Genomic DNA, 51934 nt, shown 5'->3' on the forward strand with positions numbered 1-51934 from the left:
GGGCACGGCCATCGGCATCGCAATCGTCACCGCCGTGTTCTTCGTCGTCCAGCCGATGGCCGGCTACGGCGCCGCCATCGTGGCGGGCTTCGGGTTCATTGCGCTCGTCATCGTCTTCGCCGGAATCATCGGACTGGTCGATCTTGCCCGCGGTCGGGCTAAGGCCCGGCAGGAAGGGCAGCCGGTCAGGAGCTGAGGCCGGTCTTGCGCAGGGGAGTGCCTCGCCCGACCGTTTCGGTCACGTCTGGGCGGAGGCGACTCGGCCGGGTCAGTCGCGAGATTCAGTGGCGGTTGCCTCGGCGCGTTCGATGTCCTGGGCGGCGAACACGGCGTCGAGGAGGCCGGGGAAGCGGGCATCGAGATCGTCCTTGCGCAGGGTATTCATGATCTTCGTGCCCTCATATTCCTGTCGGATCACGCCGGCTTCGCGCAGAGTGCGGAAGTGGTAGGTCGCCGTGGACTTCGACACCGGCAACTCAAAGGTCGCGCACGCATGATCGCCGAATGCGTCGTTGAGCTTGCAGGCGACGGTGCGGCGGACCGGGTCGGCGAGGGCGGCCAGGACGGTGTCGAGTCTCATCTCGTCCCTGCTGGGGTGGTCGAGTGTGCGCATCTGGATCCTCCCATCTCGCCATCGCGTCGATCAGCGTCGGTGGATGTCATCTGAACAGCCACCGATCACAGGTAGCGCCGCATCCCTTCATTGTACGAAATATTTGGTAGTACGAAATTCATCGTAGTAGAGTGCGAACCCGAAGTACGAAGAATCTCATACTTCTGGACGATCATTCTCGACGAGATCACGAGGTCTTATGTCTCATCTCCTGTTCGAACCGCTCACCCTGCGCGGACTCACGTTCCGCAACCGCATCTGGGTTCCGCCCATGTGCCAGTACTCCGTTGAGAATCTCGACGGCGTTCCCGCACCATGGCACACCGTCCACTACGGCGCGATGGCCAGGGGAGGTGCGGGAGCCGTCATCGTCGAAGCCACCGGCGTCACTCCGGAGGGGCGGATCTCGGCGAAGGACCTGGGGCTGTGGAACGACGCGCAGCGCGACGCCTTCGCCCCCATCGTCGACTTCCTTCACTCGCAGGGAGCGGCCGCCGGCATCCAGCTCGGCCACGCGGGCCGCAAGGCCTCGACATATCCCGAGTGGGGGACCGACGGCGATGGCAGCGTCCCGGTCGAGCAGGGCGGTTGGCAGACCGTGGCTCCGTCTGCGTTGGCCTTCGAGGGTCTTGCCGAACCCCGGGCTCTGACTGAGACGGAGATCGCCGAGGTGGTCGCGGCCTTCCGGTCCTCGGCCCGTCGGGCGATCGAGGCCGGGTTCGACTTCGTCGAGATCCATGGTGCACACGGGTACCTCCTCCATGAGTTCCTGTCGCCCCTGAGCAATACGCGCACCGACTCCTACGGCGGAACTTTGGAGAACCGGGCCCGACTGCTGCTCGAGATCGTCGATGCCACCCGCGCCGAGGTGGGCGACGACGTTCCCGTGTTCGTGCGCCTGTCCGCAACGGACTGGACCGACGGTGGGCTCACACTCGACGACACCGTCCACGTCGCCGGATGGCTCAAGGAACACGGCGTCGACCTCATCGACGTCTCCTCCGGCGGCAATGTGATGGCGTCGATTCCCGTCGGTCCCGGCTACCAGACGACCCTGGCCGCCGGAGTGCGCCAGGGATCGGGGCTGCCGACCGCGGCCGTCGGCCTCATCAGCGAACCGTTCCAGGGCGAGCACATACTGGCCACCGGCCAGGCCGATGCGATCCTCGCGGGCCGTGAGCATCTGCGCGACCCGAACTTCACGCTGCGCGCCGCCGACGCACTGCGCTTCGACATCGACTACCGCCCGGCTCAGTACCACCGCGCGTATAAGTGAGCTGAGCTCAATTCGCTGGAGCGGCTCGGCGCTCATGCGCTGACGGCCCAGTTGAAGTCGCACAGCACATGTTCAAATGTGTGTTCTTCGACTTCAACTGGGCCGTTCGGCGTCTGCGCGGACAGCGCCTTGCCGAAGGTGAGCGTGTGGAGATGTGGCTGAGTCCAGAACGGTCTGTCGCAGCTAAGCCAGGCCGCCGAGCCACATTCCGATCGCCGCGGTCGCCGTGGCGAAGACGAGGGTGCCAAGCCCGTTGACCAGGCCGGCGACCCAGCGACGTTCCTGGAGAAGCCGAACAGTCTCGAAGCTCGCCGTCGAAAAAGTCGTATAGCCACCGAGGAATCCCGTGCCGAGCACCAGGTGCCAGGCTTCCGGCAGCAGATTCGCACCGGCCAGTCCGGTCAGCAGTCCGAGCACGAGTGATCCCGAGACATTGATGATGATCGTCCCCCACGGCAGGGCCGTGCTCATGCGGGACTTGATGAGTCCGTCGAGCAGCATTCGTGATGAGGCGCCGAGCCCGCCGGCGGCGGCAAGGGCGATGAAGACCAGCGGCGTCATCGGGCACCTCCTCGACGCAGCGTCGTCGCCGTGGCGATGCCGGCGAACGTGGCGAGACCGCCGATGAGTACCGTTCCCACCGCGTAGGCAAGACCGATGCCGGGGTTGCTCGCACCGCCCGGATCCGCGCCGAGGAGGCCCGCCGTATCCGCGGCCAGTGCGCTGTACGTGGTGAATCCGCCCATGAAACCGGTGCCGACCAGGACCCGCGTTCGGCGACGCCACCCGTCATCTGGACCGCTGCGCGCCAGGGAATCCAACAGCAGGCCGAGCAGGAACGCCCCGAGGATGTTGACCGTGAGGATCGCCCACGGCACACCGCCGAGGGGCGGCAGGCTCAGGCTGATCGCCTCGCGTGCCGCGGTTCCGAGTACGCCGCCGATGAACGCGAGCCCCAGATAGGACAGGCGCAGATGGACCGGCCGGGTCACTGCCCGGCCTCGCCGGTCAGAGGTTCAGCAGCGGGGGAGGCGCCTGGTCTCGGCGACGTTGCAGGAGCTTCGGGGGCATCCATGCCGTCGGCGCCTGCTGCCAGCGGAACGACGACGAGCGGGCGATGCTGGCGCCTTGACAGTTGGATCGCGACCGAACCGTTGAAGAACTCATGCAATGAGCCGCGGACACCTGCGCGACGGACGCCGAGGATGATCATGCGGGCATCGAGCGCCTCGGCGAGCCGGTCGAGTTCCTGCGCCGGCGACCCCGCCAGTGCGCGGGTCGACCAGGCCACATGTGTCCCTGCCAGGGCGGCAGCGATGCGGTGCTCGAGTTCTGGGGCGAACTCGGTGGCTGCCTCGTCGGTGGTGTCCGGATCGATGGGCATCGAGAGCACGGAGCCGTCGGGACGAGTCTCAACGGTGCAGCGGGAGTCGTCGACGTGGGCGCAGACGAGCTCGGTGTCGAAATGGGCGGCGTAGTCCGCGGCGGCGGCGATCACCTCGGCGGGCTGATCGGGGACGACGCCGAGGATGATGCGGGCGCGCGGTGGACCGTCATGTTTCGGATCGCGATGTCTCGGATCGGGGCTGGCGGTCATGGTCTCTCCTACCTTTCGGGCATGCTGAAGCCGGTCGAGGTAGGGACTGTTGTCGTCTGCGGAGTCTCGAGCTTCTGCACGAGTCCCGCGCCGAGGTTGGGTACGGCGAGCCCCACCGCCGTGCCGTGCCGCGCAGGCGCGACACCAATATTGTGCCACAGGGTCGCAGCGAAAAGGCCGTCGGATGGCCGGCATCCGAAGATGGCCGGCATCCGACGGCCCTTTCGCTGGGGTGTCAGCGCTCGCTGGGCCTCAGCCTTCGCGGATCGTCATCCGGCTCAGTTTGTCGCCGTCGATGATGAAGGCGAATGATGATCGACCGTTGGCATGCGTCGAACGCCAATCGCCGACGACGATGACGTCGTTTCCGTCGACGGTGACCTCCTCTGGCGTGAGGATGCCGGTTGCGCCGATGAACTCCTTGTCGCTCCACGCCTTGATGGCCTCTCGGCCCTGGAACTCGCGGCCCCAGTCATCCACGACGCCGTCAGAGGTGAATGCGTCGAGGAAACCCTGGTCATCGTGAGCGTTGACGGTGTCGATGAAGCCGGCGACGGGTTCGGGAATCTGCAGATCTGACATGTGTGCTCCTGTGGTTTTGAGAGGTGGTTGTCGGATGGGTGCTCAGAGGACGGAAGTGTCGGGTCTGCCTCAGCGAGTGGTGTAGCCGCCGTTGGCGAAGATCGTCTGGCCGGTGATCCAGCTGCCTTCCGTGGCGAGGAATCGCACGATCGGTGCGATGTCCTCGATCCGGGTCAGACGGTTGCCCATGCCCTGCGATTTGTGGAACTCCACTCGTTCCGGAGTCTCCTGACCGTAGAAGAAGGGAGTGTCCATGGGCCCGGGTGCGATGGCGGTGACGGAGATGCCGCGGTCGGCATATTCCTTCGCTGCGGCTCGGGTGAAGTGCTCGACCGGGCTCTTGCCGCCGGCATAGGTCGAATAGCCGTCGGTGAACGCGGCGAGCAGGGCAGTGACGATGGTGACGATCTTCCCATTGTCGGCAAGGTGTCTGCCTGCTTCCTTGATGAAGAAGTACGCGGCCTTCGCGTTGATGTCGAACATCGCGTCGTACTCGTCCTCGGTGGTCTCCGCAATGGGCTTGCGCAGAACCTTGCCAGTCGTGTTCACCGCGATATCGATGGACCCCAGTGCCGAGACGGCATCGGCGAAGAGCTTCTCGACAGTGGCGGGTTTGGTGAGATCTCCGGTGAGCAGGACGCCCTTCGAGCCGCTGGATTCGACGGCTGCGAGTGTCTCTTCAGCTTCCGGGCGCGTTGACTCCGAGTTGTAGTGGATGGCGACATCGGCTCCGGCTGCTGCGGTCTGCCGGGCGATGAGTCCGCCGAGGTTCTTCCCGCCCCCGGCGATGAGGACGGTCTTGCCTTGAAGGGTCTGTTCGGTCATGGTCTCAATCTCCATATCGTTGTTACATCGAACTATAACTACGGTACACTATAATATAGCGATATGACAGAAGTTGAGGCAACGGATACACGGACTCGGCTGCTCGAGGCGGCCGCTGACCTCATCGCCGCTGCGCCCGGCGAGGACTTCTCACTGCGGGCGGTCTGCGACGCGGCGGGGGTCAAGATGCCCACTCTGTACCATTTCTTCGGCAATAAGCAGGGGCTGATCGAGGCCGTCGTCGAGCGTGGCTTCGACATGTATCTGTCGGCCAAATCCTCGACCGAATCCAGTGGCGACCCGATTCAGGATCTGCGTCTGGGCTGGGATGCTCACGTCGCCTTCGGACTGGAGAATCCGGGTTTCTACACCCTCATGTACGGCAAGGTCAGACCCGGCTATTCACCCGAGGCACAGTCGAAGCCGAGCGAGATTCTGCGCGGTCTGACGCTCAAAGCGGAACAGGTCGGACGGCTCGTCGTCGGCCACGAGCAGGCGGCAGCTCATGTGCTCGCCACGAATATCGGCGTCACCCTGCGGCTGATCATTCAAGGCAGGAACGATCCCGAACTTTCAGCAGGCGTCCGCGAAGGCGTCCTCGCCGCCATCACCGGAACAGGACAGAGCGAACCGGGCGACGGTCGTCTGGGTCATGCTGTCATCGAACGTGCTGCGGCGAATCCGGACATCCTGGGCGAAACGGAGACTCAGCTCCTCATCCAATGGATCGGCCGCCTCGGCGAGGTCTGAAAACGGTCGCCGAACGGGCAGCCGCGCCCGCCTGTTCGGCCGAGGCGGGGCCGTCGGTGCGGGAGCGCTCGGACGTCGTGGTCGAGCGAGGTCGGGGCCGCCTCGGCGAAGGTGTCGTCCTGGTGATCAGCGCTCTGCGCGGTAGCGGTCGACGGCAAGGCGGAGGCGCTGCAGGCCATCGTCGATGCGGTCTGGAGCCGCCGAGGCGAAGCACAGGCGCAGCGCATTCGAGAAGTTCCCGGCCGGCGAGAACGCGGGACCAGGGATGTAGGCCACACCCTCCTCGAGTGCGGTGGTCAGGAGGTCTTCGGTGTTGATGGATTCGTCCTCGAAGGTCACCCACAGGAAGAATCCGCCGTCGGGATCGGTGGCTCGGATCTCTCCGGGGAAGAGCCTCTCCAGTCCTTCTGACATCGCAGTCTTCCGCTCGCGGTAGGCCGCGCGCAGGGCCTCGACATGGGAGTCGGCGCCGCCTTCGGCCAGCCACTGGGCGATGAGGTGTTGGTTGGGAACGGGGGCGCAGGAGTCCATCGTCTGTTTGGCATTGACGGCGAGCTCGCGGACCTCGGGATCGACGTCGATCCAGCCGACCCGCAGACCCGGGGCGACGAATTTCGAGAACGTGCGTACCCCGAAGATGAGGGGATCGTTCGGGCTGAGGTCGCTCAGCGCCGGCAGGGACTGACCTTCGAAGCGGAGCATTCCGTACGGATTGTCCTCGATGATCACCGACCGGTGGCGGTGGGCGAACTCGAGCAGGCGCTCGCGACGCGGCAGCGACATCGTCACTCCGGCCGGGTTCTGGAAGGTCGGGACGGTGTAGATGACCTTCGGCGCGCGCCCGGTGCGGTTCGTGTGCTCTTCCAGGACGTCGATCTGCATGCCGTCTTCGTCGACGGGGATCTCGAGGATCTCCGCCTCATAGCTCATGGCCGTCGCCGAACCGTTCGTATAGGTCGGCGACTCACAGGCGACGAGTTCACCGGGGGTGACGAAGAGTTTGAACCCGAGGTCGAGACCCTGCATGCCTCCGGAGGTGATGAGGAGGCGGTCGCGGTTCCCCTGCTGTTCGGGCGGGATCTGCTCGGTGGCGGCGAGGTAGTCGTGGAGGGCTTCGATGAGGATGGGTTCGCCCTTCGTCTCACCGTATGTGAAGTTCTCCGGTGAGAAGACTTGCGCGGCGATGCGGGCGAAGTCCGCGGCCGGCAGCATGTCCGGCGCGGGCGCCCCCATGCCGAACTTGACTATGTCGTGGTGATATTGGGCGAGCACCGTGGTGGAGGCGTCGATGACGGAGCCGACGAGCTGATCGCGGCGGCGGGCGTAGGGCAGCGCGGGGGACTGAGACTGGTTCTCGGGCTGGTTCTGCGAAGCACTCGTGGCCGGATGCATTGACGTGGTGGACATGAGCGACCTCCTCTGAGCGGTGATGCCCTGAAGTCGACGGCTCCGGCGACAACGCCAAGGCTCCTGCCCTAACGACGGTGTACGTGGGTCACTTCAGCATAGGGGTGGGGGACGTGGCGGACAAGGATGCTGATCGCCTGCGATTTCGGGCGAGTCGTCGTTCGGTTCGGTCCACCCCCGCCGAGCCGGCTCTAAGCTGGGTCCATGACAGGTGCAGGTGCCGACGGCGGCAGTCCGACGACCAGACCTTTTGATGTGCGTGAGGCCGACCTCGGCGTGCAGTTCACAGCGTTCATCGACGAACATCGACGGCATCTGCTCGGGAGCCTCGACGACCTGAGCGAAGAGGAGGTGCGGCGGTCCCTCGTGCCGAGCAGAACCCGCCTGCTGTCTCTGCTCAAGCACGCCGTCTTCGTCGAAACCGTCTGGTTCGGAGAGGCGGTCACCGGCCGGAGTCGAGTCGACTACGGGCTTCCGCACGATTCCAAGGACTCCTTCCTCCTCGACTCCACGGACACGATCGCCAGCGTTTCGGCCGACTATCGGGCCGCCGTGGATCGCTCGCATTCCGCGATCGAGGGGATGGTCCTCGACACCGTGCTCACCGGTCACCGGGCTGGGCCGATGCCGCTCCGATGGGTGCTCCTCCACGTCCTCCGCGAACTCGCCCAACACTGCGGGCACGCGGACATCCTCCGCGAGCAGATCCTCGCCGAGCGGGGGAGACGCGGCTGAGCACCTCAGCAGGCACGGAAGTCGGAGCGGCCAGCGCTCCGGGACGAGCGAGGTGTCACGGCTGAGCGCCGCAGCAGGCACGGTCGTCGGATCAGCCCTGAGTATGATGTGGGCTCAATCGAAGGCGAACTAGCATGGCCGACATGAGCAATCGATCCACCCGGGCTGCGGCCGGACCGCCGAAGCCGCAGCAGCGCACCCCCGACCGCGTCGACCGCATCCGTCGGTTCGTCGCCGCCCGCCCCTGGATCGTCGACACCGTGCTCTGGGCTCTGCCGCTGACCTATCTGACCATCGTCTTCACCTCCTCCCAGGCCGAGCGAAGCGAGATAGCCCTGGTTCCGGTGTTCGTGCAGGTCGGTATCGCCATCCTCCAGACAGCACCGCTGTGCCTGCGCCGCACGGCCCCGCTGCTGAGTTCCTCCCTCATCGCCGTCGGCTGCCTCCTGACCGTGCTCACGATGATGGGGCCGACGATCGGGATCGTCGCCGTTCCGCTCACCGTGTATTCGACGACGGCCTGGGGCACCCGGAACCAGGGTCGCCTCGTGTTGGCACTGGGCCTCCTCGGCGCACTCTTCTTCGGCGGGTGGCTCTACCTCGTATCCCTGCAGGCGACGATCGGCGCGAACTCGCGTCCCCTGGCCGCCGGCGAATACGTGCTGCTGGTCGTCGTCATTGCGCTCTGTGCCTCAATCGTGCTCATCGCGTGGCTGCTGGGCGGAGTCGGATTCCGCCGCCGCCGTGAGATCGAGGGCATCCGGGAGCGCAATCGGCTGCTGGAGCGCGAACGCGAATCAGAGACCCGACTCGCCGCCGACGCCGAACGCATGCGCATCGCCCGTGAGATGCACGATGTCATCGCTCATTCCCTCTCCGTCGTCATCGCCCAGGCCGACGGCGCGCGCTATGCCGCCAAGACCGATCCGTCCGTCGCGCTCGGAGCCCTCGAGACCATCGCACTGACCGGACGGGAAGCCTTGGCGCAGACGCGATCGCTGCTCGGCTTCCTCCGCGCCGAGGATGACGACGAACGCACCTCGTCGCCGCTGCCCGGAGTCTCCGACATCGGCTCTCTCATGGCCGATGTGCGATCGGCAGGGCTTCCGGTCTCGGTGAGCGAACTCGATGCCGTCGACCGCGATCGCCTGCCCGAAGGGGCATCGCTGGCCGTGTACCGCATCGTTCAGGAAGCGCTGACTAATGTGCTCAAACATGCCGGGGACGGTGCTCGGGCACATGTCGAGCTGCTGGCGGAGGACACAGAGCTCGTCGCCCGCATCAGCGACAACGGCACCGGAAACACGGACGACCGCGACAGCTCGGAATCGGGCAGTCGGGGGTACGGCATCGTCGGCATGCAGGAGCGCGCCGCGCTCTACGGCGGCAGCCTCACCGCCCGCCGGATCCGTTCGACGGGCATGAGCGACCGATCCGAGGAACGCGCCGAAGCGAAGCCCGGATTCTCCTCCGGCGCTGTCACCGGAAGCGCCTTCGGAGCGACGACAGGATTCCTCGTCGAGGCTCGACTGCCGCTGTCCGCACCCCTGCCCAGCGCTGAGCCCGAAGCCGAACCCGGCACCGTCGAGGGGACCGGCTCTCCCGACTCGACCGATCGAGGAGAGAACGGGACTGCCGAAACCGGAACGGCTGTCGAATCCGGAAGGACCGCCGGCACCGGAGCACCCGTCGAAACCGGTGAGAGCCAGCCCGCCGACTTCGAGGAGACCAGCCGATGAACATCGATGATGAGGCGACCGCGCACGGTCAGCCCGAGGCTCGGGGAAGCGGGCCGCTTCGCGTCGTACTCGTCGACGACCAGGCTCTCGTCCGAGCTGGCTTCGCCATGGTCATCGACTCACAGCCGGACCTCACCGTCGTCGGACAGGCAGGCGACGGTGCGGCAGGTCTCGACATCGTCAGCCGGGACGAACCCGATGTCGTGCTCATGGACGTCCGGATGCCTCGCGTCGACGGCATCGAAACGACCCAGCGGATCCTCGCGCTCGCCGACGCAGGGACGATCCGTCCGCCGAAGATCATCGTGCTGACGACTTTCGACGATGACGACTATGCACTGCGGGCGCTGCAGGCTGGTGCCTCAGGGTTCCTTCTCAAAGACACCCTGCCCGAGGTGCTCCTCGAGTCGATCCGCACCGTCGTCGACGGCGGCGCCGTCATCGCTCCGACCACCACCAAACGACTGCTCGAGACACGACTCATTCCCCGCCTCAACGCGGAATCTCCTTCCCCTTCGGACCCGCAACCGGCGGTGCCGTCCGCCGGTGCGCCCCCAACAGGTGGAGGTGCGGCCGCACACCCCGAAGGCGCGGACGTGACAGGACAAGCCGGTGCGAGCCGCCTCGATGCGGCAGATATGCGCCGATTGGAGTCCCTGACTCAGCGAGAGACCGAGGTCCTCGTCCTCATCGCCACCGGGCTGAGCAACACCGAGATCGGCGAACGCCTCTATCTGGCCCAGCCGACCGTGAAGACCCACGTCGGGCGGATCCTCATGAAACTCGAGGCCCGCGACCGAGTGCAGGCCGTCGTGTTCGCCTACGAAGCAGGTCTCGTCGGACCCGGTCACTGAGCCGGAAGCTTCTCGAAGCCGCCCTCGGGAATCCGAGATCATCCTCAGGTATGACGGTCAGGCCACGGCCGCCTCGGCGAAAGACCATCCCCTGGTCCGATGTGGGCGGGTGGGTCCGGCGACGAAGCTGGAGTCATGAACACATCAGCGACACACACCGACGCTCATCCGTCCCCGTCCGCGCCTTCAGATCCACCCTCTAACCCCGCGCCGAGGCTGGCCATCCAAGCCATCGGACTGCGCAAGACCTATGGAAAAGGGGACGCGCAGGTCCGACCGCTCGACGACCTCAGCATCGACATCAATGCCGAGCGTTTCACCGCCATCATGGGGCCGTCCGGCTCGGGCAAATCGACGCTGCTCAACATGCTCGCCGGCCTCGACACCCCGGACTCGGGCGAGGTCTTCATCGGACGGACGGCGATCTCACGGCTGAGCGATCGCAAGCTCACGGCGCTGCGTCGCGACCGCATCGGCTTCGTCTTCCAGTCCTTCAACCTCGTGCCCGCAATGAGCGCCGAGGAGAACATCCTGCTGCCGTCGGAACTGTCGGGCAAGAAGGTCGATCGCCGCCTCTTCGACCGCATGGTCGACCTGCTCGGCCTGCGCGAACGTCTGGGGCATCGACCGCACGAGCTCTCCGGCGGACAGCAGCAGAGAGTCGCCGTCGCTCGCGCCCTCGTCGCCCAACCCGATGTGCTCGTCGCTGACGAACCCACCGGCAACCTCGACTCGAACTCCGGTGAAGAGGTCCTTGGCATTCTTCGCGCGTCGGTCGATGAGCTCGGCCAGACCGTCGTCATGGTCACTCACGATCCCCGGGCCGCGGCCCGCGCCGATCGCGTCGTCCTGCTCGCCGACGGACGACTGGCCGGTGAGCTGTCCCAACCGAATCCGGAATCCGTGGCCGCCGCCCTGATGAATGTCACGGCACGTTCCTCAGCCGCACCATCGTCCGCATCCGGGACCGCGGCCGGACAGCCGGAGAGAGGTGCCCGATGATCCGCATCGCTTGGTCCAACCTCCGCAGCGCCACTGGTCGCCTGTCGGCGGCGATGATCGCGATCGCCGTGTCTGTGGCCTTCATCGTCGCCGCCCTCCTGTTCGCCCAGGCTTTCGGCGACACCCTGCGCAATCAGGTCCGTGCCGAATGGGCCGGAGCCGACGTCGCAATCACCGCGACCGCCTCCGATGACCCGACCGCGGCCGGTGAGGCGCCCCCGCTCACCAAGTCCACGGCCGAGACCGTGGCCGACGTCGACGGGGTCGAGCACGCCCAGCTCACCGAATCCGCCTACGTCGCGGTCGGTGCCGGCACCACCTCGGTGACGGGTGCGGCGACGAACCTCCCGCAGGGGCAGACAGAGACCGTCGACGGTTCCGCACCGGATTCCGATGACGAACTCATGCTCCGCGAAGCCGATGCGAAGACCCTCGGGGTCGGCGTCGGCGACACCATCACCCTCGGCGAATTCGACGGGCAGCGGCAATCGAGCGTCGACGGACCCGACTTCACGGTCTCGGGCATCATGCCCGGTTCCTCCTCGGCGGGGATGAAGCTCTACCTCACCGAGGATGGGCTGGCCTCCTCCCCGGGTGAACTCGTTCCCGACTCCATCCGAATCGTCGCCGCCGACGGATCTGATCGTTCAGCTCTTGCCGAGGCGGTCGAATCCGCGCTCGCCGATGCCGGTGCCGACCAGGGCGTTTCGGTCCGGACCGTCGACCAGGTTGTCGACGAGCAGATCGAATCGCTGTCGAACACCTCTGACATGCTCTCGACCGTCGGCATCGCCTTCGGACTGCTGGCCGCGGGAGTTGCGGCACTCGTCATCTCGAACACGTTCAACGTCCTCGTCGCCTCCCGCACCCGGGTGCTCGCGCTCTTCCGCGCAATCGGTGCCTCGCGCACTCAGGTGCGTGGTGCCTCGGTGATCGAGAGCCTGACCCTCGGCGTCGTCGGATCCGTGATCGGCGTCGGACTCGGCCTCCTCATCGGATGGGGACTCTCATCGGTGGTCGGTGCGCTGTGGATGCCCGAATTCGCTGAGATCTCCCCGTCCGTTTCGGCCTTCGTCGTCGGACCGGTCGTCGGCATCCTCGTCACCCTCGCCGCTGGGATGGTTCCCGCGATCCGCGCCTCACGGGTCTCTCCGATCGAAGCGCTGCGCCCGGTCGACGTACCGCCCGCAACGCCGAAGGTCCGGTGGGTGCGGACGACGCTGTCGGTTCTGCTCGGCGCCACCGGAATCGGACTGTGCCTGCTGGGCACCAGCAGCCACTCCGTGCTCATGGGCATCGTCGGCTGCTTCGCACTCTTCGTCGCCCTTCTCATCGGTGCGAAGGTCTTCGTCCCGCCGCTGGTGGCCCTGTTCGCCCGCATCGTCGGCCTCATCACCCGGCGCTCACCGGCAGTCAAACTGGCCGGACGGTCGGCGAGCACTGCGGGAGGACGCACCGCCTCGACGACGGGCGCGCTGCTCATCGGCATCACCCTCGTCACGGCCGTGGTCGTCGGTTCGTCGAGCCTGCAGCGGACCCTCGAGCTCGCCACCGCCCAGGACACTCCCGTCGACCTCGTCGTCTCGACCGCGGGTCACAGCGGTGCCGACGATGCGAAGGTCGCGTCCGTGCTCGATGACTCGCCCATCGTCGAGGACCGGGTGAACGTCCCGGCGCCCACCGCGAAGGTGAGCGCCGGTGGGACCGATGACTCCGGTGACGTGGCGATCGCCAGCGCCGAGGCGGCCGCCGACTCCCCGGTGCTGCGCAGCGACGGGTACGACGTCGATGAGGGCACGATCCTCATCGATCCGAAATCGATGGGACTCGACGCGGATGCCGACGTCGACGGCACGACCGCGACGATCCGCCTCGGCGGGCAGGACATCGATCTCACGATCGAAACATCCTTTGCCGTCCCCGCGGGGACGGCACTGGTCAGCGGTGCCGATGCGGAGTCCATCGAGGCCGCGGCCGGCGGTGGTGCGGCCGAACAGACCTGGGCGAAGATCGCCGATGACGCATCGAGCTCGCAGATCGAAGCCCTGGCCTCAGAACTCGACGCCGTGGATGCCTCGGCCGATGCGTCTGCGGCGCAGACCCGGGCTGAGTTCTCCTCGCTGTTCCAGGTCGCCCTGGCAGTGGTGCTCGGACTGCTGGCGGCTGCGGTGGTCATCGCCATCATCGGAGTGAGCAATACGCTCACGCTGTCGGTCATGGACCGGCGTCGGGAAGGTGCCCTGCTCCGGGCACTCGGTTTCACTCGGGCGGCGATGTCGCGGATGATCACGATCGAATCGCTGCTCATGACGGTCATCGCGCTCATCGTCGGCGGCGTGGTCGGCACGTTCTTCGGGTGGGTCGGAACGGCGTCGATCATGCCGGCGGCCGCGAATCCCGTGCTGTCCGTGCCGTGGGCACAGATCGGCTTAATCGGTGTCGCCGCAGTGCTCGCCGCCTTCCTGGCTTCGGCGATTCCGGCTCGGTCGATGTCGCGGATCGTCCCGGCCAAGGGGATGAGCATGGAGTGAGTCCGGATTCGGACCTCGGTGCTCAGTGCTCGGTGCGGCCGCGGGCGGAAGCTTGGAGCCTCCTGCCCGCGGCCGCCTCGGTGAGGGAAAGCGCCCGATGGCGGCTGCGACAGTGTGACCCAGTAGACTTAGCGAGTAATGACATCCCCTTTTCACTTTGAGGTGAAGCACTCTCATGCCAGCAATCGTTGTCGTCGGCGCTCAGTGGGGCGACGAAGGTAAAGGTAAGACCACCGATATCCTCGGCACCAGCGTCGACTACGTGGTCAAGCCCAATGGTGGGAACAACGCCGGCCACACGGTTGTCGTCGGAGGAGAGAAGTACGAACTCAAGCTTCTGCCGGCGGGCATCCTCTCACCGAACGTCACCCCGGTCATCGGCAACGGCGTCGTCGTCAACCTCGAGGCGCTCTTCGAGGAGATCGACGCCCTCGAATCCCGCGGCGCAGACACGTCGAAGCTGCGGATCTCGGCGAATGCGCACCTCGTGGCCCCGTACCACCAGACCCTGGACAAGGTGACTGAGCGATTCCTCGGCAAGCGGGCCATCGGCACCACCGGCCGCGGCATCGGGCCGGCCTATATGGACAAGATCGGTCGCCTGGGCATCCGCGTCCAGGACGTCTTCGACGAGTCCATCCTGCGTCAGAAGATCGAAGGGTCGCTGCGGCAGAAGAATGAACTGCTCGTCAAGGTCTACAACCGTCGCGCAGTGTCGGTCGAAGAGATCGTCGAATACTTCGAACCCTTCATCGAACGTCTGCGTCCCTACGTCGCCGAGACCGAGCTCATGCTCAACGAGGCGCTCGACCGCGGAGAGGTCGTCGTCATGGAGGGTGGCCAGGCGACCATGCTCGACGTCGACCACGGCACCTACCCGTTCGTCACCTCGTCGAACCCGACGGCCGGTGGATCCTGCGTGGGCTCGGGCATCGGCCCGACCCGCATCAACCGCGTCGTCGGCATCGTCAAGGCCTACACAACCCGTGTGGGCGCTGGTCCGTTCCCGACCGAGCTGTTCGATGAGATGGGCGAATACCTGCAGAAGGCGGGCGGCGAATTCGGCGTCAACACCGGGCGTCCGCGCCGCTGCGGCTGGTACGACGCGGTCATCGCCCGCTACGCCGCCCGCACCAACGGCTTCACCGACTACGTGCTGACGAAGCTCGACGTGCTCACCGGCATCGAGCGCATCCCCGTCTGCGTGGCCTACGAGGTCGACGGTCAGCGCCACGACGAGATGCCGGTGTCGCAGACCGAGTTCCACCATGCGAAGCCGATCTTCGAGTACTTCGACGGCTGGACCGAGGACATCACGAAGGCGCGCACCTTCGAGGACCTGCCGGAGAACGCGCAGAAGTACGTGCTCGCCCTCGAAGAGCTCTCGGGCTGCCGGATGTCCGTCATCGGCGTCGGCCCCGACCGCGAACAGTCCATCGTGCGTCACGACCTGCTGGACTGAGCCGGCTCCCGGGAGCTTCCCGGATCGAATCAGATGCCGAAGGGCGGAACCGAGAGCGACTCGGTTCCGCCCTTCGGCTTTTGCCCGCTAAGTGGGAACACCTGTCATAGCACTCAGGCAGCTTGTCTCATTCTCGCAAGATTCGTTGAGGACCGAAGTCGTTCAGGAGTAACGTGCCGGTCATGCTCCACTTCGGATTCCCAACGGCGAGAACATCCTCAACGAGACGAACTATTCTGCGTGCTGCCGCCGCGTCTGCGGGTCTTGGCCTCGCCGCGTCGATGACGGCATGTATGCCTGACATCCACAGAAATGATGGCTTCCCTCCGCCGCGGGTCACGGCTATCGCTGCAGGGTCACCGGGCGGGGGCCTCGATCTGACGACTCGCATCACGAACGACGGATTCGAAGCCGCGGGAATCGATACCTTCATGTCGATCGAGAACATGGGAGGCGGCGGAGGCAACCCGGCTCGTGCCGCAGTACTCCAGCGGGAGAATGACGGGACATCCGTTGTCTTCGAGTCCAACCGAATCTTCCTCTCAAACGTCACAGGAACGACCGACATGTCCCTCGACGACTTCACACCGCTGGCTCAGCTGACAACCGACTACGAAGTGTGGATCGTGAAATCCGGGTCGAAATACGACTCTGCAAAGAAGGTGCTCGAAAGCATCAAGAAGGATGCGGGATCGGTCAACTTCGGAATCGGCACCGTTCCCAGCGACGACCAGCTCAACGTCCTTCGTCCCGCCAGTGAATACGGAGTCGAGGACCTGTCGAAGATCAATCTCGTGGCGTTCTCCGATGGAGGCGACCTCAACAACGAACTGTTGGGCGGACGTATCGATGTGGCATCGACGGGGATGTCGGAAGCGATGGAGCTCGTCGACAGCGGTGACATCGAAATCATCGCAGTCTCGGCACCGGAACCGGTCGATTCGGCACCAGGAGTTCCGACATGGCATGACCTCGGAATGGACATCACGATCAACCACTGGCGGGGAGTATTCGGTCCGAAGGACATGCCTCAGGACGCGGTCAACTGGTGGCGTGAATCGTTGAAGAAGGCTGTGGAGACAGACGAGTTCTCCAAGCAGGCAGAGGCATTGGGGATCAACCCCGAATATGTCGCAGGTGACGAATGGCTCGACACGGTGATTCGCCCCGAACAGGAGGAATCGACGGAAGTGCTGGAGAAAGTGGGGTTGGTGAAATGAGCGCGGACACAGAACTCCCAACGACTGATCCCGCCGGGCCCTCGCAATCAGAGGCGGGAAGTCGAGCGGTCTCGGTGGGGATTACGAGCGTCCTACTCGGGGGCCTGGCGATCTTCTACCTCGTCAGTGCCATCATGCTGCCGAATTCGGCGGGAGACGACGGAATCGGCCCGAAGACATTCCCTCTCGTCGTCGGCATCGTCCTGCTCTGCACTACTGTGCTGGGCATCATCGCCATCCTTCGCGGCAGCGTTGATGTCAGACCCGTCGGCGGACGTGAGATTCTGCGTGTCGGTTGGTGCATTGTCCTCTTCGCTCTCTTCACAGCATCGATCTTCCTCATCGGCTTCGTCGAAGCCTCAGTGATCTTTTCGATGCTCGTGTCTCTCACAGTGTTCGGCGTACGCATGAGCGCGGCGAAGGCCGTCGGTCTGATCATCATCAATATCGTCATCGCGATGGCGCTCTTCCTCATCTTCGACGTCTGGCTCAATGTCCTGCTGCCTGTCGGGTGGTTGGAGTACTGGGTCTTCGGAGGTCTGCAGCTGTGAACACCGTCAACGAACTGCTCTCAGCTCTGGGCGGGATCGCCACTTCGCCGAGCCTCCTTCTTGTCATCCTCGGTGGAGTCATCCTCGGCACCATTGCCGGACTGCTGCCCGGCATCGGACCATCGACCGCGATCGCTCTGCTCCTGCCTGTGGCGATCACGGTTCCGGCAGAGATTTCGCTGCCGCTGATGGTGTCGCTGTACCTGGGCGCCGAATACGGCGGCAGGATCTCCGCGATCCTGCTGAACATCCCGGGCGATCCCGGTGCCATCATGACCACCCTCGACGGACACCCGATGGCGCTCAAAGGCAAGGCGGCCACTGCGCTGTCGATCTCGGCTCTCGCTTCCTTCGTCGGCAGTATTCTGGCGTTCCTCGGACTCGCGTTCATCGCCGGACCGATGTCTTCATTGGGCTTGGCCTTCGGACCTGGAGCCTACTTCGCCGTGGTCGTGATGGCTCTCGTGCTCAGCGCCACTCTCGTCGGGTCGGCTCCGATGCTCGGTCTGACCGCTGTCGGCATCGGTGTCGCCGTGTCGACCGTCGGAATCGAACTGCAATCCGGGCTGCCTCGCTTCACCTTCGGCAGCTTCACTCTTCTTGAAGGCATCGATCCGATCGTCGCGATCATCGGAGTCTTCGGCGTCGGGGAGATCTTGGCCAGCACCACGATGGGCAAAGACTCCCAGGTGATGTCGACGCTGTCGGGACGCTTCCTTCCGACGAAGTCCGACCTCAAGCAGGGGACCCTTCCCAGCCTGCGAGGCTCAGTCATCGGATTCATCGCCGGAGTCCTGCCAGGGGCCGGCACGACGATCGCGGCCTTCTTCTCGTACGGTCTCGAGAAGCGGCTTGCGCCCGCCTCGGCGGGAATGGGCAAGGGAGCTGTCCGTGGACTGGTCGCACCGGAGTCCGCGAACAATGCTGCAGTGTCCGGTTCGATGGTGCCGTTGCTGACACTGGGTATCCCGGGATCCGGAACCACTGCAGTTCTGCTCGCCTATCTGATGATGTACGGACTCAACCCGGGACCGGGATTCTTCGACGCGAATCCGGAACTCGCGTGGACGATCATCGGGGCCCTGCTGGTCAGCGCAATCTTGGGAGTGGTCATCAACATCGGAGCATCGCCTCTGCTGGCGAAGATCCTAGCGATCCCGATGCCGTTCATGGCTCCGGTCATTCTCATCCTCGCGCTCATCTCCTGTTACAGCATCCACAACTCCGCGACCGATGTGTACATTGCGTTGGCCTTCGGCGTGCTCGGTTATGTCATGCGTTTGGTCGGAATGGCGCCCGCACTTCTGGTCATCGGACTGGTTCTAGGGGAGATGCTCGAACGCAATCTGCAACAGGCACTGGGACTGACCGGAGGAAACTTCTGGGCCGTCATCTCTGACCCGCTCGCAATGGTCTTCCTCATCATCGCCCTGCTCGCGCTCGTGTCGGTCCTGCCCTGGAAGAGAATGCTGGGCAAGAAAGATGACGAAAAGACGGTCAACGTCTGACCGGTGGTCCGATCAATTCAGTCCAAAAGAGGAGGCGGGGCCGACACGATCGTGTCGGCCCCGCCCTCTTTTGGCTAGATCAGCGGTGTCCGGACGGACTTAGTCCAGGTGCTGGTGGGTGCTCACAGCGAGACGATTCCAGACGTTGATCGCCGAGATCGCCATCAGCAGCTCGACCATCTCCTGCTCGGAGTAGACCGCTGAAGCAGCTGTCCACGTCTCTTCGGAGACGCCGTCATCGGCGATGAGCGTGACCTCTTCGGTCATGAGCAGTGCGGCCTGTTCGCGGTCGCTGTAGACGGATTTCGCTTCCTTCCATCCGGCAAGCACATCGACCTTGACCTGGTCGACCTCGGCCTTGCGCGCCTCGCCGGCATGCATCTTCAGGCAGTAGGCGCAGCCGTTGATCTGGGAGGCGCGCAGTTTGATCAGCGACAGCAGAGCCTCACCGAGGCTGCCTCGGTGAATGTACTTCTCGAGCGCATAGAGCGGTTCGTAGGCCTTCTTGTCGACGGCGAGGATGTTGAGTCGTTGAATGTCTGACATGTGGATCATCTTCTTCTTCACGAGGTTTTCCGGTGCCCGCCGAGGCGGGACGTGATCATCCGCGCAGCTTGCGAATCGATTCGATGGCTCCGTCGTAGGCGGCGGCGATGTCGACGAGGTCGATCCGGTCCGGCAGGTCGCCTGCGGGCTGATGGCTGAGGAGGAATTCCACGGTCGCGCGGGCCGTGGCTTCGTCATTGCCCAAGACTCCGTCCGTGACCTCTTCGGCATCCTCGAACATCAGGACGATCTCATCAGTCCCCGTCGCCGAGTGGATGCTGGCCAGGAATTCTCCCGTGTCCTGCATCTCGACGTCGATCTTCTCGTCAGCCATTCCGACCTCCCAATGCTCGCTACACGCGGTTCGGCACATGCGCCGGCGCGGCCCACTCGGCTGCGTCGACTCTCTTTTCAGCATAGACCCGACGAACAACCCCTTGGGAAGCTGGGCAGAAACTGGCATCGTTGCAGGCAGAACAGCCACGGAGGAGGATGCATCCAATGACTCAGAGCCGTCTGCAGGAAGCTGCCTATCAGGGTCCCGCGCTTGAGGTCGACAGAGACTTCTACTCGCGGATCGGTGACGACACTCAGTCGCGGGAAACCATCGATGAGATCACCATCCCCATCCGCTCCGGACAGGCGTGGGAGGTCCCCGCCGGTCATGTCTGCCGCATCTCCACCGTCGACGGCCCACAGGTCGGCGACCTCAATCTGTGGCACCGCCATGACCCCAGGGAACGATTCTGGGCGGCACGGACCCGACAGCTGCAGGCCGCACACGTCTCCACCTTCGACCGTCTGTGGTCGACGCTGCCGTTCCTGCGGCCGATGGCCACAATCGTCGGGGACACCCTGGCCGATTACGGCACCGACCAGGAGGGCGGCCGAGTGCACGACACACTGGGCACCCGCTGCGATCCCTACGTGTCGCAGATGCTCAGCGGCGTCGACTTCGACTATCACTGCCATTCCAACCTCGTCCGAGCGATCCTGCCGTACGGCCTCACCGAATTCGACGTCCACGATGTGCTCAATGTCTTCCAATGCACAGGACTGAACGACAACGACGAATACTTCATGAAGACCTGTCCAGCACGACCAGGAGACCACTTCGAATTCTTCGCCGAACAGGACGTGCTCGCGGCCCTGTCCACCTGCCCCGGCGGTGATCTCTCCGCGCCCATGTTCGGGGACGGAGCCGAAGACCCGGTGGAGAACTGCCACCCCTTGAAGGTCACGGTCTATCGTCTTCCCAAGGACCTCCTCGGCGATTGGAGCGAACCGACCTCACCGAGCTATCGAGGAGCCCACGGACTCCGACCCCAACCGTGGGCGTGAACTCGCGCCCAGAACGGAAGGACTCGTCATGGCATCGTCAATGCTCATCACCCGGTACGCCGACCGGCTCGGGCTCGACAGCTCGGAGGATGTGCTGCGACGTCGGGCGCGTGGGTCGGCCGACGAAATCGTCGATCTCATCGATGAACTGCTGGCCGCCCACGTCCGGTCGATCTCCTTCGAGAACCTCGACGTCATCGCCGCACGCGCAGCAGGGGAGTCGCGGGGCATCCCGACCGACCTCGACTCACTGACGGCGAAGCTGTTGGACGCAGGCCGCGGCGGCTACTGCCACGAACACGCGACACTCATCCGCGCCGTGCTCCGAGAGCTCGGGCTGAGCGCGCATCCGATCCTTGCCCGAGTCCACCTCGGCGAGGGGAGAACAGCACCGGGAGGGCTGACGCACCAGGCGACGATCCTCGATCTCAGCGGACGGCGGTTCCTCGTCGATCCGGGGTTCGGCGGTGGGACGCCGCAGGTCGCACTTGAACTCGATGCGGAGTCACAACCGCGGTCGACCGAATACGGAGAGTACAGACTGGTCACTGCCGACACCGTGCTGGAGCCCGAGATGCGAGCAGAAGCCGAATGGGCGCTGCAGTCCCGGACCAGCGCTGACCAGGAATTCCTCACCGTCTATGCCTTCGCGGACATCCCGCGGGAACACGTCGACCTCGAAGTGTCGAACTGGTTCACCGCGACGAAACCGGGCACGCGCTTCACCAGCGCACCGGTGGTGGCCAGGACGCTCGGCAACGGCGGAAAGGTGTCGCTCGAAGGCCGTCACCTGCGCAGCCTCCGTCCCGGTGGGGAGTCCGAAAGCCTTGAGCGGACAGTGACCGATGCCGCCGACTTCGCGGCCGCACTCCGTGAGGAATTCGCGCTCGACCTCGACCGGGCTTTCACGGATCTGGTCTGGAGCTTCGACGATCAATCCTGACGGGCCGACCTGCGACGACTACCCGCACGGCTGAGCCAGGTCTACACTGACGCCATGTCCGCGTCGCGCAATGACGAGCTGATCCGCCGGCCTCACCCGAGACTGCGGCCGTTCGTGGGCGATTACGCCGGCTACGACATCGCCGGCGTCCCCGCGGGGACGCATTTGGGATTGCCTTCGGGGACGCTGACCTTCATCGTCTCGATCGACGAACCGCTGTGCCAGGTCGATGCGGTCACCGGCAGTCGCGAGCATTTCGACGTGCTGATCGCCGGCCTCCACCTGCGCTCGACGCTCATCGCTCACCCCGGCGCGATGTCCGGTATCCAGATCAACTTCAGTCCGTCGGCCCCGCGGGCGTTCTTCGGGATCCCCGCCGCAGAGTTCGCTCACCACAGTGTCGACGTCGCTCGGATCTCCCGGCCGCTGGCCGCGGAACTCCATGAACGGGTCAACCTCGAGACAGAATGGTCCGCCCGCTTTGCCGCCATCGACGACCTGCTCATGCGCACGCTCGATGACACGAATCGACCCCGCACCGAGGTGGCCGACGCCTGGCATCGGATCGTCGGCAGCCGTGGCGGTCTGCCAGTGGCCGTCGTCGCAGAGGATGTCGGGTGGAGCAGACGCCACCTGGGCAGCCAGTTCCGGTCCGAATTTGGGATCGGACCCAAAGACGCAGCACGCATCGTCCGTTTCGATCGGGCGAGGCGTCTCATCTCGGCAGGTCGGGGCAGCATGGCGGAGATCGCTGTGAGCTGCGGCTACGCCGATCAAGCGCACCTCAACCGGGATTTCCAGGATTTCGTCGGTCTCAGTCCCAGTCGGTGGTTGGCTGCCGATGACGTGGCCCGGACGCATACGGTGGGATCGGATTCGGTGGGGGCCGCCTCGGCGAGGGGATGAACTGTTCCCATTTGTCCAAGACCGGGAGTGGAGTGCTCCTCGATGATGGAATTCACGAACACCGAGAGAGAAGGAGTCCTCATGTCCGCCGAATCCGCAGATGCTCGGGCCTGCAACGTGTGGCCCACGTTCCGCTATCGCGATGCCAAAGCCGCGATCGCATTTCTCCAGGAGGCGCTCGGCTTCGAAGTCGTCGCCGAATACACGAACGCCGATGATCCGAACCGAGTCGAACACGCCGAACTCGCCTGGCCCGAGGGCGGGGGAGTGATGCTCGGGTCCGTCCGCGACGACGGCGGGGTCATGACGAAGACCGGAGTCGCCTCGGGGTCGGTGTATCTGGCCTCCGGAGACGTTCGTGAGCTGCACGCACGTGCGCTCGCCGCCGGTGCCACCGAGGTCATGGGACTGACGGACCAGGACTACGGGTCACTCGACTTCGCCATCCAAGACCCCGAGGGCGTGCTGTGGTCGGTCGGGAGCTACCGCGGGGCTAATGGGTAGGACCTGCGCGACCGGGTGCGGTTTCCAACTCCCGGCAACGCAGTTTGACTGACCCTCACTCCACCCGTGCGTCGACGCCCTCGGCCCACCGATAGGGACGGGTGGCGAGCAGGGCTCCGACCGATCGGCGCAGACGCGAGACCTCTGCGCGGACGGTGACCACGTGGTCACCGTCCCCGTAGAGGCGCTGGCTGAGGTCGGAGGCGCTGATCCCCGCTGACCCCGCCGAGGTGACCGCCGCGAGAATCTGCGCCCGCCGTGGCGTAAGCGGAACGACCAGAGGGTCGGTGCCGGAGTGGATATCGAGAACGGGTGGATCCTGCCGCATCCGCAGAGTCACCGAGGCGCGACGGTCGCCGGTGGGCCGCAGCAGCCACCCGCCGGTGACCTTCTCCGGCAGACACAGACCGGCACCGGGGATGAGGATCGACCGGTCGGCGGCCGGTGCTTCGATGCGGTCACGGCTGCGCACTCCCTGCTGGTACGCCACCCACCCGGCATCGTCGACGACGAGGGCTGGACCGGAAGTGCCGGCGAGCATCGCCGACATCCGATCGCGCAGAGTATTCAGCGCTTCCTGCTGGGCGATCATCAGCCTGGCCTCCGCCAGTCGCACCGCCGTCGTCACCAAGGACTGCACGGCCGGGTGAAGCGTCATCGCCGGACCACTGATGTCGACGACTCCCAAAAGAGTCCCGTCATGTGGGTCGTGCACGGGGACGGCGCTGCAGTACCAGGGATGCTGAGACGCCTCGAAGTGTTCGGCGGAGAAGAGCTGGACGGGTGCCTCCTCGGTCAGCGCTGTGCCGATGGCGTTCGTGCCGACCTTGGCTTCGGACCAGTGGGCTCCCTCGACGAATCCGAGCTCATCGGCTTGCCGTCTCGCGGATGCCGCACCATCTCGCCACAGAATGACGCCGTCGGCATCGGTGACGACGAGGATGAACGGAGCCGCGTCCGGAGCCCGCAGCAGCACCGACCGCATCTCCTCGACGACTAAGCGCAGCCGTGATTTCCTCCGTCGAGTCTCCAGCTCAGCCTCATCGGCGACGATCCGCGCGTTCTCACCGTCCGGGTCCAGGCCCAAGCGCAACATTCGATCCCACGAGCGCCTGACCAGCGCGCGCGGTTGAACCGGGGGAGACGCCCCGGTGATCACAGCATCGTGAATGCGTGTCAGATCTCTGGCGAGATGTGCCAGATCCGGCTGAAGCATGCCTTGAGTATAAAGCGGGATCGAACCCCTGACCATGGTGTCGAAGCGTTCGTGAGAATCCCGCCTCGGTGAGAGGCATGCAATCCGATGCAACTCTTCCGAGCTGTGGGCGCCCGACCTAGTTTGGAGTCACTGAACTCAATGAGGAGGAAAGATGACAACGACGCTCGACCGCCCGCAGCTGACTGCCGACGACATCGCAATGAGGTGGCTGCAGGACTTCGAATCGGCGCTGAGCCGCAAGGACATTCCGGCTGCCGCCGGACTGTTCGCCACCGACAGCTATTGGAGGGACCTCGTGTCTTTCACCTGGAACCTCAAAACGGTGGAGAATCCCGATGGCGTCACCGACCTGCTCACTCATAACCTCGACCGGGTCGCACCGGAGGAATTCGAACTCAGCGAGCCGGCGGCAACGGACGACGGAGTGACCGAAGCATGGTTCACATTCGCCACCTCCGTGGGGCGCGGCAAAGGGCTCGTCCGCCTCATCGACGAAGACGGCATCAAAGCCTGGACCATGCTCACCTCTCTGCAGGAGATCGCCGGACACGAGGAGCCGCGCGGCACCCGCCGCATCAAAGGCGCCGAGCACGGTGTTGATCCCGAGCGGAAGAGCTGGTCGGAGAAGCTCGCCGAGGAGGACGCCGCCTGGGGCAAGACTGCTGATCCCTACATCCTCGTCGTCGGTGGAGGGCAGGGCGGGATCACCCTCGGCGCTCGCCTCCGCCAACTCGGGGTGCCTTCCCTGGTCATTGACCGGTGGGAGCGGCCGGGTGACCAGTGGCGGTCGCGGTACAAGTCGCTGTGCCTGCACGACCCGGTCTGGTACGACCACCTGCCGTATCTGAAGTTCCCCGACAACTGGCCGGTGTTCGCACCGAAGGACAAGATCGCGGACTGGTTGGAGTTCTACACGAAGGTGATGGAGATTCCGTACTGGTCATCGACCACAGCCGCCTCGGCGAAATATGACGAAGCAGCCGGCCGGTGGACCGTCGAGGTCGACCGGAACGGGGAGAAGATCACTCTGCACCCGACCCATCTGGTGATGGCCACGGGCATGTCGGGCAAGCCGAACATCCCCACCTTCCCCGGCTCGGACATCTTCAAGGGCGAGCAGCAGCACTCCTCGCAGCACCCGGGCCCCGACGCCTACGCTGGCAAGAAGGTCGTCGTCATCGGCAGCAACAATTCGGCGTTCGACATCTGCGGCGCACTGTATGAGAACGGCGCTGACGTCACGATGGTGCAGCGCTCGAGCACGCACATCGTCAAGAGCGATTCGCTCGTGGAGATCGCGATGGGCGACCTGTACTCCGAACGCGCGCTGGCCAACGGGGTGACGACGGAGAAGGCGGATCTCATCTTCGCATCACTGCCGTACCGGATCATGCACGAGTTCCAGATCCCGCTCTACGACCAGATCAAGGAAGAGGACAAGGACTTCTATCAGCGGATGGAGGACGCCGGATTCGACCTCGACTTCGGTGACGACGAGTCCGGCCTGTTCCTCAAGTACCTGCGTCGCGGATCGGGCTACTACATTGACGTCGGATCCGCCGAGCTCGTCGCCGACGGCAAAGTGAAGCTGTCCAAGGGGCAGGTCGACCACCTCACCGAGGATGCCGTCGTCCTTTCCGACGGTACCGAGCTGCCAGCTGACCTCGTCGTCTACGCCACCGGTTACGGTTCGATGAACGGCTGGGTCGCGGATCTCGTCGATCAGGAGACCGCGGACAAGGTCGGCAAGTGCTGGGGCCTGGGGTCGGAGACGACGAAGGACCCGGGCCCGTGGGAGGGCGAGCAGCGCAATATGTGGAAGCCGACCCAGCAAGAGAACCTGTGGTTCATGGGCGGCAACCTCCATCAGTCGCGCCACTACTCGCTCTACTTGGCGCTGCAGCTCAAGGCCCGCCACGAAGGGATTGAGACTCCGGTGTATGGGCTGCAGGAGGTTCATCACCTGAGCTGACTCAAGAGTCGGCGCGGCACGGATCTTCCGCGTGAAGCCACGCTGGCGGGGGAAATTGCTGCTCATAGGTGGGAGAAATGGTCACGTTCTGCGCAATAGAACGTGACCATTTCTCCCACCTAATTCGTCTGCCCGGCGTCTGTAGGGAAGCACGCCGGGCAGGTGTTCTAGAGGCCCAGTCGTGTGAGCACTCGCTTCACATGATCGAGGGCCTCGTCCTGCGAGAGCCCGAAGTTTTGATTGAAGTACATCCCGTCGCCGATGAGCTGGATCGTCATCGCCAGATCAGCATCGCCGAGGTGGTCGTTGAGCAAGTTGAACCAGGCTTCCCTGGTCTTGCGCAGAGCCGCCTTGGCTTTCTCGTTCTCGAGCGCGAGGCAGCCCGCCGCGATGAGGCTGCGATCCAGGGGAGTGCCGACCTCGGCCGAAGTCTCGAGGTAGTAATAGTGGAGGCGCTCGCCGGCGGCCTTCATCTCTTCGATGTCTTCGTCGACCAATTGGTCGAGTCGATCCAGGCTGCCTTTGATGAGCTCGGCCTTCGACCCGAAATGGTAGAGCAGACCGCCTTTGGAGACCCCGGCCTTCGCAGCTACTGCGTCCAGAGTCGCACCGGCTGTGCCGTGTTCGTCGAGGAGCGTATCGAAGGCGTCGAGCAGCTTCTCCTTGGTTGCGGTCGGATTGCGTGCCATGACCACGAGCCTAGTCGATGGCTGTACTCACGAGACGCACGTGTGCCCGGTGTTCGCCCGGCTGGGCGTGCAGGAGTCCGCCCGCATGCTTCGCGCAACAGGGCTTGTACCTGCGCAATGCCTGAGCATCTCGGTCGGAGCGCGCTCACCGCTTTTCAACTGTACCGTCCAGACGGTACAGTTGGAGGCATGGCGACGACACTGACTCCACAGCTGCGTGCCGGCCGGCGCGAATGGGCCGGACTCGCGGTGCTCATGATCCCCGTGCTGCTGATCTCGATCGACAACACGGTCCTCGGCTTCGCGATCCCTGCCATCAGCACCGGCCTGCATCCGACGGGCACGCAGCTGCTGTGGATCGTCGACATCTACGCGCTCATGCTTGCCGGTCTGCTGGTGGCCATGGGCAGCCTCGGTGATCGGGTCGGACGTCGCAAGCTGCTGATCATCGGGTCCGTCGGCTTCGGTGCGGCCTCGCTGCTGGCGGCGTTCTCCACCTCCGCCGAGATGCTTATTCTCGCCCGCGCCCTACTCGGCATCTTTGGCGCCACCCTCATGCCCTCGACGCTGTCGCTCATCCGCAACATCTTCGACCATGACAAGGACCGTCGCATTGCGATCGCCACCTGGGCCGCAATGTTCTCCGGCGGTGCCGCGCTGGGACCGATCGTCGGCGGCTTCCTGCTCGCGCACTTCCACTGGAGCTCGGTCTTCTTCATCAACCTGCCGCTCATCGCGCTCTTCATCCCTGCGGCCGCCATTCTGCTGCCCGAATCGCGTGATCCGAACCCGGGTCGCTTCGACCCGTTCTCCATCATCCTGTCAATGCTCGCCCTCGCCCCACTCGTCTTCGCCATCAAACACAGCATGGCGGCTGGTGCCGACTTCCTCTTCTGGCTCAGTCTGTCCGTGGCGATCGTCGCCGGTGCCAGCTTCGTCCTCCGCCAGCTCGCCACGTCGAACCCGATGCTCGACGTCCGTCTGTTCGCGAACTCCGTGTTCACTTCGGCGGTCGTGTCGAATCTGCTGAGCGTCATGGGACTGGCCGGGTTCCTCTACTTCGGCACTCAGCTGCTCCAGCTCGTGCTCGGACTCCCTCCGATCGACGCCGCCCTTGTGCTCATCCCCGGACTGATCACTTCGGTTGCGGCAGGCTACCTCGCTGTACCGCTCACCGCCCGCTTCGAACCGCGCGTCGTCGTGCCCTGTGCGCTCGCGCTCAACGCCATCGGCATGGGCACCATCGCCTTCACCTCCGAACACTCCGTGATGGGAATGCTGCTGGCCTTCCTCATCCTCGGAATCGGACTCGGCACCGCCGAGGTCATCACGAACGACCTCATCCTCGCTGCGGTCCCCGCACACAAGGCCGGAGCCGCCTCGGCGATATCGGAAACCGCGTACGAATTCGGTTCCGTCATGGGCACGACCGTGCTCGGCGGACTCTCGACCTTCATGTACGGATCCGCGCTGCAGTCCGCGATCGGGGACACAGCCGACAAAGCCGAGTTCGATACGCTCGGCTCCGCCCTCGAATACGCTTCCGGGCTGAGTGGTGCAGCCGGTGAGCGAATCGCCGAGGCGGCCGTGTCGGCCTTCGACTTCGGCGTGCAGTGGGCCGCCGGTGCGGCCGTGGTCCTCGTCCTCATCGCCGCCGTACTCACGAGCTTCGGCCTCAAGGGCGCCGGGCGACTCCTGCCGAGACCAGCCTCCCGATCTGATTCCGACCGCTGAGACCGCTTCACGGGCAGTGGGCGCGGGGCAGTGGACGCGGGGGAGAGCACGCTGGGCAGAGCACGCCGTGCAGTGGACTCCCCGCGAAAATAGGTCAGCACCGGATACTTCTTGGGGGTAGAAAGTATCCGGTGCTGACCTATGTTCGGCGCCATTTACGACAAAGGACTGAGGAGACGTTCCTCGGCGCTGAGCCGGGTCCATCTCCCCAGTCGCTGGTGATTGCCGCGGCCGGAACCGTACCCAGCAACCACGGCGGCCTACGCCGCGGCCGCTGGGATCAGCCCTGCGACGAGTTCGCCGGGGAGAGCATCTCCTGCGTCGTCTGCTTCTGCCGCTTTCGGGCCAGCACTCGGCCGATGCCGGTGTAGACGAGAGCGGCGATGAGCACGACGTAGATGATGATCGTGATCGGCGAGGACACCAGAGTCGACGCATCACCGCCGGAGGCCAGCAGAGCATCGCGCAGGTTCGACTCGGCCAGCGGACCGAGCACCATGCCGATCATCAGCGGCGCCAACGGCACACCGTAGCGCTTGAGCACGAAGCTCAGCACTCCGATGCCCAGCAGGATGAGCAGCTCGAAGGTCGAGGCGGACGTCGCATAGATGCCCAGTCCGCAGAAGACCGCGATGCCGCCGTAGAGGTACGGGTCCGGGATCTTCAGCAGCTTCGCCCACAGAGGAGCGAACGGCAGGTTGATGATGAGCAGAACGATCATCGCGACGAAGAAGCTCGCCAGCAGACCCCACACCAGCTCGGGGGAGCGGTCGAAGAGCAGCGGACCGGGCTGGATGCCGTACTGGCGGAACGCCGCGAGCATGATCGCCGCCGTCGCCGAGATCGGCAGCCCCAGAGCCAGCAGGGCTCCCATGGCAATGCCCGTCGTCGCCGATCCGGCCGCCTCGGGGGCGGCGAGACCGCGGATCGCGCCCTTGCCGAACTGCGGATCCTTCCGGCGGGAATCGAGCTTGCGCTCCAGACCGTAGGCCATGAACGTCGGCACATCGGCACCGCCGACGGGGATGACACCGAAGGGCAGACCGATCGCCGTTCCGCGCAGCCATGCCGGCAGGGCTTCGCCGACCTCCTTGCGGGAGAGGAAGGGGCGACCCGAGGAGTTGATCGTGTTGTCCTTGGTCTGACGGCGGATGCGGGAGGCGATGAAGAACACCTCGCCCAGCGCCAGCACACCAACGGTCACCGTGACCAGGGAGACTCCGTCGAAGAGCTCGGGCACGCCGAGGGTGAACCGCTCCGTACCCGAGACCGAGTCGATGCCGATGACGGTGAAGCCGATGCCCAGCACCAGAGCCGTGAGCCCCTTGAGCACCGAATCGGCGACTACCGAGGAGGTGGCGACGAAGGCGAAGAGCGCGAGAGCGAAGAACTCGGCCGGGCCGAAGCTCGTCGACAGCTCCGCCAACGCGGGAGCGACGAAGACGACGAGGAAGCAGGAGATGAACCCGCCGATGAACGCGCCGATCGCGGCCGTCGCCAGAGCCTGCGGGGCCCGCCCGGCCTTGGCCATCTTGTGGCCTTCGAACGTCGAGGCGATCGCCGAGGCCTGACCAGGGGTGTTCATGAGGATGGCCATCGTCGAGTCGCCGAAGAGACCACCGAAGTAGACGCCGGCGAACATGATGAATGCACCCGTGGGATCCAGCGCAAAGGTCATCGGCAGCAGCAGAGCCACGGCCATCGATGACCCCAGGCCCGGCAGCACGCCGACAGCGGTGCCGAGGAAGCAGCCGACGAGCACCCACAGCAGGTTCATCGGCGTCAGAGCGTGTGTGAACCCTTCGAAGAGGGACATGAGAGCGTCCATATCAGAAGCCACCTCCCAGAATTCCCGAAGGAAGGTTGAGTCCCAGCATCACCGAGAAGGCGATGTAGACCAGGGACGAGAACGTCAGTGCCAGAGTGAGATCGAACAGCGGCTTCTTCGACCCCATCGACCGAGCCACGCACCAGAACAGAAGAGCTGCGGCGATGATCCACCCGGCGAATTCGAGGATGAGGGCGAACGCCGCGAAACCGCCTGCACCCCAGGCCAGGGACACGAAGTCGCTGTGGGTGCGGTGCTTCGCATCGGCCTTGCGGGCAGCGGCGAGAGCCTGGCGGTCTTCTTCCGGCTCGTCTTCCTCATGAGGGGAGAGACGAGAGGCCGCGACAGCCGAGGTGACCGGAGTCGAGAACGCCTTGTCCTCCTCGGCCGCGGCCGGCAGCTCGTCCTCGACATCGACGGGTTCCGGATTGCGGATATAGGCGATGACCAGCAGGATCGTCAGCGCGTATCCGACGAGCATGATGATCGTCGGGAAGAACTGCGGACCCGGTTTGTCCGCGTCTGGGGCGACGTCCATGGTGAGGATGCCGACGAGCAGATAGGTCGAGAATGCTCCCATGATGAGGGGGACGATGAGGCCCGACCGTCCCTGCCACCAGGTGCCCGCGCCGAGGTGGCCCGTCCTGTCCGTGCGCGATGTCGTCTGTGCGCTCACAGTCCCAACTCCTTCAGCAGCTTCTCCACTCGGGAGGTGTCTTCTTCGACGAATTCGGCGAACTCCTCGCCGGTCTGCCATACGTCTGTCCACTTGTTCCGATCGAGGGCGTCCTTCCAGGCCGCACTGTCACGAGTCTTCTGCAGGATCTCGAGGAGCTGAGCGGAGTCGTCACCGTTGATGTCCGGTGCTCCGAGCCAGCCGCGCCAGTTCGTCAGCGTCACCTCGTATCCCTGTTCGGACATGGTCGGCACGTCGTCGAAGCCCTCGATGCGTTGGGGCGCGGCCACGCCGATGGCTTTGACACGTCCGGCCTCGATCTGGTCGGAGACCTCGTTGAAGCCGCACGAGGCGAAGTCGGTGGTGCCCGAGAGCAGAGTCTGGATGGCTTCACCGCCGCCGGACTTCGGGATGTAGGTGATGTCAGAGGCGGGGATCTTGCCGAGCAGCGCCAACTGAGCGATGGTCAGATGGTCGACCGAGCCGGCCGAACCGCCCGTCCACACGAACCCTTTCGGGTCCTTCTTCCACGCGCCGATGACGTCGTCGATCGTATTGTGCGGGGAATCCGCGGCGGCGATGAGCACGTCATAGTCCTCGGCCACGCGGGCGAGCAGAGTCGTATTGTCGAATCCGACCGGCGATTTGTTCAGCGCGATACCGCCGACCATGGCGGTGCCGGTGGCCAGGATCGTGTCCGCCTGACCGTGCATGGTCGAGAATTTGCCGAGGCCGATGGTGCCGCCGGCACCCGGAATGTTGACGACCTGGGCATTGTTGGCGAGCCGGTCGACACGCATGGCCTGCTGGGTCTCGCGGGCGAATCCGTCCCAGCCGCCTCCGGCGCCGGCCGGAGCGATGAGGGTGAGATTCGATGACAGGTCGCCCTTCGCCGAGGCGGCCCTGACCGAGTACGTCGTCGCCGTTCCGATCGCCGCCAAGGCGATCGCCCCGTAGGCGATGCGACCGAAGGTTCGTCGCGAGGGATGGGAGGATTCGGGCACGGAATCCTCGGGAGGTGGCGCCTTTGGCACGGACTTCTCCTTTGAAGGCAGGTGTGATGTGAGACTCACCTTAGAGGTTCCTGAGTGTCGACTGCGAGGTTGTGCTCACTCTGCGCGTTCTGCTCATTGAGCGCGTTGATTGCATTCTGCTCAAAGGGTGGTGTCGAAGAGAGCAGTCGCTGGTGAGGGGAGGGGCGGTGATGAGGTGCGGGTGTTCCTGAGTCTGCCACTAGGCTGGCGTCATGAGCGAAACTTCCGGCAGCGACACCGCCTCCTCGACGACCGCGACCCCGACATCTGCGCCGGTGGCGAAGAAAGTCCCCTTCGAGCGCACCCACCACGGCCACACCTTCATCGACGACTACGAGTGGATGCGAGAGAAGGAATCCCCCGAGGTCATCGCCCACCTCGAAGCAGAGAACGAATGGACGACCGCACAGACCGCTCAGCTTGAAGGACTGCGGGACTCGATCTTCACCGAGATCAAGACGCGCATCAAAGAGACCGATATGTCGGTGCCCAACCGGCGCGGGAACTATTGGTACTTCTCCCGCACGAAGGCCGGACTCGACTACGGCATCAGCGTCCGCATCCCCATCTCCGGACCTGATGACTGGACCCCGCCGGAGGTCGGCGAGGAATCTCTGCCCGGCGAAGAGGTCGTCTTCGACTCGAACATCGCCGCCGAAGGTCAGGAGTTCTTCTCCCTCGGCTCCTTCTCACTCTCAGATGACGGCAGCAGTCTCCTCTACGGCGTCGACACCACCGGCGACGAACGCTATACTCTCCGCGTTCGCGACCTCGCCACGGGAGACGACCTCCCCGACACGATCGACGGCACCTTCGCCGGAGCCTCCCTCGACTTGAGCGGACGCTTCGTCTTCTACACCACCGTCGACGACGCCTGGCGACCCGAGAAGGTGTGGCGCCACGTCGTCGGCACCGACAGCAGCGACGACGTGTGCATCTTCCACGAACCCGATGAGCGCTTCTTCGTCGGATCGGGTTTCTCGCGTTCGGGCCGGATGATGTTCGTCGTCACCGGATCGAAGACGACGACCGGATACTGGAGCATCAGCGCCGACGACCTTGAAGCCGAACCGCAGGAGATCTGGCCCCGAACTGACGGCGTCGAATACAACGTCGAGCACGCCGTCATCGGCGGTGAGGACCGGTTCCTCATCACCCACAATCGCGATCGCGCCGACTTCGACCTCGTCGACGTCCCCGCTGCCGATCCAACCTCGCCCGGCCGCGACGTCATCGTCACCGAGTCCGATGCCGACGGCAACGACGAAGTGCGCATCGAGGACCTGCGCATCGAGGACGTCGATGCCTTCGCCGACTTCATCGTGCTCGGATACCGTCGCGGCGGATTCGCGCGTGTCGGCATCATCCTCCTGGGGGATTCCTCCTCTCCGTTCGGTCCGCTGCAGGAGCTCCCCTTCGGCCGAGAGACCGGGGCACTCTACGTAGGCAGCAACCCCGAGTTCGAGCAGACGAGCATCCGACTGCATTTCACCTCCATGTCCACACCCGCCGTGATCTATTCGCACAGCGTCGCAGACGGCACTCACACGGTTCTCAAGCGTCAGCCCGTTCTCGGCTCGGTCGACCTCGACGACTACACCGAAACCCTGCTGTGGGCGAAGGCCGAAGACGGCACCGAAATCCCGATCTCGGTCGTCTTCCGCAAGGACCTTCACCGTTTCGACGATGACGACAGCACCGCCTCGGCGACGAAGGGGGCAGGCGACGGCGCGAGCGCGACGAATGACGGTGCCGCCTCGGCGAAACCGCTCCTCCTCTACGGATACGGCTCCTACGAAGCGAGCATGGACCCGTATTTCTCGGTCTCCCGGCTGTCACTGCTCGACCGCGGAGTCGTCTTCGCCATCGCCCACGTGCGCGGCGGCGGCGAAATGGGCCGACACTGGTACGACCAGGGCAAGACGACGGCGAAGAAGAACACGTTCACTGACTTCATCGACGTCGCCCGCCACCTCATCGACACCGGGTGGACGAGCCCGGACCGGCTCGTGGCCAGCGGCGGATCGGCCGGCGGACTGCTCATGGGCGCGATCGCGAACATGGCGCCCGAGCTCTTCGCCGGCATCAGCGCCGAAGTGCCCTTCGTTGACGCGCTGACCTCGATCCTCATGCCCGAGCTGCCGCTGACCGTCATCGAATGGGAGGAGTGGGGCGACCCGCTGCACGATCCGGAGGTCTACGAATACATGCGCTCGTACTCTCCCTACGAAAACGTCACCGAGGCGGCCTACCCGCAGATCTTGGCCGTGACCTCGCTCAACGACACCCGAGTCCTCTACGTCGAACCCGCGAAATGGGTTGCCCGACTCCGTGAGGTCGGTGCGAACGCCCTGCTCAAGACCGAAATGGTTGCCGGACACGGCGGAGCCTCCGGGCGGTATGACACCTGGAAGGAAACTGCCTTCGAGTACGCATGGATCCTCGATGTGCTGGGACGATCGGATGTCGAAATAGAGGCCTGAGGGGACGTCTGTCGCCGCAGATAACGATACTGGGACGATTGTCTCCAAAACCCGGATTCGGCACCCGGTGTCAGTGCCGGGCCATACAGTGGATATCATCACATTCGACGTGATGCGCGTCATGATCTCAGAACGGTCTGGGTGAAGGCGGCGCATCATTCATCTGCATTGCCGTCATTTCCTTGCGCGCGAGGGAAAACGGTGCCGAATGCAGAATTCGTGACGGATCCGCACCGGCGGACCGAAATTCCGAAAGGGAGAAGAATGCGTCTCAGGAAAGTAGCCACAGCGATGGTGGCAGTCGGTTCGATTCTTGCGGTTTCGGCCTGCGGCGGCGGTGAGAGCGGAGGCGGCGAAGGCGATTCGTTCTCCATCGGCGTCTCGCAGCTCGTGCAGCACCCGGCGCTCGACGCCGCCACCGAAGGCTTCAAGAAGTCCTTCGAGGACGCCGGCGTCGACGTCGAATGGGATGTGCAGAACGCCCAGGGCGAACAGGCCAATGCGACCTCGATCGCCCAGCAGTTCGCCAGCGACGACCTCGACCTGGTTCTGGCTGTCGCTACCCCGGCCGCCCAGGCCGCAGCTCAGGCGATCTCCGACAAGCCCGTGCTCTTCACCGCCGTCACCGACGCCGAAGAAGCCGGACTCGTCGACTCCAACGACAAGCCCGGCGGCAACGTCACCGGCACCTCCGACCTCAACCCGGTCGAAGAGCAGCTGAAGCTGGTCAAGGACGTCAAGCCCGATGCGAAGACCGTCGGCATCGTCTACAGCTCCGGTGAGGTCAACTCGCAGGTGCAGGTCGATCTCGCGAAGAAGGCCGCAAAGGGCCTCGACGTGAAGATCAAGGAAGCGACGATCGCGAACTCGGGCGAACTCGCTCAGGCAGTGGACTCGCTCGGCAAGGTCGACGCCTACTACGTGCCCACCGACAACAACGTGGTCTCGGCAGTGTCGACGATGGTCCAGGCGGCAGAGAAGAACAAGGCTGTGCTCGTCGGGTCGGAAGCCGGCCAAGTCGAATCCGGTGCGGCGATCACCCGCGGCATCGACTACACGAAGCTCGGTGAACAGACCGGTGAAATGGCTCTGAAGATCCTCCAGGGCGGAAAGAAGCCCGCCGAGATGCCCGTCGAGACCAGCTCGAACCTCGAACTCGTCGTCAACCCGAAGGCTGCCAAGGCCCAGGGCGTCGAGATTCCGAAGAAGCTCGTCGACGAAGCCGACAAGGTCATCGAGTAACCGACACCAGTCACACCCTGTGACCCGGTGCGTGGAGTCCTGACTTCTCCGACCGCACCGACGTCACCGGCCCCGAGGCCGCCGGCGCTCCCGCCGACGACCTCGGGGCCACCACGAACCACACACCAGAAATGAACGGAAACCCATGTTCGGAGCATTGGAGCTCGGGCTCATCTACGGCGCGATGGCGCTCGGGGTCTATCTGACCTTCAAGGTCCTCAACTTCCCCGACCTCACCGTCGACGGAAGCTTCACTACGGGCGGCGCCACCGCAGCCTCCCTCATCATCGCCGGGGTCAACCCCTTCCTGGCCACTCTCGCCGCAATCGGCGCGGGACTCATCGCCGGCTACATCACCGGCCTGCTCCATACGAAGGGCGGCATCGACGGACTGCTCGCCGGAATCCTCACGATGATCGGCTTGTGGTCGATCAACCTCCGGATCATGGGGAAGGCGAACCTGCCGCTCCTGCGAGAAGACACAGTGTTCACCCCGCTGCGCGAGAACATGCTCATGGGCGGCTGGGCATCGATTGCGATCCTGCTCGTGTTCGCCCTCATCCTCAAATTCGCCATCGACTGGTTCCTCACCACCGATCTTGGTCTGGCCATCCAAGCCACCGGCAACAACAAAGAGATGATCCGCAGCCTCGGCGTGAACACAGACAACTCGACGATGCTCACCCTGGCGCTGTCGAACGGATTTGTCGCCCTCTGCGGTGCACTCATCGCCCAATACCAGGGATTCTCCGATATCAGCATGGGCATCGGCCTCATCCTCGTCGGACTCGCCTCGGTCATCCTCGGCCAGGCAGTGTTCGGCAGCCGCAACATCTTCATGGCCAGCCTCGGAGCACTCCTCGGGTCGGTCGTCTACCGACTCATCATCTTCCTCGCCCTGCGTGCGGGCCTGGACACGAACGATATGAAGCTGACAACCGCGCTGCTCGTCGTCATCGCACTGCTGCTGCCCAGATGGGGATTCCTCAAGCGGATTCCCTCGCTTCGCGGGCGCGGAAACCGCGCGGCCGCCTCGGTGCCGGCGGGAACGACCGATATGAAGGACCCGGCCGAAGTCGCCGATATCCCCGCCGGGGCCACCGGCGCCCGGGCAGGGAAGGAGATCTGAGACCCATGCTCAAGATCGACAACATCTCGAAGACCTTCTTCCCGGGCACCGTCAACGAACGCAAGGCGCTGCAAGGGCTCTCGCTCGAACTCGACGAATCCGACTTCGTCACCGTCATCGGTTCCAACGGCGCCGGAAAGTCGACGCTGCTCAACACCATCTCCGGCCGTCTGCCCATCGACACGGGTTCGATCACCATCGACGGCGCCGAGGTATCGAAGATGCCCGAGTACAAACGGGCGAAATACCTGGGGCGAGTCTTCCAGGACCCGATGGCCGGCACCGCTCCGGACCTCACGATCGAACAGAACCTCTCGCTTGCGCTCAAGCGCGGAAAGCCGCGTGGGCTGGGGCGGGGGACGACCTCGGAGCGGCGCGAACACTTCAAGGACGAGCTGGCCACTCTCGAACTCGGCCTGGAGAACCGGCTGAAGACGAAGGTCGGGCTGCTCTCCGGTGGTCAGCGGCAGGCGCTGAGCCTGCTCATGGCCGGATTCACCCAGCCGCGGATCCTGCTGCTCGACGAGCACACCGCTGCCCTCGACCCGCAGCGTGCCGCCCTGGTGTCGGCCCTGACGAAGAAGATCGTCGAAGCCGACGGGCTGACCACACTTATGGTCACGCACAATATGGAGCAGGCGATCGCGCTGGGCAACCGGCTGATCATGATGCACGAAGGACGGATCATCTACCAGGCTTCGGCCGAGGAGAAGAAGGACCTGACCGTCGAGACCCTGCTCGGTGAATTCTCGAAACTCAAGGGAGCGACTCTGGGCGACCGGGCGCTGCTGAACTGAGCAGGGCTCCGGCGCGCGGCTGATGCGTGTACGGGAGAGGGCGGCTAGCACCGATTTGGTGCGGGCCGCCCTCTTGTTTCGCTTTGGCTACTTTACCAACCGGTTGGTAAAGTAGCGGTATGGCAAGTGATGGACGGATGCGGATTCTCGAAGCGGCGAAGGCTCTGGCTGAGTCGCATGATTCGGTGCAGGGTGTGACCATCTCACTCGAGTCGGTCGCGCAGAAGGCTGGGCTGACGAAGCCGGGTCTGATGTATCACTTCCCGTCGAAGGAAGCGCTCATGCTCGGGCTCGTCGACCACGCCGCCGAAGAATGGGCGCAGCGACTGTGCAAGCACACCGGGCAATCGAGTCAGGACCTGACGAGCTTCGACCGGCACCGTGCCTACGTCACCGTGGCCACCAGCGCTGAGGTCTCCCGCGCCGACTACTGGATCTTCTCCGATGCGCTCTATCACCCGAAGCTGTCGCGGGCCTGGAGTGAACACCTCGGCCCGTGGTTCGACACCACCGGACTCGACGATCGGGCGGTGTCTCTGCTGACCGCGGCCCGGTTCTGTGCCGACGGTGCGTGGATGTCCGAAGCCACCGGAGTGTTTCCCTCCGATGACCTCACGGCCGTGTGCCGACACGCCCTCGCCCTCATCGACGCCGCTGAGCAGATGTCCGACGGTGCTGCTGAAGAAACGTCTACCGATACTGAGACGGAGGTGACCGAATGAACTCGAAACGTCTGCTGCTCCTCGTCGCGGCCATCCTCGCCGAGGTGGCCGCCACCCTGATGCTGCGCGCATCGGTGTCCGATCCCGTGTGGATTCCCGGTGTCGTCGTCCTCTACGCCACAGCCTTCTTCATCCTCGGCCTCACCCAGCGTCTGGGCATGCCGCTCGGTGCCGTCTACGCCACCTGGTCTGCCAGCGGGGTCGCGCTCGTCGCCGTGCTCGGCGTCGTGTTCTTCGGTGAGCTCCTGAGCATCGGCGCCATCATCGGGATCGCCCTCATCATCATCGGCGTCATCCTCGTCGAGTCCGGCACTCCCGAAGAGTCCGAGACCGTCGGTGCGGAGGTGACCGAATGAGCTGGCTGTGGTTGGCCCTGTCGATCCTCAGCGAAGTCGCCGGCACCCTGTGCCTGCGTGCAAGCGCCGGACTGCAGCGCAAGATCTGGTTCATCCCTGTGGCGATCAGCTACACCGCGGCCTTCTTCTTCCTCGGCCGCACCCTGGCGGAGGGGATGCCGCTCGGCGTCGCCTATGGTCTGTGGGCGGCCTGCGGAGTGGCATTGGTCTGCCTGCTCTCGCGAGTGATCTGGAAGGACCCGCTGACGCGGAAGGCACTCCTCGGGATCGGCTTCATCACCGTCGGCGTCATGCTCGTCGAGATCGGCTGACGCGGCCGTACCGGGTTGCACATGCCATACCCGGTTGCCCCGACCACGTCTGGCTGACTCGGCCATAAGCGGCCGACCAGGCCAGCGGTTCGCCTGCTCGTTGCTGAGAATTTATTGTGAAGCGTCAAGGAAGCTGTTATCGTCCGAAGACATGACCCCTCTCGAATTCGACGACCACCAACGCTGTGGATGGTCGACCCCGAATCGAGAGCGCCCGAGCTGCGGCTTCGCCAATGATTCCTGGGAACCCATGGCCATCGGCTGGTGGGGCGGCGAGCCCTAGTCACTGATCGCCGATCCGCAGACCTCCTGCCTGATCGACGACCTCCGGCCGGTCGCATCACCTGATTTCCGACGAGTACCCGATGTGCGTTCACGCCATCGGGCCATGATGCGTTTGCCTCCGTGCACGGCACCGATCGATTTCGGCAGTTTCCGCAACAATCGAAAGAGTGTGAACCGACACATGACAGATGACCCCACCCGAACCGACGAACAGGATCCGGGGCCGGATCAGCAGTCCGATTCCACCACCGAGGCGGCTCGCCGTGCACCACGCGAACGGATCATGGCCGATGCCCGCCGGGTGAGGGACGACGCCAAACGCGTCGGCCGTGAGACCGGGCGCAACCTCGGCCAGTTCGACTACCGCCGCCCTCGCGGTCCCGTGAAGGCCGATCTCGAAGATACGCACGGCCACTACCCGCACGACACCCACCCGATCCTCGTGCCCGGAATCGCCATCGACGAACAGCGGCGCAAGTACTCGCTGGACACGATCATCTTCGCGATCGCCGGCGGCCTCACCGTCGCCTTCGTCATCTGGGGCATCACCAGCCCCTCCAGCGTCGCTACGGTCGCTCAGACTGCCTACGATTGGGCCACGCTCAACGTCGGATGGCTGTTCAACCTCGTCGCGATCATCATTCTCGTCTCCCTGCTCATCCTCGCGTTCTCTCCCTACGGCAAGATTCCCTTGGGCAAGGATGGGGAGACCTCAGAATTCTCCACCTTCTCCTGGGTCGCCATGCTCTTTGCCGCGGGCATCGGCATCGGCGTCCTCTTCTTCGGACCCTCTGAGCCCCTGACCTACTTCATCTCACCGCCGCCGCTGACGAATGATCCGGAGTCCACCGAGGCGCTCCACGGTGCGATGGCCCAGACCTACTTCCACTGGGGCTTCCACGCCTGGGCGATGTACGCCCTCGTCGGCGGTGCCATCGCCTACGCCGCCTACCGTCGCGGCCGTTCGCTGCTGCTGTCCTCGATCTTCCAGTCGCTGTTCGGCAAACGCCAGACCGAGGGCTTCGCCGGCAAACTCGTCGACATCTTCGCGATCGTCGCCACTCTTTTCGGCACGGCCGCAGCCCTGGGCATCGCGGCCATGCAGATCGGCACCGGAGTCAGCATCGTCGCCGATGCGGGACCGATGACGAACAACGCGCTCGTCATCATCATCCTCGTCCTCACCCTCGGCTTCATCATCTCCGCGGTCTCCGGCGTCTCGCGCGGAATCCGCTACCTGTCCTCGATCAACATCGTGCTGACCGTCGGCATCGTTGCACTCGTGCTGTTCCTTGGACCCACGCTCTACCTGCTCAACCTGCTGCCGTCAGCGTTCATGGAATACCTCGGGTCGATGTTCGATATGATGGGCCGGTCCCTGTCCTGGGGCGCTGAGACCCAGGAATTCCAGTCCCTGTGGACCGTCTACTACTGGGCCTGGTGGATCTCCTGGTCACCGTTCGTCGGCACCTTCATCGCCCGCATCTCCCGCGGCCGTTCGATCCGCCAGTTCATCCTCGGCACGATCTTCATCCCCTCGACGCTGCTCTTCGTCGCCTACGGCATCATGGGCGGAACCTCGATCTGGATGTACCGGTCCGGAGCGTCGGGCTTCACCGACAGCATGGAAGCCCCCGAGGTGTTCTTCACCCTCATCGACAACCTGCCCTATGTCGAATGGCTGCCGTTCGTCGTCATCATCGTCCTCGCGATCTTCTTCATCACCTCCGCGGATTCCGCCTCGGTGGTCATGGGCATGCTCACCAGCCGCGGTGATCAGGAGCCGAAGAAGTGGGTCGTCGTGTTCTGGGGTCTGGTGATGTCCGGCATCGCCGTGGTCATGCTCCTCCTCGGCGACGCCAGCGCCCTCGAGGGACTCCAACAGCTCGTCATCGTCACCGCAGTGCCGTTCGCGCTCGTCATGCTCTTCATCATCGTCGCCTGGTTCAAGGAGCTGCGGACGGACCCGCTGGCGCTGCGTCGTCAGTACGCGCTCAACGCGGTCGACAACGCCGTGGTCGCCGGTGCCGATGCCTACGGTGACGACTTCGCCCTCCAGGTCGTGCCCACTGACCCCGGTGACGGTGCGAACGGCGGAATCGACTCCGAGCACGGGGACTACACCGACTGGTACCAGCGCACGGACGAGAACGGCGAACCCGTCGGGTTCGACTACGAAACCGGCGAATGGGCCGACGGCTGGACCCCGGACGACGATTCCACGAACACCGCGGACTCCGCAGAGACTGAGGAATCCACCGTCGCCGAGGCGGACGCCGCCTCCACGACCGATGCGGACTCCGGGACCGCCTCGGCGAGCGAATCCGACCCGGATTCAGCGACCGATTCCGAAGCCGACTCCGGCCCCGACCGCAGAGAGGACCACCCATGACCACCCCGAACATCGTCGTCATCCAAGCCGACCAGATGGCCGCCCAGGCTCTGGGAGCCTATGGTGATGCGGCCGCGCTGACGCCGAACATGGATGCCCTCGCCGCCGACGGAGCCGTCTTCGACCGTGCGTACTGCAATACTCCGCTGTGCTCGCCGTCGCGGGCATCGATGATGACCGGGCGGATGCCCTCGGAGATCGACTGCCTGGACAACGGCGACGACTTCGCTGCGTCCGTGCCGACGTTCGCCCACCGTCTGCGCAAGCTCGGCTACCACACGGCGCTGATCGGGCGGATGCACTTCATCGGGCCTGATCAGCACCACGGTTTCGAAGAGCGCCTGACAACGGACGTGTACCCGGCCGATCTCGATATGGTGCCCGACTGGAACCGTCCGCTGGAGCAGAAGCTTCAGTGGTACCACGAGGCGGACCCCGTGTTCACCGCCGGTGCGGCGACCGCGAACGTCCAGCAGGACTTCGACGACGAGGTGATCTTCAGAACCCTGCGCCACCTCAACGACCGCAAGCGCGCGAACCAGGCTGCCGGGTGCGATCAGCCGTTCCTCATGGTCACCTCGTTCATCCACCCTCACGACCCGTATGAACCGCCGAAGGCCAACTGGGACCGATTCGCCGAGGTGGCCATCCCGGACTCAGCCCACCCCGAGGTTCCCGACCCGGCCATCGACCCGCACAGCCACCGTCTGCGCACGATGTGCGGTTTCGACGAACGCGAACCGGGAATCGAGGACGTGCGGCGGGCCCGCCGTGCCTACTATGCGGCGGTGAACTACATCGACGACCATGTCGGGGCGATCCGGCGCAAGCTCGAAGAGCTCGACCTGGCGGACAACACCGTCATCGTCGTCACCAGCGACCACGGGGACATGCTGGGGGAGAAGGGGCTGTGGTTCAAGATGTCGCCCTACGAGCAGTCCTCCCGAGTTCCGCTCATCATCAACGGACCCGCCGAGGTGATCGACCCGGGCCGGTATGCGGCCCCGGTCAGCCTCGTCGACCTCGCGCCGACCCTGGTGGAGATCGCCCAAGGCCCGAGGCCGGAGGACACGAAATCCGGCTTGGCGAGGTTTCTGCCTATACGCCGTGCGGATCCTGAGCCCGCCTCGGCGATCGAGGAAGGTCTGGTCGGGACGTCCCTGCTGGAGACGGCTCGGCGAGAAGCCGCCGGCGAACTCGGGACGGAGAACCGCGATGTCGTCATCGAATACTTCGCAGAAGGCACGTACAAGCCGCAGGTCACTTTGGTCCGTGGGGATCTCAAGCTCACGCTGTGCCCGGGGGATCCGGAGCTCCTGTTCGACCTCGCCAACGACCCGGATGAGCTGAACAACCGGGCCGAGGACCCGGCCTTCTCCAGGAGGCTGGAGAAGATGCGTGCCGAGCTCGAGTCCCGTTACGACCTCGAGCACCTCGAGGACCATGTGCTCGCTTCGCAGCGCAGCCGCCAGCTCGTCGCCGATGCGCTCAAGATCGGTCGAGTCCGCCACTGGGACTTCGACCCGGAGCCGGAGCACGGCTACGTGCGCGGAGACTTCTGGTCGGCGTTCCGCTTCGGCAAGATCCCGGCCGCCGACTGACTCGTCGGCTTCTGCAGCGGCTCGCGCTGCACTCGCTGGTTCAAAGTGTGGGCGTCCTGATTTCGATCAGGGCGCCCGCACTTCTAACCCGCGGAAGCGGAATGCGGACCCCGCCGGACGGCTTCGGCGGGTCGGCTGAGAGGGTGAGTCGCCTCGGCGACAACAATTCACTTGGACTTAGGTGAGTTGCGAGTCACATTCTCAGAATCCGGTGGCATCATTCGAGGTAGGAGGGATTCCATGACCATCTTTGAGTCGACATCTGAAGTTCCGCTCGGTGCGGAGACCACATTCGACTGGCATGCTCGGCCAGGAGCGCTGACCCGCCTCTCGCCTCACTGGGCGCAGGAGATCGTCGAAGAGAGCTATCCTCCGATCGCGCCGGGCTCGGTGGCGCAGGTGAAGACGAGCGTTCCCGGTACCTACGGACTTGTGCGGCGGCCGTTCAGCTCGGTGCATTCGGAGGGGCCGTCGCGGTTCTCCTTCGTCGATGAGCTGAAGAAGGGACCGCTGAGCCAGTGGAAGCACACGCACGAGTTCACCTCGGTCGCCGGCGGGACGAAGATCGACGACCACATCGAATTCTCCATGGCTCCGCAGGGCTTCGACGTCATCGACCGGGGCCTCACCCACTACCTTGAAGCCACTTTCGACGCCCGCCGCAAGCGGATGCTCATGGACATCGATTTCCTCGAATCCACGAACGCGCCGCTGCTGGCGCGGAAGAAGGGCAAACACATCCTCATCGCCGGCGGCAGCGGAATGATCGGACGCCAGGTCGCCGCCCTGTTCTCCACTGCGGGTCATTTCGTCCGACTGCTGGTGCGCGAAACCCCGAAATTCCCGTACGAGGTGCACTGGAACCCGGACCTGGGAATCCTCAATCCACGGGACCTCGCGTGGGCGGATGCGGTGGTCCACCTCGGTGGGCGGTCCATCGCCACTCGGTTCACCAAGCACGCGAAGGATGAGATCTGGTCGTCTCGAATCGACTCTACGAGGCTGCTCGTCGAAACGATGCGTGGTCTGCCCGAGGCGAAGCGTCCGTCGGTCTTCGTCTGTGCCTCTGCGGTCGGCTACTACGGGTCGAAAGCTGACGAACCGGTCGACGAAACCGGACCGGCCGGCGACGGATTCCTCGCCGAGGTATGCCAGAAGTGGGAAGAGACGGCGGCCGGTGTCGAGGAAGTCGGGATCAGACGTGTGTCGATCCGAACCGGAGTCGTGCTCAGCTCCTTGGGCGGTCTGCTCAAACTGCAGGCGCCGCTGTTCCTTGCGGGTGCCGGCGGTCGATTGGGCAGCGGGGAGCAGGCTCTGGCGTGGATCTCTCTTGACGATGTTGCGCGGTCATATGTGCATGCGGTCCTCTATGACTATGTGCGCGGGCCGGTCAACGCTGTTGCGCCGGAGCTTGTCACGCAGGCGGAATTCGCCGAGGCGCTCGCCGCTCACCTTCGCAGACCCGCGTGGATCCCGACGCCCGGGTTCATCACGGAGATCATGCTCGGCCGTGACGGTGCGAAGGAGCTCGCTCTGGCCGACCAGCGGGTGGTGCCGGAGAAGCTGCAGGAAACCGGATACCAGTTCGCCCACCCGACATTGAGCGACTGCTTCGAGGAGGAGCTCGGCGGCGGGGCGTAATACAGAGGTCCCCGCCGTTCGGCATGTGAGCCTAACGGAGGGGACCGGTGTTTCTGCTGTTACTGCTGTTTTCGCGGTACTGGGTCAGAAGCGCTTCGAGGCGATCTCCGCACCTTCGGTCAGAGACTGCAGCTTCGCGACGGCGATGTCCGGGTGGACTCGGCCGCCCAGCCCGCAGTCGGTGGAGGCGACGACGTTCTCGGGTCCGACGAGCTTGGCGAACCGGCCGATGCGTTCGGCGACGAGCTCGGGATGCTCGACGACGTTGGTCGAGTGGGAGACGATTCCCGGGATGATGTACTTGCCCTCGGGCAGCTTCTTCTCTTCCCAGATCCGCCACTCGTGTTCGTGGCGGACGTTCGCGGCTTCGAACGTGATGCCGGCGGCATTGATCGAGAGCACCTGGTCGACGATCTCGATGAACGGCAGGTCGGTGACGTGCGGTCCGTGCCAGGAACCCCAGCAGGTGTGCACGCGCACCTGCGCCGGGTCGATTCCGCGCAGCGCATGGTTGAGCGCGTCGATGCGGACCTGGATGAACGTGCGGTAGTCATCGAACGACGGTTCAGGGTTGATCTGGTCGAAGTTCTCCGCCAGGGACGGATCGTCGATCTGGACGGTCAGCCCCGCCTCGGTGATGGCGAGGTATTCCTCCCGGAGCACATCGGCCCATGCCCAGATGAACTCCTCATCGCTTGAGTAGTACTCATTGGCGATGCGGGAGGCCGAGCCGGGGGAGAGGGCGTTGATGTAACCGGCGCGCTCGTCGTAGCCGGCGGCGGCCAGACCTGTTTTGAGGTTCGCGATGTCACGGTTGACCTGGTCCTGACCGATGTAGCTGATCGGGCCGGTGGCCTTCGGGAACTGCGGCTGCTGGCCGGTGTCGGTGCCGGCCTTCGGATCCGTGTAGACGTTCGGGAAGAGGTTGCGATCGCGGCGGTCGGGCATGCTCGTGAGCACGATATTGCCCGGGGTCGAACGGTTCGCCGGGATCTCCCAGAGGTCGATATCGTGGAGCTCGAGCCCACCGGTGCGGGCGAACGAGTAGTGCCACCAGGCGCCGTAGTCGAAGTCGGCGGCCATGGCGTGACCGTACTCGCCGTCGTTGGGCAGTGAGATGCCCAGGTTCTTCTGGCGTTTGACGAGGTCGGTGACACTGGCGGCGAGGAGCTCGTCGAACTCCTGCTCCTGTTCCTGCGAAACGAATTCGCCGGCGAGACGGGCGGTGTTCTGCGCCTGCTTGACCTTGTTGGCCTCGATGAGCTCGGGAGTGCGGGGTAAGGATCCTGCGTGGGATGTGCGAATCGTTGCCATGATTGGCTCCTCTTCCTTGAATGTGGTGTCGTTCGTCTGCGCTTCTGAGTCGGCGGCCGCGGAAAGGCTGAAGCCGCATCGTTCTTCTTCAGGCAATCACATTCGCAGTCGTGCATGAGTGGAGACTGTCATCTTCGGTCACGTCGCGGATGGGCCGCGCTGCTATGTCAGGCGTCGCCATACACATGTCAGCATTGCCACTTCAGAGGACACTGTCGTCCGCCGCCTAGTCCTAGAGTGAAAACATGAGTTCGATACAGCCGCAGACACCCGGTGTGAGTCGGGCGCTGCCGCCCCAGCAGAAGGCCGGTCAAACGGGCATCCCCGGCACTTCCGTTGCGGCGGCTGCCCAGACCGAACAGTTCGCTCGGGTCATGCTCTGGTGCTCCCGGTGCCCCTCGGCGATCACCATCGCGTTACTGGTCATCGGAATCGCGATCGCGGGCTGGGCTGATTCCTTCTGGCTGATCTATTGGACGATTGTCGCCGTCTTCACCGCTCTCGCCTGGGGCGTAGTCGGACCGCTGCGTGACCGGTTGCGCCGCAGCAAGCGCGAATGTGAGAAGTCTGCCGACCCGCCTTCGTGACCGTCACGCCCAGCAGGGCGATCGGACTCAGCGCGACAGCGAGACGGCCCCTCAGCCTCGACAAGACCAACCGCAGCTGGTCGTATCGAGGCCGAGAGGCCGTCTCGTGACAGTCTTCGCCGGTCGTGGCTCAGACCGCGGTTTCGGTCACCGCCGCGACGCTGCCGCCGAAGCGATCAGCCAGCGTACCCTCGTGGGCCTGGCCGAGTTCGTCGAGTCCGATCGAGAAGTGGTCGACGACCTCGAGCTCGGGAGCTCCGTCGCCGGCATCGGTCATGCCGATGCGCACGAACGGGAACCGCCGGGCTGTGCACATGTCCTTGAAACGGACCTCTTCCGACCGCGGCACGGCGACGATCGCACGCGCCGTCGATTCGGAGAACAGCGCGGTGAACACGTCGATGCCGTCACGCTCGCAGACCTCGTCGAGCCAGATCCGGGCACCCGTGCCATAGCGCAGCGACGATTCGACGAGGGCCTGCGACAGCCCGCCCTCGGACAGATCGTGCGCGGCATCGATCATGCCGTCGCGCGAGCAGTTGATGAGGATCTCGCCGAGTTCTTTCTCCGCCGCCGGCTTGTACTGCGGAGGAACCCCGCCGAGGTGGTCGGCCGTGACGTCGGCCCACGCCGATCCGTCGAGCTCCGCCTCGGTGGTGCCGAGCAGATAGATGGTCTGGCCCGGTTCCTGCCACCCACTCGGGGTGGCGCGGGTGACGTCATCGAAGACACCGAGCACACCGACGACCGGAGTCGGGTGGATGGCCACTCCGCCGGTCTGGTTGTACAGGGACACATTGCCGCCGGTGACCGGGATTCCCATGTCCTGGCAAGCGTCGGCGAGGCCTTCGACGGCCTGCGCGAACTGCCACATGATCTCCGGATCCTCGGGCGATCCGAAGTTCAGGCAGTCGGTGACCGCACGCGGAATGGCACCTGAGGTCGAGACATTGCGGTAGGCCTCGGCCAGAGCCAACTGGGCACCGCGCGCCGGGTCGAGGAAGCTGTAGCGGCCGTTGGCGTCGGTGGCGATGGCCACGCCGAGACCGGACTCCTCGTCGACGCGGACGACACCGGCATCATCCGGGTGGGCCAGTGCGGTATTGCCCTGGACGTACTTGTCGTACTGCGAGGTGATCCACGACTTCGAGGCGAGGTTCGGCGACCCCGCGAGCTGCAGCATCGTCGACCGCAGCTCATCGTCGGACTCGGGCTTAGCCAAGCCGGCGGCCTCAACGGTGTTCGCAGCCACCTCGGCGGTCCATGACGGTGCGGTGAACGGACGGTTGTACACGGGTCCGTCGTGGGCGACCGAGCGCGGAGGCACATCGACGATGACGTCGCCATGCCATTCGATGACGAGACGATCGGAATCAGTGACCTCGCCGAGCACGGAGGTCTCGACCTCCCACTTGCCGACGATTTCGAGGAACTCCTCGAGGCGGTCGGGACGGACGACGGCCATCATCCGCTCCTGCGACTCCGACATGAGGATCTCCTCAGGGGTGAGGGTCTCATCGCGCAGCAGTACGTCGTCGAGCGCGATGTGCATTCCGCCGTCGCCGTTGGACGCCAGTTCCGAGGTCGCACAGGAGATGCCCGCAGCGCCGAGGTCCTGAATGCCTTCGACGACACCGGCGTGGAAGAGCTCGAGGCAGCATTCGATGAGCACCTTCTCAGCGAAGGGATCGCCGACCTGGACGGCGGGGCGCTTCGAGGGCTTCGAATCGTCGAAGGACTCGGAGGCGAGGATCGAGGCACCGCCGATGCCGTCGCCGCCGGTGCGTGCACCGAAGAGCACGACCTTGTTGCCCAGCCCCGACGCATTGGCCAAACGGATGTCCTCATGGCGCATGACACCCACAGCCAGGGCGTTGACCAGCGGATTTCCCTGATAGACGGAATCGAAGACGGTTTCGCCGCCGATGTTCGGCAGGCCCAGGGAATTGCCGTAGTTGCTGATGCCGGCGACCACGCCGTGGACGACACGGGCGGTGTCCGGATGGTCGATGGCTCCGAACCGCAGCTGATCCATCACAGCGACCGGGCGCGCACCCATGGAGATGATGTCGCGGACGATGCCGCCGACTCCGGTGGCCGCACCCTGATGGGGTTCGACGTAGCTGGGGTGGTTGTGGGATTCGACCTTGAAGGTCACGGCCCAGCCGTTCCCGATGTCGACCACGCCGGCGTTCTCGCCGATGCCCACAAGCAGGTGCTTCTTCATGTCCTCGGTGACTTTGTCACCGAACTTGGACAGGTGGACCTTCGAAGACTTGTACGAGCAGTGCTCGGACCACATCACCGAATACATGGCCAATTCCGCCGAGGTGGGGCGACGTCCGAGGATCGCCTTGATCTTCTCGTATTCGTCGGCCGTGAGACCGAGATCGGCGAAAGGCTGCTCGACGTCGGGGTTCGCCGCTGCGAACTCGACCGTCTCCTTGACCTTCTTCGATGCATTCTGCGGGGAATCGACCTGCGTGGAATCCGCAGAGCTGAGGTTAGACGTCATGTCCTCTTCGGGGCCCTTTCATACGACACGGCACTCACGGCCAATCTTAGCCGTGTCCTCACCGCGGGGGCGAAGCGCGTCCACGGATGGGCCGCCTCGGCGAGCTCGGCACGCTGCGCCGTCTTAGAATAGGGGCCATGGCAACTCCCAAGATCGTCCTGTTCTACGTCTTCACTCCGCTGCCCGACCCCGAAGCGGTCAAACTGTGGCAGCACACCCTGGCCGAGAGCCTCGGGCTCAAGGGGCGGATCATTGTGTCGAAGGACGGGATCAACGCCACGGTCGGCGGGGACATCTTCGAGGTGAAGCAGTACGTGCGGGCAACGAAGTCGTATGCGCCTTTCAAAGGTGCGGACATCAAATGGTCGAACGGCCAGGGCGATGACTTCCCGCGGCTGAGCGTGAAGGTCCGCGACGAACTCGTCACCTTCGGCACTCCTGATGAGATCACCGTGACCGAAGACGGAGTCCAAGGCGGAGGTCAGCACCTCAAACCGGGAGCCCTGCACAAACTCCTCGACGAACGCGGCGAAGAGGTCGTCTTCTTCGACGGCCGCAATGCGATGGAAGCACAGATCGGGAAGTTCCGGGACGCGATCGTTCCCGACACCGACACCACGCGCGACTTCATCGCCGAAATCGAATCCGGCAAATACGACGACCTCAAAGACAAACCCGTCGTCACCTACTGCACCGGCGGAATCCGCTGCGAGGTCCTGTCCGTGCTCATGAAGAACCGCGGGTTCGAAGAGGTCTATCAGCTCGATGGCGGCATCGTCCGTTACGGCGAGACCTTCGGCAGCTCCGGCTACTGGGACGGTTCGCTCTACGTCTTCGACAAGCGCATGCACGTCGAGTTCGGTGACAATGTCGAATCCATCGGGCATTGCGTGTCCTGCGACAGGAAGACGCCGGAGTTCGTCAACTGTGCGAACCTCGAGTGCCGCAGACAGTACCTACGGTGCGCCGATTGCACGGACAAGGGTCTGCAGCCCTATTGCGCCGACTGCGTCGAGCAGGGAATCCCCGCCGAGGCGGCCGTCGGCTGAGCGCGTAATCTTGCCCTTCCTCGGAGACGGGAGAGTCCCGCGCCCGACACTTCAGCGGAGCAGGTGTTTCGTCGCCGCCTCGACGTCGGTCCACCTGAAGTCGAACCCGGCTGCTTCGAGTCGTGCCGGCAGCACCCACCGACTCTTGAGCACGAGTTCCGACTCCTGACGCAGGACGGTCATCCCGATCTCGAGCAGCCATCTGGGTGCAGGAATTCCCACGGGCATGCGCACTGCCTTGCGCAGCGCTTTCATCAGTGAGCGATTGTCCGAGACCTGTGGGTTCGAGACGTTGATCGGGCCACTGAGCTCCTCATGGTCGTCGATGAACCAGATTGCCCGGAGCACGTCGTCGATATGGACCCAGCTGAACCGCTGTCGTCCGTGAGTCGGCGGGTGTCCTCGCCAGACCGTCGGCCCGGAAGCCGCCGGTCCGATCCCGCGATAGCGCCGGTGCGGGAACCAGCGCCCTTCATGCTGGGCTCCTCCCGCGCCGAATCTGGCCGCGATGGCCAACATGTTCAACGCCGCTCCGTCACCGAGCACGATCGCCATCCGCAGCGCGACTCGTCTGGTCGCGGGCAGATCTTCGGCGAAGAATTCCTTCTCCCAGGCCTTGGCGATGTCGACCGAGAACCCTTCGCCGATGTCGCCGTCGTCCTCGGTCTGCGGTCGATCCATTGCGTGACGGTAGATGGTGGCCGTGCTCGAGTTGATCCACAGACGCGGCGGCGCCGAGGCGGCTGCCACGGCCGTATTGAGAGCGCGGGTCGTATCGACTCGGGAGTCCCAGATGACCTGCCGGTTGGCGTCCGTGTACCGACATCCGACGCTGCGACCGGCGAGGTTGATGAGCAGGTCTGCACCGTCGATGAGTTCGGCGATTCGGTCGGGACGGTCCCAGATGGCGTCGGCGGAGGCAGGGGAGCGGCCGATCGTTCGCGTCGCGTACCCCCAGGAGTTGAGCGCATCGAGCAGCTCGCCGCCGATGAACCCCGACGCCCCGGCGACGACGGCGATCGGAGCATGAGTGCTTGTCAGCGATGTGTCTGTGGGTTCCGTGCTCATACTCAGGACGCTAACACCCCTCGTTCGTGGAGCGATCGGTGCGGCACAGAACCTGTGTGGTGGGTGTCACGTGGAGAAAGTCGGTTTTGGATTTGCGCGGTGGCTCTGGGGTGGTCTAGAGTTATATCTCGTTGCCCCGCCGGAAACACGGTCTTCGAGACACTGTTTCTACTGGGTCTGACCAGGACAAACACGGTTTGTTCCACGGGTTCAGGCGATCGGGTGGGTAACCGAAAAATGAAACTGATACCTCCAGTGAACATGCTGCATTTTTGTGTGGTGTGGTGATGGGTGTGTGTTTGTGGTTTGAGAATCCAATAGCGTGTTTGTTTGAACAAGTTGTGATGCCAGAACATTTATTATTTTCTGGTGAGACAATCATCTGGCCAAACAGTGGT

Annotated in this window: 48 protein-coding genes (1 of these 48 running past the window's edge); 31 read left to right on the forward strand and 17 right to left on the reverse strand. The window is 64.6% G+C overall.

The features are described 5' to 3' along the window. Positions 1 to 196, forward strand: partial view of an MFS transporter gene (locus ACSBQT_RS03935; protein WP_435000937.1) — the final stretch only. It extends 1250 nt beyond the left edge of the window; 196 of the gene's 1446 nt are visible here — the last part of the coding sequence; its start codon lies beyond the left edge, outside the window; it ends in the stop codon at positions 194 to 196. A gap of 72 nt (positions 197 to 268) precedes the next feature. Here the strand turns inward: ACSBQT_RS03935 and ACSBQT_RS03940 are convergent, their stop codons facing one another. Then, on the reverse strand, positions 269 to 613 hold the full coding sequence (locus ACSBQT_RS03940) for an ArsR/SmtB family transcription factor (protein ID WP_435000938.1): 345 nt from the start codon (positions 611 to 613) through the stop codon (positions 269 to 271). A gap of 199 nt (positions 614 to 812) precedes the next feature. Here ACSBQT_RS03940 and ACSBQT_RS03945 point away from each other — a divergent pair, with 199 nt between their 5' ends. Then, positions 813 to 1889 carry an NADH:flavin oxidoreductase/NADH oxidase gene (locus tag ACSBQT_RS03945; protein ID WP_435000939.1) on the forward strand — a complete coding sequence of 359 codons (1077 nt, stop codon included), beginning with the start codon at positions 813 to 815 and terminating at the stop codon, positions 1887 to 1889. A gap of 183 nt (positions 1890 to 2072) precedes the next feature. Here ACSBQT_RS03945 and crcB read toward each other — a convergent pair whose 3' ends face one another. From crcB to ACSBQT_RS03970, 5 genes are all read right to left on the reverse strand, one after another. Then, positions 2073 to 2450, reverse strand: coding sequence for a fluoride efflux transporter CrcB (gene crcB / locus ACSBQT_RS03950; protein WP_435000941.1), 378 nt, complete (start codon positions 2448 to 2450; stop codon positions 2073 to 2075). Beyond that, positions 2447 to 2881 (reverse strand): fluoride efflux transporter FluC, encoded by a 435-nt coding sequence (locus tag ACSBQT_RS03955; RefSeq protein WP_435000942.1) that lies wholly within the window; start codon positions 2879 to 2881, stop codon positions 2447 to 2449. The genes crcB and ACSBQT_RS03955 overlap by 4 nt, the downstream gene beginning before the upstream one ends. After that, positions 2878 to 3486, reverse strand: a complete 609-nt coding sequence (locus tag ACSBQT_RS03960; RefSeq protein ID WP_435000943.1) for a universal stress protein — start codon at positions 3484 to 3486, stop codon at positions 2878 to 2880. The genes ACSBQT_RS03955 and ACSBQT_RS03960 overlap by 4 nt, the downstream gene beginning before the upstream one ends. A 252-nt stretch (positions 3487 to 3738) precedes the next feature. After that, complete coding sequence (locus tag ACSBQT_RS03965; RefSeq protein ID WP_139469895.1) at positions 3739 to 4068, reverse strand: nuclear transport factor 2 family protein; 330 nt, start codon at positions 4066 to 4068, stop codon at positions 3739 to 3741. 69 nt (positions 4069 to 4137) lie between these two features. Further along, on the reverse strand, positions 4138 to 4893 hold the full coding sequence (locus tag ACSBQT_RS03970; RefSeq protein ID WP_435000944.1) for an SDR family oxidoreductase: 756 nt from the start codon (positions 4891 to 4893) through the stop codon (positions 4138 to 4140). A 63-nt stretch (positions 4894 to 4956) separates the two neighbouring features. Here ACSBQT_RS03970 and ACSBQT_RS03975 point away from each other — a divergent pair, with 63 nt between their 5' ends. Further along, complete coding sequence (locus tag ACSBQT_RS03975; RefSeq protein WP_435000945.1) at positions 4957 to 5643, forward strand: TetR/AcrR family transcriptional regulator; 687 nt, start codon at positions 4957 to 4959, stop codon at positions 5641 to 5643. Between the two features lie 126 nt (positions 5644 to 5769). Here ACSBQT_RS03975 and ACSBQT_RS03980 read toward each other — a convergent pair whose 3' ends face one another. Beyond that, positions 5770 to 7050 (reverse strand): PLP-dependent aminotransferase family protein, encoded by a 1281-nt coding sequence (locus ACSBQT_RS03980; RefSeq protein WP_435000947.1) that lies wholly within the window; start codon positions 7048 to 7050, stop codon positions 5770 to 5772. Between the two features lie 204 nt (positions 7051 to 7254). On the opposite strand from ACSBQT_RS03980, the gene ACSBQT_RS03985 reads away from it, so the two are divergent. The 9 genes from ACSBQT_RS03985 to ACSBQT_RS04025 all read left to right on the forward strand — a co-directional run bounded on the left by ACSBQT_RS03985 (position 7255) and on the right by ACSBQT_RS04025 (position 18652). Continuing rightward, positions 7255 to 7785: a DinB family protein gene (locus ACSBQT_RS03985; RefSeq protein WP_435000948.1), complete on the forward strand. Its 531-nt coding sequence runs from the start codon at positions 7255 to 7257 to the stop codon at positions 7783 to 7785. Positions 7786 to 7928: 143 nt separating this feature from the next. Beyond that, positions 7929 to 9524, forward strand: a complete 1596-nt coding sequence (locus ACSBQT_RS03990) for a sensor histidine kinase (RefSeq protein ID WP_410709880.1) — start codon at positions 7929 to 7931, stop codon at positions 9522 to 9524. Next, positions 9521 to 10378 (forward strand): response regulator transcription factor, encoded by an 858-nt coding sequence (locus ACSBQT_RS03995; RefSeq protein ID WP_173156770.1) that lies wholly within the window; start codon positions 9521 to 9523, stop codon positions 10376 to 10378. The genes ACSBQT_RS03990 and ACSBQT_RS03995 overlap by 4 nt, the downstream gene beginning before the upstream one ends. A gap of 135 nt (positions 10379 to 10513) precedes the next feature. Next, the gene (locus ACSBQT_RS04000) at positions 10514 to 11380 is read left to right on the forward strand and encodes an ABC transporter ATP-binding protein (protein ID WP_435000950.1); all 867 of its coding nucleotides are present in this window, start codon (positions 10514 to 10516) and stop codon (positions 11378 to 11380) included. Continuing rightward, on the forward strand, positions 11377 to 13911 hold the full coding sequence (locus tag ACSBQT_RS04005) for an ABC transporter permease (RefSeq protein WP_435000951.1): 2535 nt from the start codon (positions 11377 to 11379) through the stop codon (positions 13909 to 13911). The genes ACSBQT_RS04000 and ACSBQT_RS04005 overlap by 4 nt, the downstream gene beginning before the upstream one ends. Positions 13912 to 14086: 175 nt before the next feature. Beyond that, positions 14087 to 15373, forward strand: a complete 1287-nt coding sequence (locus tag ACSBQT_RS04010) for an adenylosuccinate synthase (RefSeq protein ID WP_098730379.1) — start codon at positions 14087 to 14089, stop codon at positions 15371 to 15373. Between the two features lie 293 nt (positions 15374 to 15666). Further along, positions 15667 to 16593, forward strand: a complete 927-nt coding sequence (locus ACSBQT_RS04015) for a Bug family tripartite tricarboxylate transporter substrate binding protein (protein ID WP_423057875.1) — start codon at positions 15667 to 15669, stop codon at positions 16591 to 16593. Further along, positions 16590 to 17144: a tripartite tricarboxylate transporter TctB family protein gene (locus ACSBQT_RS04020; protein ID WP_410709886.1), complete on the forward strand. Its 555-nt coding sequence runs from the start codon at positions 16590 to 16592 to the stop codon at positions 17142 to 17144. The genes ACSBQT_RS04015 and ACSBQT_RS04020 overlap by 4 nt, the downstream gene beginning before the upstream one ends. Then, positions 17141 to 18652: a tripartite tricarboxylate transporter permease gene (locus ACSBQT_RS04025; protein WP_410709887.1), complete on the forward strand. Its 1512-nt coding sequence runs from the start codon at positions 17141 to 17143 to the stop codon at positions 18650 to 18652. Before ACSBQT_RS04020 ends, ACSBQT_RS04025 begins: the two co-directional genes overlap by 4 nt. Positions 18653 to 18751: 99 nt before the next feature. On the opposite strand, the gene ACSBQT_RS04030 is transcribed toward ACSBQT_RS04025, so the two are convergent. Both ACSBQT_RS04030 and ACSBQT_RS04035 read right to left on the reverse strand, forming a co-directional pair. Beyond that, positions 18752 to 19198: a carboxymuconolactone decarboxylase family protein gene (locus tag ACSBQT_RS04030; protein WP_410709888.1), complete on the reverse strand. Its 447-nt coding sequence runs from the start codon at positions 19196 to 19198 to the stop codon at positions 18752 to 18754. Between the two features lie 55 nt (positions 19199 to 19253). Further along, complete coding sequence (locus tag ACSBQT_RS04035; RefSeq protein ID WP_410709889.1) at positions 19254 to 19532, reverse strand: hypothetical protein; 279 nt, start codon at positions 19530 to 19532, stop codon at positions 19254 to 19256. 167 nt (positions 19533 to 19699) lie between these two features. On the opposite strand from ACSBQT_RS04035, the gene ACSBQT_RS04040 reads away from it, so the two are divergent. The 4 genes from ACSBQT_RS04040 to ACSBQT_RS04055 all read left to right on the forward strand — a co-directional run bounded on the left by ACSBQT_RS04040 (position 19700) and on the right by ACSBQT_RS04055 (position 22892). Continuing rightward, entirely contained in the window at positions 19700 to 20539 is an 840-nt protein-coding gene (locus tag ACSBQT_RS04040; protein WP_435000955.1) for an urea carboxylase-associated family protein, read from the forward strand. Between the two features lie 28 nt (positions 20540 to 20567). Further along, complete coding sequence (locus ACSBQT_RS04045) at positions 20568 to 21482, forward strand: arylamine N-acetyltransferase family protein (protein WP_410709891.1); 915 nt, start codon at positions 20568 to 20570, stop codon at positions 21480 to 21482. Positions 21483 to 21536: 54 nt separating this feature from the next. After that, positions 21537 to 22388 carry a helix-turn-helix domain-containing protein gene (locus ACSBQT_RS04050; RefSeq protein ID WP_410709892.1) on the forward strand — a complete coding sequence of 284 codons (852 nt, stop codon included), beginning with the start codon at positions 21537 to 21539 and terminating at the stop codon, positions 22386 to 22388. Between the two features lie 81 nt (positions 22389 to 22469). Next, positions 22470 to 22892: a VOC family protein gene (locus ACSBQT_RS04055; RefSeq protein WP_410709893.1), complete on the forward strand. Its 423-nt coding sequence runs from the start codon at positions 22470 to 22472 to the stop codon at positions 22890 to 22892. Positions 22893 to 22947: 55 nt separating this feature from the next. Here the strand turns inward: ACSBQT_RS04055 and ACSBQT_RS04060 are convergent, their stop codons facing one another. Then, positions 22948 to 23988 carry a GAF domain-containing protein gene (locus ACSBQT_RS04060; protein WP_410709894.1) on the reverse strand — a complete coding sequence of 347 codons (1041 nt, stop codon included), beginning with the start codon at positions 23986 to 23988 and terminating at the stop codon, positions 22948 to 22950. 274 nt (positions 23989 to 24262) lie between these two features. Here ACSBQT_RS04060 and ACSBQT_RS04065 point away from each other — a divergent pair, with 274 nt between their 5' ends. After that, entirely contained in the window at positions 24263 to 26083 is a 1821-nt protein-coding gene (locus tag ACSBQT_RS04065) for a flavin-containing monooxygenase (protein ID WP_410709895.1), read from the forward strand. Between the two features lie 167 nt (positions 26084 to 26250). Here the strand turns inward: ACSBQT_RS04065 and ACSBQT_RS04070 are convergent, their stop codons facing one another. Beyond that, positions 26251 to 26772, reverse strand: a complete 522-nt coding sequence (locus ACSBQT_RS04070) for a TetR/AcrR family transcriptional regulator (protein WP_410709896.1) — start codon at positions 26770 to 26772, stop codon at positions 26251 to 26253. Between the two features lie 189 nt (positions 26773 to 26961). Here ACSBQT_RS04070 and ACSBQT_RS04075 point away from each other — a divergent pair, with 189 nt between their 5' ends. After that, the gene (locus ACSBQT_RS04075; protein ID WP_410709897.1) at positions 26962 to 28506 is read left to right on the forward strand and encodes an MFS transporter; all 1545 of its coding nucleotides are present in this window, start codon (positions 26962 to 26964) and stop codon (positions 28504 to 28506) included. Positions 28507 to 28786: 280 nt separating this feature from the next. Here the strand turns inward: ACSBQT_RS04075 and ACSBQT_RS04080 are convergent, their stop codons facing one another. From ACSBQT_RS04080 to ACSBQT_RS04090, 3 genes are read right to left on the reverse strand one after another with little or no spacing between them, the layout of a single operon-like run. Then, positions 28787 to 30334 carry a tripartite tricarboxylate transporter permease gene (locus ACSBQT_RS04080; protein WP_410709898.1) on the reverse strand — a complete coding sequence of 516 codons (1548 nt, stop codon included), beginning with the start codon at positions 30332 to 30334 and terminating at the stop codon, positions 28787 to 28789. Between the two features lies 1 nt (position 30335). Beyond that, positions 30336 to 31010, reverse strand: a complete 675-nt coding sequence (locus tag ACSBQT_RS04085) for a tripartite tricarboxylate transporter TctB family protein (protein WP_410709899.1) — start codon at positions 31008 to 31010, stop codon at positions 30336 to 30338. Beyond that, a complete protein-coding gene (locus ACSBQT_RS04090; RefSeq protein WP_410709900.1) occupies positions 31007 to 32044 on the reverse strand; it encodes a Bug family tripartite tricarboxylate transporter substrate binding protein in 1038 nt (345 codons plus the stop codon). Before ACSBQT_RS04090 ends, ACSBQT_RS04085 begins: the two co-directional genes overlap by 4 nt. Positions 32045 to 32256: 212 nt before the next feature. On the opposite strand from ACSBQT_RS04090, the gene ACSBQT_RS04095 reads away from it, so the two are divergent. The 11 genes from ACSBQT_RS04095 to ACSBQT_RS04145 all read left to right on the forward strand — a co-directional run bounded on the left by ACSBQT_RS04095 (position 32257) and on the right by ACSBQT_RS04145 (position 45003). Next, entirely contained in the window at positions 32257 to 34527 is a 2271-nt protein-coding gene (locus ACSBQT_RS04095; protein WP_410709901.1) for a S9 family peptidase, read from the forward strand. Between the two features lie 264 nt (positions 34528 to 34791). Beyond that, positions 34792 to 35769 carry an ABC transporter substrate-binding protein gene (locus ACSBQT_RS04100; RefSeq protein ID WP_410709902.1) on the forward strand — a complete coding sequence of 326 codons (978 nt, stop codon included), beginning with the start codon at positions 34792 to 34794 and terminating at the stop codon, positions 35767 to 35769. A 145-nt stretch (positions 35770 to 35914) separates the two neighbouring features. Beyond that, positions 35915 to 36898 carry an ABC transporter permease gene (locus ACSBQT_RS04105; protein ID WP_039209291.1) on the forward strand — a complete coding sequence of 328 codons (984 nt, stop codon included), beginning with the start codon at positions 35915 to 35917 and terminating at the stop codon, positions 36896 to 36898. 5 nt (positions 36899 to 36903) lie between these two features. After that, complete coding sequence (locus ACSBQT_RS04110; RefSeq protein ID WP_039209292.1) at positions 36904 to 37695, forward strand: ABC transporter ATP-binding protein; 792 nt, start codon at positions 36904 to 36906, stop codon at positions 37693 to 37695. A gap of 119 nt (positions 37696 to 37814) precedes the next feature. Next, entirely contained in the window at positions 37815 to 38417 is a 603-nt protein-coding gene (locus ACSBQT_RS04115) for a TetR/AcrR family transcriptional regulator (RefSeq protein ID WP_435000956.1), read from the forward strand. Beyond that, positions 38414 to 38773, forward strand: coding sequence for an SMR family transporter (locus ACSBQT_RS04120; protein WP_139469915.1), 360 nt, complete (start codon positions 38414 to 38416; stop codon positions 38771 to 38773). Before ACSBQT_RS04115 ends, ACSBQT_RS04120 begins: the two co-directional genes overlap by 4 nt. Continuing rightward, entirely contained in the window at positions 38770 to 39084 is a 315-nt protein-coding gene (locus tag ACSBQT_RS04125) for a DMT family transporter (RefSeq protein WP_139469916.1), read from the forward strand. The genes ACSBQT_RS04120 and ACSBQT_RS04125 overlap by 4 nt, the downstream gene beginning before the upstream one ends. A gap of 151 nt (positions 39085 to 39235) precedes the next feature. Continuing rightward, on the forward strand, positions 39236 to 39367 hold the full coding sequence (locus ACSBQT_RS04130) for a hypothetical protein (protein ID WP_410709904.1): 132 nt from the start codon (positions 39236 to 39238) through the stop codon (positions 39365 to 39367). A 183-nt stretch (positions 39368 to 39550) separates the two neighbouring features. Next, positions 39551 to 41761 (forward strand): BCCT family transporter, encoded by a 2211-nt coding sequence (locus tag ACSBQT_RS04135; RefSeq protein WP_410709905.1) that lies wholly within the window; start codon positions 39551 to 39553, stop codon positions 41759 to 41761. After that, positions 41758 to 43362, forward strand: a complete 1605-nt coding sequence (betC, locus tag ACSBQT_RS04140; RefSeq protein ID WP_410709906.1) for a choline-sulfatase — start codon at positions 41758 to 41760, stop codon at positions 43360 to 43362. Before ACSBQT_RS04135 ends, betC begins: the two co-directional genes overlap by 4 nt. 240 nt (positions 43363 to 43602) lie before the next feature. Then, positions 43603 to 45003 (forward strand): TIGR01777 family oxidoreductase, encoded by a 1401-nt coding sequence (locus tag ACSBQT_RS04145; protein WP_181272528.1) that lies wholly within the window; start codon positions 43603 to 43605, stop codon positions 45001 to 45003. Between the two features lie 84 nt (positions 45004 to 45087). Here the strand turns inward: ACSBQT_RS04145 and ACSBQT_RS04150 are convergent, their stop codons facing one another. Then, positions 45088 to 46317: a cobalamin-independent methionine synthase II family protein gene (locus ACSBQT_RS04150; RefSeq protein ID WP_410709907.1), complete on the reverse strand. Its 1230-nt coding sequence runs from the start codon at positions 46315 to 46317 to the stop codon at positions 45088 to 45090. A gap of 245 nt (positions 46318 to 46562) precedes the next feature. Between ACSBQT_RS04150 and ACSBQT_RS04155 the strand changes: the two genes are divergently transcribed. Then, a complete protein-coding gene (locus ACSBQT_RS04155; protein ID WP_139469922.1) occupies positions 46563 to 46904 on the forward strand; it encodes a hypothetical protein in 342 nt (113 codons plus the stop codon). 130 nt (positions 46905 to 47034) lie between these two features. Here the strand turns inward: ACSBQT_RS04155 and purL are convergent, their stop codons facing one another. Next, complete coding sequence (gene purL / locus ACSBQT_RS04160) at positions 47035 to 49419, reverse strand: phosphoribosylformylglycinamidine synthase subunit PurL (protein WP_410709908.1); 2385 nt, start codon at positions 49417 to 49419, stop codon at positions 47035 to 47037. A gap of 137 nt (positions 49420 to 49556) precedes the next feature. On the opposite strand from purL, the gene ACSBQT_RS04165 reads away from it, so the two are divergent. Then, the gene (locus tag ACSBQT_RS04165) at positions 49557 to 50468 is read left to right on the forward strand and encodes a rhodanese-related sulfurtransferase (RefSeq protein ID WP_172175061.1); all 912 of its coding nucleotides are present in this window, start codon (positions 49557 to 49559) and stop codon (positions 50466 to 50468) included. 51 nt (positions 50469 to 50519) lie between these two features. Here the strand turns inward: ACSBQT_RS04165 and ACSBQT_RS04170 are convergent, their stop codons facing one another. After that, a complete protein-coding gene (locus ACSBQT_RS04170; RefSeq protein WP_410709909.1) occupies positions 50520 to 51536 on the reverse strand; it encodes an epimerase in 1017 nt (338 codons plus the stop codon). Between the last annotated feature and the right edge of the window lie 398 nt (positions 51537 to 51934).

Source organism: Brevibacterium sp. H602 (assembly GCF_051172395.1).
Lineage (GTDB): Bacteria > Actinomycetota > Actinomycetes > Actinomycetales > Brevibacteriaceae > Brevibacterium.

What these genes read in the sequence shown, in the direction of transcription:
- ACSBQT_RS03940 (WP_435000938.1), bottom strand. Translation starts at nt 613, where the DNA reads ATGCGCACACTCGACCACCCCAGCAGGGACGAGATGAGACTCGACACC.
- ACSBQT_RS03945 (WP_435000939.1), top strand. Translation starts at nt 813, where the DNA reads ATGTCTCATCTCCTGTTCGAACCGCTCACCCTGCGCGGACTCACGTTC.
- crcB (WP_435000941.1), bottom strand. Translation starts at nt 2,450, where the DNA reads ATGACGCCGCTGGTCTTCATCGCCCTTGCCGCCGCCGGCGGGCTCGGC.
- ACSBQT_RS03960 (WP_435000943.1), bottom strand. Translation starts at nt 3,486, where the DNA reads ATGACCGCCAGCCCCGATCCGAGACATCGCGATCCGAAACATGACGGT.
- ACSBQT_RS03965 (WP_139469895.1), bottom strand. Translation starts at nt 4,068, where the DNA reads ATGTCAGATCTGCAGATTCCCGAACCCGTCGCCGGCTTCATCGACACC.
- ACSBQT_RS03970 (WP_435000944.1), bottom strand. Translation starts at nt 4,893, where the DNA reads ATGACCGAACAGACCCTTCAAGGCAAGACCGTCCTCATCGCCGGGGGC.
- ACSBQT_RS03975 (WP_435000945.1), top strand. Translation starts at nt 4,957, where the DNA reads ATGACAGAAGTTGAGGCAACGGATACACGGACTCGGCTGCTCGAGGCG.
- ACSBQT_RS03980 (WP_435000947.1), bottom strand. Translation starts at nt 7,050, where the DNA reads ATGTCCACCACGTCAATGCATCCGGCCACGAGTGCTTCGCAGAACCAG.
- ACSBQT_RS03985 (WP_435000948.1), top strand. Translation starts at nt 7,255, where the DNA reads ATGACAGGTGCAGGTGCCGACGGCGGCAGTCCGACGACCAGACCTTTT.
- ACSBQT_RS03990 (WP_410709880.1), top strand. Translation starts at nt 7,929, where the DNA reads ATGAGCAATCGATCCACCCGGGCTGCGGCCGGACCGCCGAAGCCGCAG.
- ACSBQT_RS03995 (WP_173156770.1), top strand. Translation starts at nt 9,521, where the DNA reads ATGAACATCGATGATGAGGCGACCGCGCACGGTCAGCCCGAGGCTCGG.
- ACSBQT_RS04000 (WP_435000950.1), top strand. Translation starts at nt 10,514, where the DNA reads ATGAACACATCAGCGACACACACCGACGCTCATCCGTCCCCGTCCGCG.
- ACSBQT_RS04005 (WP_435000951.1), top strand. Translation starts at nt 11,377, where the DNA reads ATGATCCGCATCGCTTGGTCCAACCTCCGCAGCGCCACTGGTCGCCTG.
- ACSBQT_RS04010 (WP_098730379.1), top strand. Translation starts at nt 14,087, where the DNA reads ATGCCAGCAATCGTTGTCGTCGGCGCTCAGTGGGGCGACGAAGGTAAA.
- ACSBQT_RS04015 (WP_423057875.1), top strand. Translation starts at nt 15,667, where the DNA reads ATGCCTGACATCCACAGAAATGATGGCTTCCCTCCGCCGCGGGTCACG.
- ACSBQT_RS04020 (WP_410709886.1), top strand. Translation starts at nt 16,590, where the DNA reads ATGAGCGCGGACACAGAACTCCCAACGACTGATCCCGCCGGGCCCTCG.
- ACSBQT_RS04030 (WP_410709888.1), bottom strand. Translation starts at nt 19,198, where the DNA reads ATGTCAGACATTCAACGACTCAACATCCTCGCCGTCGACAAGAAGGCC.
- ACSBQT_RS04035 (WP_410709889.1), bottom strand. Translation starts at nt 19,532, where the DNA reads ATGGCTGACGAGAAGATCGACGTCGAGATGCAGGACACGGGAGAATTC.
- ACSBQT_RS04040 (WP_435000955.1), top strand. Translation starts at nt 19,700, where the DNA reads ATGACTCAGAGCCGTCTGCAGGAAGCTGCCTATCAGGGTCCCGCGCTT.
- ACSBQT_RS04045 (WP_410709891.1), top strand. Translation starts at nt 20,568, where the DNA reads ATGGCATCGTCAATGCTCATCACCCGGTACGCCGACCGGCTCGGGCTC.
- ACSBQT_RS04050 (WP_410709892.1), top strand. Translation starts at nt 21,537, where the DNA reads ATGTCCGCGTCGCGCAATGACGAGCTGATCCGCCGGCCTCACCCGAGA.
- ACSBQT_RS04055 (WP_410709893.1), top strand. Translation starts at nt 22,470, where the DNA reads ATGTCCGCCGAATCCGCAGATGCTCGGGCCTGCAACGTGTGGCCCACG.
- ACSBQT_RS04060 (WP_410709894.1), bottom strand. Translation starts at nt 23,988, where the DNA reads ATGTTGCGCTTGGGCCTGGACCCGGACGGTGAGAACGCGCGGATCGTC.
- ACSBQT_RS04065 (WP_410709895.1), top strand. Translation starts at nt 24,263, where the DNA reads ATGACAACGACGCTCGACCGCCCGCAGCTGACTGCCGACGACATCGCA.
- ACSBQT_RS04070 (WP_410709896.1), bottom strand. Translation starts at nt 26,772, where the DNA reads ATGGCACGCAATCCGACCGCAACCAAGGAGAAGCTGCTCGACGCCTTC.
- ACSBQT_RS04075 (WP_410709897.1), top strand. Translation starts at nt 26,962, where the DNA reads ATGGCGACGACACTGACTCCACAGCTGCGTGCCGGCCGGCGCGAATGG.
- ACSBQT_RS04080 (WP_410709898.1), bottom strand. Translation starts at nt 30,334, where the DNA reads ATGGACGCTCTCATGTCCCTCTTCGAAGGGTTCACACACGCTCTGACG.
- ACSBQT_RS04095 (WP_410709901.1), top strand. Translation starts at nt 32,257, where the DNA reads ATGAGCGAAACTTCCGGCAGCGACACCGCCTCCTCGACGACCGCGACC.
- ACSBQT_RS04100 (WP_410709902.1), top strand. Translation starts at nt 34,792, where the DNA reads ATGCGTCTCAGGAAAGTAGCCACAGCGATGGTGGCAGTCGGTTCGATT.
- ACSBQT_RS04105 (WP_039209291.1), top strand. Translation starts at nt 35,915, where the DNA reads ATGTTCGGAGCATTGGAGCTCGGGCTCATCTACGGCGCGATGGCGCTC.
- ACSBQT_RS04110 (WP_039209292.1), top strand. Translation starts at nt 36,904, where the DNA reads ATGCTCAAGATCGACAACATCTCGAAGACCTTCTTCCCGGGCACCGTC.
- ACSBQT_RS04115 (WP_435000956.1), top strand. Translation starts at nt 37,815, where the DNA reads ATGGCAAGTGATGGACGGATGCGGATTCTCGAAGCGGCGAAGGCTCTG.
- ACSBQT_RS04120 (WP_139469915.1), top strand. Translation starts at nt 38,414, where the DNA reads ATGAACTCGAAACGTCTGCTGCTCCTCGTCGCGGCCATCCTCGCCGAG.
- ACSBQT_RS04125 (WP_139469916.1), top strand. Translation starts at nt 38,770, where the DNA reads ATGAGCTGGCTGTGGTTGGCCCTGTCGATCCTCAGCGAAGTCGCCGGC.
- ACSBQT_RS04130 (WP_410709904.1), top strand. Translation starts at nt 39,236, where the DNA reads ATGACCCCTCTCGAATTCGACGACCACCAACGCTGTGGATGGTCGACC.
- ACSBQT_RS04135 (WP_410709905.1), top strand. Translation starts at nt 39,551, where the DNA reads ATGACAGATGACCCCACCCGAACCGACGAACAGGATCCGGGGCCGGAT.
- betC (WP_410709906.1), top strand. Translation starts at nt 41,758, where the DNA reads ATGACCACCCCGAACATCGTCGTCATCCAAGCCGACCAGATGGCCGCC.
- ACSBQT_RS04145 (WP_181272528.1), top strand. Translation starts at nt 43,603, where the DNA reads ATGACCATCTTTGAGTCGACATCTGAAGTTCCGCTCGGTGCGGAGACC.
- ACSBQT_RS04150 (WP_410709907.1), bottom strand. Translation starts at nt 46,317, where the DNA reads ATGGCAACGATTCGCACATCCCACGCAGGATCCTTACCCCGCACTCCC.
- ACSBQT_RS04155 (WP_139469922.1), top strand. Translation starts at nt 46,563, where the DNA reads ATGAGTTCGATACAGCCGCAGACACCCGGTGTGAGTCGGGCGCTGCCG.
- purL (WP_410709908.1), bottom strand. Translation starts at nt 49,419, where the DNA reads ATGACGTCTAACCTCAGCTCTGCGGATTCCACGCAGGTCGATTCCCCG.
- ACSBQT_RS04165 (WP_172175061.1), top strand. Translation starts at nt 49,557, where the DNA reads ATGGCAACTCCCAAGATCGTCCTGTTCTACGTCTTCACTCCGCTGCCC.
- ACSBQT_RS04170 (WP_410709909.1), bottom strand. Translation starts at nt 51,536, where the DNA reads ATGAGCACGGAACCCACAGACACATCGCTGACAAGCACTCATGCTCCG.